Below are 45,532 nucleotides of genomic sequence, written 5' to 3'. Positions count from 1 at the left end.
ATTAATAATATCACCAATATTATTTCGGCTATTACCGGGCGTCAGACGTCTGCGAGTAGGACGAATTCATCAGCAAATACTCGATCGGATGCGTCGGATGCATCGTCTGGTCGGTCGAGTCAGGCGACTCGCTCATCAAATGCTCGTTCTGATCAGTCGAATGGCAAGTCTAGTTCGGCAACAAGCCGAAAGCGCCCGAATCCTGGCCTGAATTACCCGGACAGTGAGTTTTATGATTTCTTGCAGGCTCAAATCGTGTCCCGATCGACGAAGATTCTTGCTAGTCCTACGCTAATCCTTCAGGAAGGTGATGAGCCCTATGGCGGCAGTGATGCTGAGCGGATTTCGTCTGATGGAAAAATTGGCCGCTCCAAGACGAATGAGGCATTTGTTCGCGTGGGCACGCAGTATGTGACGGCCTATGCGGTGAAGCAAGATATTAATGGCAACAACTTCTGTGAGCCTAAGTTTGGCAATGCGGGTCTCACCTTCGGGGCTCGTGTTGACAAGATTGACGACAATGGGTTTGTGACGTTCTCGTTGTCTCCTGAGATTTCAGCTGCCGTTGGCACTCAGCAGATTGATCGCTGCGGAATTATCTACCAAATTAATGATCGCCTGCTGGATACCGGCAAGGTTCGAGTTCGTGATGGCCAAACGCTCATCCTCACTGGTGTGATTTCCGATGAGGATCGATCGGTTGTCACCAAGTGGCCGATTCTTGGGGATTTGCCGTTAGTTGGTCAGTTCTTCCGCCGGAGTTCGGGTGATCGCCGCAAGAGTGAGCTGGTGATCATGGTGACGCCCAGGATCGTGAAAGATGACCAAGGCGGTGATTACGGATATGGCTATCAGCCGTCAACACAGGATGCCCGAGGTTTTGTCTATTCGGGTGTGTGATGGTTCAAAATGGAGTGGGGGCAAACATCTTCATGGCTAGTGGTGCTAGCTGCTGAAACAGCGCGCCCGCTGTGCGTAGGAATCCTGACCCGTAGCCGTTGCCTGTTTGCTTCTTCTCTTTGCGCTCGAGCTGTTTGAGTTGTTCGCGCAGTTGTAGGGCGGTTGCCGTGTCGCCCTGTTGTTCAAATAAAGCCGCGGCGTAGGTGATGTCTTGCTGGGCGGGTTGCAGTTTGGCTTGCTGCGAGCGGGTGATGCCTCGCGCCAGCCAGGTGATCGCGGCATCCGGGTTCTTCAGCAGGGCACGGTTGAAGTAGTCCTCGGCTTCCAGGAGCCGCCCTTGCTGCGCAGCTTCCACTCCTGCGTTGTGCATGGAGGCATAGCTGCTCGCTTCCGCGCTAACGCCAGTGGCCCCTTTCCAGTGGCTGCTGGCGAGGGCATTCGGATCGAGCTTGGCACCACTGAGATCCGCCTCCCGCAGATCGGCTCCCTCCAAGTTGGCGCCTCTCAGATCGGCACCTCGCAGCGATGCCCCCAGTAGAGAGGCAAAACTCAGATTTGCCTGACGTAGATCCGCGCCATCCAGGCGGGAGCGGCTCAAGTTGGAGCGCTGCAGCTGAGCATTAACCAGCTCTGCATCGCGAAGGTCGGCGTGAACGAGGTCTGAATCCTGCAGTTTGCAGTTCTTGCAGCTGCCTTGTTCCAGTAGGCGTAGGAGGTCGTTGCCGCTGCGCGATTGCGCGATGACTCCACTCGGTAACGACAGGCTCAGGCCGCAGATCGCAGCGATCGCAGCCCCCTGGATGGTTTGGTTGCGCTGCGCCATCCCAGGTTGCTGCTTGCTGTGGGCCTTGTTGTACCGGACTGGTGGCGCAGCTGCATCCGTCAGGCTTCAGGCTGGGATCAGTTGCGCAGCGCTTTTGAGCGGGGTGGAGCCCCACGGCGGTAATCGCGAGGCACTGGCCCGGCGCTTGGGTTGCCGGCCTGATCAGTTGCTGGATGCCAGCGCTTCGCTGGTGCCCTTTGGGCCTCCTGCATGGCTGCGGCGCCATGTCGTCCGTGCGCTCCACAACGAGGCCCTCACCTCCTATCCCGATCGGGAGCAGTGGGCGCTCAGGGAGGCGATCGCGAAGAGTCACGGAATTCAGCCCCAGCAGGTGCTGCCCGGAAACGGTGCTGCCGAGCTGTTCACCTGGATCGCCCGCGACGCCGCGGCCGTAGGCATCAATTGGCTTCCGGCACCAGGCTTTGCCGACTACCGCCGGGCTCTGGCGACATGGGATGCCTGCTGTTGCGCTCAACCATTGCCCTTGCGCTGGCCGGCAGATGGTCCGCAGCCTTGGCCTGAGCTATCGCTCCCAGCTGAGGGCGTGCTCTGGCTCACCAATCCGCATAACCCCACGGGTCAGCTTTGGAGCCGAGCATCGCTCGAGCCGTTGCTGCGGCGCTTTGCACTGGTGGTGGTGGATGAGGCATTTCTGCCTTTGGTGCCTCGTGGTGAGCAGCAGAGCCTCGTGCCTTGGCTGGATCAACACCGCAACCTCGTGGTGATTCGCAGCCTCACCAAGGTGTTGTCGATTCCGGGGCTTCGCCTGGGTTATGCCCTGGGTGATCCCGAACGGCTGCAGCGTTGGCACCAGTGGCGTGACCCCTGGCCCGTGAATGGCCTGGCCGCAGCCGCAGGTCTGGCTTGGTTTGAAGTTCCCCGACGTGCGGAGCAGTGGCAGCGGCGGGTGCAGCGTTGGGTCACCCGTGAGGGGGCCTGGCTGCAGCGTGAGCTCGGGGCCTTGCCAGGCGTCACGCCGATGCCTTCAGCGGCCAATTACCTGCTGATCCGCGGGGAACGGGATGGACAGCCGCTTTCACTTCAGCTCCTGCGCGAAGCCCTGGAAACCCGCCATCGCATCCTGTTGCGCGATTGCCGCTCGTTCGAGGGGCTCGATGACAGCTGGCTACGCATCGGCTACCAGAGCCGTCGCGGCAACCGCCGCATCATCCATGCGATGCGCCAGGAGCTCCCTCAGGCGCTCAACTCCAGCAACACCCCCGCCAGCAACTGATCCGCATCCCGCACCGCCAGCCGCTCCATCCCGGCCCGTAGTTGCAGCAGCGGATCTACCGCAGGGTCGCAGCCCCTCAACCGAGGCCCCAGCAGCCGCCAGATCGCTTGCTCCAGCGCCGGGTGCTCCGGTGGGTGCTGCCACACGATCACCGCCGCGCCTAGGGCGGCGGCAGCACCGGCATTGGCGTCTTGGTGCTTGTCGGCGGCCTGGGGGAAGGGCACCAGGATCGTGGGGCTGCCGCACACGGCCAGTTCGCTGAGGCTGCCGGCGCCGGCGCGGCTGATCACCAGATCAGCGTGCTGGAGCAGGCCGGGTACCTCATTACTGAAGGGGCGCTCGGCGTAGGCGGGGTGCTGCAGCTGGCCGCTGTCAGGGTCGTTGCTGCCGCTGAGGTGCACCACCCGGCAGCCTGCGGCGAGCAGCTGGGGCAGCAGCGGTCGCACCATGCGGTTGAGCCCCACGGCCCCCTGGCTGCCGCCCATCACCACCAGCAACGGCCCGGATCCTGCGGGTACCCAGGCGGGCAGTGGCGCTGGTTCCAGAAACTCCCGTCGCACAGGGGTGCCCGTCACCCTTGGCTGGCAGCCGGGCAGGCGTTCGGCGGCCTGGGGCAATCCCACGGCCACGCGGCTGCAGAGTTTGCCGAGCAGGCGCGTCACCCGGCCGGGTACGCCGTTGGATTCGTGCAGCACCACGGGCACGCCGCACCAGCGGGCCGCCAGGATCGCCGGGGCTGCGATGTAGCCGCCGGTGCTGAACACCACGCGGATTCCCTCACGGCGGATCAGCTGGCGCACGCTCCAGCTGGCGCCCAGCAAGCGCAAGAGGTTGAGCAGTTTCTCCAGGCCGCGCCCCTGCAAGCCGCCGGCGTTCACGGTGTGGAGCGGGATGTCGGCTGGCACCAGTTCGGTTTCGAGCCGGTTGGGCACCCCCAGCCACTGGATCTGCCAAGCGGCCGGCAGGGCGCGAGCCACGGCCAGGGCCGGGAAGAGGTGTCCGCCGGTGCCGCTGGCCGCGATCAACAGGCGGGACATGGGCGCGGCGGGAAGGCGCGCCTAACTTAAGGGCCGTGTGTTGGTTGAGCCCCAGTGCTGTTGCGCCCTTTCCTGCCGGCTGCCGTTGCCCTGGCCGGATTGGTGATCGGGGTGGCAGCCCCGCTGCGGGCCGCCCCCAGCCTGCAAGCGCTGCAGGACGCCCTCAACAGCACCTCCCCTGAGGCCCTCACCGCCGTGCTTGAGCCCGGCAACGGCCTCGATCCCGATGAGGTGGCCCGCCGCCGTTTGCTTCTGCGTGAGCAGTTCCCCGACGCCAGCTGGAGCGTGCAGCCCGGCGCCCCGCTCAAAGACGGCCGCTCCACCACCCAGATCTCAGTGACTGGAAGCCGCGAGGAGGGGCCCTACCGCTTCCGCTTCGAGGCGCAGCAGCAGCTGGTGCTCGGCGATGGCGGCAGCCGCTTCAACAGCCAGGAGGTGATCCGCGAGAGCTCGATCTTGCGCAGCGGCGACAGCGACCTTCAGGTGAGCCTGCTGATCCCCGATGCGGTGCTCACCGGCCAGCGCTACGACGTGGATGTGGTGTTCGATGAGCCCCTCGATGGGGCGGTGGTGGCGGGGTCGCTGAAGCCGGTCACGGCCGGTGAGCTGTTGCGCATGCGCACCCCCGACCTCCAGCTCGAAGCCCTCGGCGGTGGCGGCATCTTCAAGAGCGCCCAGGCCCCCTTTCTGCCCGGCACCCAAACCTGGGCCGTGCTGCTGGTGCACCCCAAGGGCATCGTGGCCGCCAGCAAGCAGGTGCGCGTGGTCACCGATCGGGCCGCGCTCAGCTTCTGAACCAGCGGGCCAGGGCTGACACATCGAGATCGCCGTGCCCGTTGGCGAGCAGGGCGTCTTCCATGGCCGCCACCTGCTCGGTTACGGGCATTTCCAGCTGTTGGGCTGCAGCGGCCTCCAGGGCAATGCCCAGATCCTTGCGGTGCAGCGCCAACTTGAACCCCAGCGGGTAGTGGTCGTTGATCATCTGAGCGCTGCGGTGCTCCAGGGCCCAGGAGCCGGCGGCGCCGCCCTTGAGGGCTTCCACCACTTGATGGCGATCGAGCCCCAGCCGTTCGGCCAGCTGCAGGGCTTCGGCTACGGCGGCATAGCTGCCCGCCACCAGCACCTGGTTCACCGCCTTGGCTTCTTGGCCGGATCCCACCGGACCGAAATGGGTGATGCGGCTGCCGATCACCTCCAGCAGCGGCCGGGCCCGCTCCAAATCCTGAGCGTCGCCGCCCACCAACACCGAGAGGGTGCCGGCTTTGGCGCCTTCGGTGCCGCCCGTCACCGGGGCATCGATGTAGCCGACCTGCCGCTCGGCCAAGGCGGCCGCCAGGCGACGGCTGGTGGTGGGGCCGATGGTGGAGCAATCGATCACCAGGCTGCCGGGGCGCAGCCCAGCCACAGCGGCTTCTGTGCGGACTGCGGGATCGGCTCCGCCCAGTAGCACCGCTTCGGCGGCGGTGTCATCGCTGACGCAGAGCAGCAGCGCATCGGCCTGGCGGGCGGCGGCGGCGGGGCTGGGGGCCACCGCGGCTCCGGCGGCCTCCAGAGCAGCGCAGCGGCTGGGGGTGCGGTTGTGCACGGTGAGGCCGTAGCCCGCCTTCAGCAGGTTGAGGGCCATGGGGGTGCCGATGGCGCCTAAGCCGATCCAGGCCAGGTTCATGGGGATGGGTTGGGGGATGAGGCGCGCCGCCGTTCGGCCAGGCCCTGAAGTTCCGCTGGATCCACGCGACCATCGCCGTTGCGATCCGCTTGGCCGAAATGGCGCCTCAGCCATGCGAACGCCTCCGCTTCACGCCGATCGATCACGCCATCGGCGTTGCGGTCGGCCTGCTGAAAGAAGCGCACCGCCCGTTCACCGCGTGAGGCGCTGCTGGGCGAGAGGTCTTCAGGGCCCAGATAGCCACGCTGGCGGCGGTCGAGGCGCTCGAAGTGGCGCTCGAGATAGGGCTGGCCCTGCACTTCCTGGCGCTGCAGGCGCTGGTCGTTGTTGCGGTCGAGCCGTTCAAACAGCAGCCGCATGCGCTGCTGGTAGCTCTGCTGTTCGGCGGGGGTCTGCGCCAGGGCGCCAGCGCCCGCGGCCAGGCAGATCGCCAGGCTCAGGGCTCCCCATCCATGCAGCGTTCGGCGCATGGTTCAAGGCTATGGAGTGATGGCTCGATCCAGCGCGCTTGGGCCCCATGAAGCTGTGACCAGATCTGTCTGCGGCGGCCTTGGCACCCCTATCTCCATACAGTCGGCCCAGGCCCTGGAAACCCTCGATGGCAGTGGCGTCGCGTTCGGCTTCAGCGCGGATCTGGGTGGTGGATGACGACCCCGAGCAGCGCCGGCTGCTCGGCACCTACCTCACCGATCAGGGCTACGACGTGCGCTGCCTGAGCAGCGGCGAGCAGCTGATGGCTCGGCTCGATGGCCAGCGACCCGATCTGGTGGTGCTCGATGTGATGCTCCCCGGCGACGACGGCCTCACCCTGCTGCGCCGTTTGCGCGATGGCGGCGACGATCTGCCCGTGGTGATGCTCACCGCCCGCGGTGACGGGGTGGATCGGATCATCGGCCTCGAGCAGGGCGCCGACGACTACCTCGGCAAACCTTTTCTGCCGCGCGAACTCACCGCCCGCATCGAAGCGGTGCTGCGGCGCCGCGTGGCCCTGCCCGCCGGCACGCCCCTGGCGGAGGGGCAGCTGGTGGAGTTCGGCGAGAACCGTCTCGATCTGGCGGCCCGCAGCCTCGAGCGCGGCGGTGTGCCGGTGGTGATCACCAGCGGTGAATTCAGCTTGCTCTCAGCCTTTGTGCAGCACCCCCATCGGCCCCTGTCGCGGGAGCGGTTGATCGAGCTGGCCCGCGGCCCCGGTTCCGACACCGACAGCCGCAGCATGGATGTGCAGGTGTCCCGGGTGCGCAAATTGGTGGAGCCCGATCCCGCCCGCCCCCGCTACCTGCAAACGGTGTGGGGCTATGGCTACGTGTTTGTGCCCGATGGCCAGCCCCGCAGCCGCTAAATACGCGCTGGTGGGGGCCGGTGTCTCGGCCCTCAGCCTGGCGCTCCTGCAGACGCTGTTGGCCCAGCGATTGGAGCGGGCCCAGATCATCCAGCTCGGCCCCGAGGTGGCGTTCAACTTGCGCTTGGGCGAGCTGGCCCTCGATCGCCTGCCCCCGGCAGCGCTCTCGCGCTTGAGCGGTTTGCCGTTACGGGTGGGGGCGAATCCGCCCCTGAGTCGCGATGGCCGCTTGCAGCGCCAGGCTCGCCAGCTGCAGCAGGAGCTGTGCCGGCAGATCACCCCTTGCCCGCCGGTGTTGCCGGCGGCGGGTGAACGCCCTGGGGTGTGGGTGGAGTTGCTCTCTCCGCTCGAGCCGGTGTGGCTGTTCACACCCCTGGATGCTTCGCGTCGCGGTGCCCCCGATCCGCTCCTGTTGGGCCTGGCCTTGCTGGCGGGCAGCATTTCCAGCTCGCTGCTTTACCTCTGGTGGGAGGTGCAGCGGCCGCTGCAACAGCTCGAGCAGGCCCTGGCGCAGGTGGGCAACAGCGAGTCGCCGGCCGCACCCCTGCCGGCAGCGGGCAGCGGTGCGGTGCGGCGGCTCACGGCCCGCTTCAAGGCGATGGTGCAGCGGCTGGCCACCAATGACCGCGAGCGCTCCACCATGCTCGCCGGCATTGCCCACGATCTCAAAAGCCCGCTCACCCGGCTGCGGTTGCGGCTGGCTGGTCACGCCGAGCAGCAGCGGGCCGAGGCCGATCTCGATGCGCTGGAGCGGATCACTGCGCAGTTTTTGTTGTTTGCCGGTGGCGGTGATCCGGAGCCTGCCGTGGAGTTACCGCTTGATCAATGGCTGGCAGAACTCAGTGCACCGATTGAGCCGGATCAGCTCAGCCTCGATCTCGAGCCACTGCAGGCCAACGTGCAGCCCACCGCCCTGGGCCGCGCCGTTGGCAACCTGATCGACAACGCTTTGAGCCATGGCCGGCCGCCACTGCGACTGGTGCTGAGGCGCGATGGCGAGGACGGATTTCGCATCGAGGTGTGGGACCACGGCGCGGGCATCAGCGCCGAGGCTTGGCCCCAGGCTCTGCAGCCCTTCCTGCGGCTCGACCGCGCCCGCGGCGGCAGCGGCCATTGCGGGCTGGGCCTGGCGATTGCGGCGCGGGTGGCGGCCAGCCATGGGGGGCAGCTGCACTGCGAGCGCAGCGAGAACGGCTTTGCGGTGGTGCTGCAGGGCCGCTCAGTTGCATCTGGTCACAGCTGTGTCGCCGGCGGACGCACCTGAAGCGGCCTGCGTTGCGCAGCATGAGCGGGTCTTGTTCTGGTGCCCCCATGGCCCCTTCCATCCTTCGCTCCCGCGCCGTTCTTGCCCTGGCGGGCGTGCTGGTGCTCAGCGCCGGTTCCGGCTTCAGCAAACCCCAGAAAGGTGGTGTTGGTGGCCCTGTGGTGGATGCCCTCAGCCGCCTCACCCCCGCCCAGCGCACGGAGTATCTCCAGGGCCTGCGCAGCATGGAGGAAACCCGCAGCGCTGAGCGTTTGCAGCAGCTCGATCAAGCCCAGAGCTGTCTGAGCAAGGCCGGCAGCCCCACGGCGGTGAGCGCCTGCTGGAAGAGCTTGATGGCGGAATCCCAGAAGTCGCGCGTGGCGCAGGCCCAACAGCATCAGGCCCTGGCTCAGCGCTTTGGGCTCCCCGAGGGCGGCAAGAAAAAACAGTGAGTTCGGGCTGCCGGCCTCAACCAACAAAAAAGGCCCCCTTGCGGGGGCCTTGCCAGCGATGCGCTGAGCGCTCGCGGGGATCAGGCTTCGTCGAGGGCGGCCACACCGGGCAGCACCTTGCCTTCCAGCAGTTCGAGGCTGGCGCCGCCGCCGGTGGAGATGTGCGACATCTTGTCGGCGAGGCCAGCCTTCTCCACAGCTGCCACGGAGTCGCCACCGCCGATGATCGTGCAGCAGCCCTTGCCGCTCAGGTCGGCCAGGGTGGTGGCGATGGCGTTGGTGCCGGCGGCGAAGGCGTCGAACTCGAACACGCCCATGGGGCCGTTCCAGATCACGGTCTTGCAGTCGGCCAGGGCGTCCTGGAACACCTTCACGGAATCAGGACCGATATCCAGGCCCATCCAGCCGTCGGGGATCGCATCCACCTTGGCGATCTGGCTGTTGGCGTCGGGGGCGAAGTTGTCGGCCAGCACCACATCGGTGGGCAGCAGGAACTGAACGCCCTTGGCAGCAGCTTTGGCCTCGAGCTCCTTGGCCAGCTCCAGCTTGTCCTCTTCCACCAGGCTCTTGCCGACGGCCAGGCCGCGGGCCTTGTAGAAGGTGAAGATCATGCCGCCGCCGACAAGGATCTTGTCGCACTTGTCGAGCAGGGCCTCGAGCACGCCGATCTTGGAGCTCACCTTGGAGCCACCCACGATCGCGGCCAGGGGGCGCTTGGGCTCGTCGATGGCGCCCTGCAGGTACTGCAGCTCCTTCTCCATCAGGTAGCCGGCCACGCTGGGGCTCAGGTACTGGGTCACGCCCTCGGTGGAGGCGTGGGCGCGGTGGGCGGCGCCGAAGGCGTCGTTCACGTACACATCAGCCAGGGCTGCCAGCTGCTTGGCGAAGTCGCCTTCATTCTTCTCTTCTTCAGCGAAGAAGCGCACGTTCTCGAGCAGCACCACGTCGCCCTCGGCCATGGCCGCCACCTTGGCTTCGGCATCGGGGCCGATGCAGCTGTCGGTCTTCACCACGCTCTTGCCCAGCAGCTCGCTCAGGCGGGCGGCCACGGGGGTGAGGCGCATGCCCTCGTTCACCTGACCCTTGGGACGGCCGAAGTGGGCCGAGAGGATCACCTTGGCGCCCTTGCCGGTGAGGTCGTTGATGGTGGGCAGGGCGGCGCGGATGCGGGTGTCATCGGTGATGGCGCCGGCATCGTTGAGGGGCACGTTGAAGTCGACCCGAACCAGCACGCGCTTACCGCGCAGTTCATCAGCGGAGAGGCTGGCCAGGGAACGCTTCGCCATGGGTGGGGGCTAAGGGAAAGGTCGGGCGAATTTAGCGGGCCGGTCAAGGGGGGAACCTCACTGGTGGGTTCTCCAGTGATCAGCGTTTCTGGCGCTAAACAGAGAAAGCACCGGCCAGTCGGCCATGTTCGAGACCGTTCTCTTCCCGATCGATCGCAGCCGTCAGGCGGCTGAAACCGCCGCCACGGCCCTCAAGCTCGCCCAGCAGCACCAGAGCAAGTTGGTGGTGCTCTCGGTGGTGGAGCCCGAGCAGGACGACCCCGCGGCCGTTGCTGAGCTGCTGGAGCAGGCGCGCAGCCGCTTTCAGGAGCAGGGGGTGAGCTGTGGCGTGATCGAGCGGGAGGGCAAGCCTGCTTTCGTGATCTGCGATGTGGCTGATGAGATCAATGCCGATGTGATCGTGATGGGCACGCGAGGGCTCACGCTGGAGGCTGATGAAGCGCCCAGCACCGCCTCGCGCGTGATCCAGCTGGCGCCCTGCCCTGTGTTGGTGGTTCCGTGAGTGAGTTGCTGAGTTCCGCCGCCCCGGCCATTCAGTGGTACCCGGGGCATATCGCCAAGGCGGAGCGCTCGCTCACCGGCAACCTCGCCAAGGTGGATTTGGTGATTGAGGTGCGCGATGCGCGCATCCCCACCGCCACGGGCCACCCGCGCCTGCAGCGCTGGATCTCCGGCAAGCAGCACCTGCTGGTGCTGAATCGGCGCGACATGATCCCCAAAGCGGCCCAAGACGCCTGGGATGCCTGGTTTCGCAGCCAGGGCCAAACCCCCTGGTGGAGCGATGCCAAAGCCGGCACCGGCGTGAAGCAGCTGCAGCAGGCGGCGATCCGCGCCGGGGATGCGCTCAATGAACGCCGCCGCTCCCGGGGCATGCGGCCCCGGCCGGTGCGGGCCCTGATGCTCGGCTTCCCGAACGTGGGCAAGTCGGCCCTGATCAACCGCCTCGTGCGCCAGAAGGTGGTGGACAGCGCCCGCCGCGCCGGCGTGACCCGCAGCCTGCGCTGGGTGCGCCTCGGGCAAGACCTGGATCTGCTGGATGCCCCGGGCGTGCTGCCGCCGCGACTCGACGACCAGCTGGCTGCCCTGCGGCTTGCCCTGTGCGACGACATCGGCCAGGCCGCCTACGACGGTGAAGCCGTGGCCATGGCCTTCGTGCAGATGTTGGCGGGCTTGGAAGGTACGGCAGCCTCCGGTGTGAAGCCCGGACTGCTCGAGAGCCGCTACGGGGTTCCGGTGCCGCCGCTGGAGAGCGCTATCCCGATTACTGGTCATTCTGTACAGGCTGTACAGAATCAGGATGGTGCCCCTGTTGGGCCTGCGCGCCCCCTGCGCCCCGACGCCCATGGCTGGCTGGAGGCCGCGGCAGCCCGGCACACCAGCGGCGACACCGCTCGCATGGCGCAGCGCTTTCTCGACGATTTCCGCCGGGGCATGCTGGGCCCTCTGGCCCTGGAACTGCCGTGAGCGGATTTGGCGAAGGCGAAGGGGAGCTGCTCACCCTCACCTATCCCAAACCCCTGCCGATGCGGCTGGATCGCTGGCTGGTGGCCCAGCGCCCCGAGCAGAGCCGCGCCCGCATTCAGAAATTCATCGAATCGGGCTATGTGCGCGTGAACGGTGTCACCGGCCGCGCCAAAACCCCCCTGCGCCAGAGCGACACGGTGGAGCTGTGGATGCCGCCGCCTGAGCCGCTCCCCTACCTGATGCCCCAGGAGATCCCCCTGGATGTGCTCTTTGAAGACGAGCACCTGATCGTGCTCAACAAACCGGCCGGCCTCACCGTGCACCCGGCGCCAGGGAATAAAGACGGCACCCTGGTGAATGGCCTGCTGCACCACTGCCCCGATCTCCCGGGCATCAGTGGCAAGCTGCGCCCCGGCATCGTGCACCGCCTCGATAAAGACACCACCGGCTGCATCGTGGTGGCCAAGAGCCAGGAAGCGCTGGTGAAGCTGCAGGTGCAGATCCAGAAGCGCATCGCTTCACGCGAATACCTGGCGGTGGTGCATGGCGTGCCCGCCGCTGAGCACGGCACGATCGTCGGCGCCATCGGCCGCCATCCCGCCGACCGCAAGAAATACGCCGTGGTGCACGACGACAGCGGCCGCCACGCCTGCACCCACTGGACCCTGGTGGAGCGCCTCGGCGACTACTCGCTGATGCGCTTCAAGCTCGATACCGGCCGCACCCATCAGATCCGGGTGCACTGCGCCCACATCGGCCACCCGATCGTGGGCGACCCGGTGTACTCGCGTTGCCGCAAGTTGCCGATGGCGCTGCCTGGTCAGGCCCTCCACGCCTTCCAGCTGGGGCTGGATCACCCAATCAGCCGCGAGCGGATGCTGTTCGAAGCACCGCTGCCGGAGGTGTTTGAGAAATTGCTCGCCGTCCTGCGGCGCCGCACCCAGACTGGGTCTTTCTTCCCGCCTGAGGCCTTATCCATGGCCGAGCACAGCCTGCAAGCCTTCATCGTTGCCGTGCGTCAGGACCCTGCCTTGCAGCAGCAGCTGTCTGCCACGTCAGCAGCGGATGCGGATGAGGTGGCAGCAATCGCACGCCAGGCCGGCTTTGAGGTGCGCCCCTCCGATCTGGTGAACCATGCCGGCGGCACCCTCGTGGATTACGAAGACGAGGACTATTTCATGAAGCCTCAGTGGTGGGAGCTGGCTGGCTGAGGCAGTCGCGGGCACGCCTCCACCAAGGTGCGAGTGATCGGGGCTTCGGGATGCTCCAGCAGTTGATCCCCAGGCCCCTGCTCCACGATCCGGCCCCCGTCGAGCACGATCACCCGCTGGCAGAAGCCGCTGGCTACCGAGAGATCGTGCGTCACAAAGATCATCCCGAGCCCCAGCCGTTCCTGTAGCTCCCGCAGCAGCTGCAACACCTCGGCTTGGATCTCGGCGTCGAGCATGCTCACGCTTTCATCGCAGAGCAGCACCTGTGGTTGCAGCACCAGGGCGCGCGCAATCGCCACCCGCTGCTGTTGGCCGCCCGAGAGCTGGCGGGGCAGGCGGCCAGCGAAGGCTTCCGGTGGGTTGAGCCCAACCGAAGCCAGCAGCTCCCGGGCCCGTTCGCGGGCTTCGGCGCGGCTCGCCAGCCCGTGAATCAGCAGTGGATCAGCGATGGCATCGGCCACTGTCATCACCGGGTTGAGGCAGGCCAGCGGGTCTTGAAACACCATCTGGATGCGTCGCCGCGCCCGCCGCAGCGGCTCGCCCCGCAGCCGGCGCAGATCCTGGCCCTCAAGGCGCACCGCGCCGCCGCGCACCGGTGCCAGCCCCATCAAGGCCCGGCAGAGGGTGCTCTTGCCGCAGCCCGAGGCCCCCACCACGCCCACGGTTTCGCCCTGGCGCAGCTGCAGTCTCACGCCATCCACGGCGCGATACCAACGCCGCTGCCAGGGCAGACCCGGCAGCGGGTGCCAGCAGCGCAGATCCTCGAGTTCGATCAGCAGCGGTGCTTCGGCTGGAGCCGCCGGCGTTCGGCTGCCTTCACGGGCACGGGCAGCGTGCACCAACCGTTGGCCGAGATCAGATTGCGGCGTGGTGAGCAGTTGGGTGGAAGGCGCTTGCTCCACCAGGCGGCCTTGATCGAGCACGGCGATCCGCTGGCACCAGCGGCCTGCCATCGCCAGGTCGTGGCTGATCAGGAGCAGGGCCGTGCCTGATTCCTCGCATAGCCGGCAGAGCTCTTCCATCACCTGCCCGGCCACCGCCACATCGAGGCTGGTGGTGGGTTCATCGGCGATCACCAGCGCCGGCTCCAGCGCCATCGCCAGGGCGATCGCCAGGCGTTGGCGCATGCCACCGCTGAATTCGTGGGGGTAGCTGCCATAGCGATCGCAGCTGATGCCCACCCGCTCCAGCAACATCTCGGCCCGCAGCCGCACCTGATGGCGCTTCCAGCTGGGGCGGTGTTGGGCCAGGGTGTCGCTGAGGTGTTCGCCGATGCTCAGCAGTGGATTGAGCCGCGTCATCGGGTCCTGAAACACCAGGCCCACGGCTTCACCCCGCAGCCGCCGCAGGGCGCTGCGTTTCAGCCGGCGCGGATCTTCGCCGCAGAGCTGCAGCCCGCCGCTGCACACGCTCCCTTGGGGCAACAGCTGCAGCACCGCCCGCGCCACCGTGCTCTTGCCACAGCCGGAGGGGCCCACCAGGGCCAGGCGTTCGCCCGGGTTCAGGCGCACGTTCAGGCCCGCCAGGGTGTCGGCACTGCTGCCGGGGTAGCGCACCACCAGCTGATCGAGCTGCAGCACCGGGCCGGAGGTCTGGCGGGCGGCCATGGCGGGCGCGGCTGGGCTGTTCGTGTTCAGGTTGGCAGCCGCTTCGCCTGCAGACCCGCACATGGGGCCGGTTTGTTTCAGCTGCTGCATACGATGGACTGAACGGCAGGGCGTCATGCTCCAGGCGGTGACCGGCACAGCGGAAGCGGCGGCTCCAAGCCACGCCAGCCCTGCGATCGGTGTGCGCCAGATCCATGGCCCCAGCGATTACGGCATCGAGCTGCCCGAATGGCTCTGCCGCTGCATCGAGCATGTGCCCCCCGGGGCAGGCGATAGCTGCCCCACCGACGCCGAAGGTCTGCTGGCGTCCGCCTTCCACTTCGCCTTTCAGCTCCACGACGGCCAGGTGCGGGCCAGTGGTGAGCCCTACATCTGTCATCCCGTGGCGGTGGCCGATCTCCTGCGCGACATCGGCGCCAGTGCCGGCGTGATCGCCGCCGGCTTCCTGCATGACGTGGTGGAGGACACCGACGTCACCCCTGAAGAGATCGAGCAGCACTTCGGGCTGGAGGTGCGCGGCCTGGTGGAGGGGGTGACCAAGCTCGGCGGCATTCACTTCACCAACAAAACTGAGGCCCAGGCCGAAAACCTGCGCCGCATGTTCCTGGCCATGGCCAGCGACATCCGCGTGGTGCTGGTGAAGCTGGCCGACCGGCTCCACAACATGCGCACCCTTGGTGCGCTCAAGCCGGAGAAGCAGCAGCGGATTGCTCGCGAAACCCGCGAGATCTATGGCCCGCTCGCCAACCGCCTTGGCATCGGCCGCTTCAAATGGGAACTGGAGGATCTGGCGTTCAAGATCCTCGAGCCCGAGGCCTACCGCGATGTGCAGCAGCAGGTGGCGAGCAAGCGCAGCGACCGCGAGGAGCGCCTTGGTGTCACGGTGCAGCTGCTGCGCGATCGCCTGGCGGGAGTGGGTTTGGCCGACTGCGAGGTGAGCGGCAGGCCCAAACATCTCTATGGCATCTGGAGCAAAATGGAGCGCCAGCAGAAGGCGTTCCACGAGATCTACGACGTGGCCGCGCTGCGGATCATCTGCCCGAATCTCGAGAGTTGCTACCGGGCGTTGGCGGTGGTGCACGACACCTTTCGCCCGATTCCTGGTCGCTTCAAGGACTACATCGGTCTGCCGAAACCCAACGGTTACCAATCCCTGCATACGGCGGTGATCGGTCGGCATCGGCCGATTGAGGTGCAGATCCGCACGGCCGAAATGCATCGCGTAGCTGAATTCGGCATTGCCGCCCACTGGAAATACAAAGAAGGCGGTTCGCCCGCGGCCACTGGCTCCGATGCCGAGCGCTTCAACTGGCTGCGGCAGCTGGTGGATTGGCAGAAGGATGGTGTCGGCGACGACAGCAACGACTTCCTGCGTTCGATCAAGGAAGACCTCTTCGATGAAGAGGTGTTTGTGTTCACGCCCAAGGGCGATGTGGTGGGCCTGCGCAAAGGATCCACGGCTGTGGATTTCGCCTACCGCATTCACTCGGAGGTGGGCAATCACTGCCAGGGTGTGCGCATCAACGATCGCCTCTGCCCCCTCGCCACGCCTCTGCAGAACGGCGATTTCGTGCAGGTGGTCACGTCCAAATCGGCGCACCCGAGCCTCGATTGGCTCAACTTCGTGGCCACGCCTACGGCGCGTAATCGCATCCGCCATTGGTACAAAAAGAGCCACCGCGATGAGAACATCCAGCGCGGCACCGACATGCTCGAGCGGGAGCTGGGGCGTGATGGCTTTGATGCCCTGCTCAACGGGGAGGCCATGGCCCGGGTGGCCAAGCGCTGCAACTTGGTGGCCACTGAAGACCTGCTGGCGGCCATCGGCTTTGGGGGCGTCACCCTGCATCAGGTGCTCAACCGCCTGCGGGAGGAGCTGCGCCTGGCTTCGTCTGAAGCCCAGCCGGTGCTCAGCAACGAGGAACTGGCCCGCAAGGTCGAAGCCCAGGCTTCGGCAGCGCCGGCGGCTCCAGTCAGCACCCATGGCGAAGCCAGCCCGATCCTGGGGCTCGAGGGCCTGGAATACCGCATGGGCGGCTGCTGCAGCCCCCTACCCGGCGAAGCGATTGTGGGCACCGTGGCCCTCGGCAACCACGGCATCACCATTCACCGTCAGGACTGTTCCAACCTCAGCTCGGTGCCGGTGGAGCGCCGTTTGCCGGTGCGGTGGAACCCGCAAGCCTCCGATGAACTGCGCCGCCGCTACCCGGTGCAGCTGCGCATCGAGGTGCTCGATCGCGTTGGCGTTCTCAAAGACATCCTCACGCGGCTCTCCGATCACCGCATCAACGTGAGCGATGCGCGCGTGCGCACCAATCCCGGTAAGCCGGCCCGCATCGACTTGCGGGTGGAGCTGCAGAGCGCCCACCAGCTGCGCGACACCCTCGACCAGATCCGCTCCATGGCGGATGTGCTCGACATCGCCCGCACCGGCATCGGCTCGTGAGTGTCGACCGCAACGCCCTCGCGGCGCTGCTCACCTGGCTTGGCCTGGGCCTCCTGCTCGGGCTGCTGGAGCGGCCGTATCAGTGGCTGTCGCAACTGGGCTTTGAATTGCAACGCCGCCTCTGGCTTGATGCCGTAGGTGTGCCCTGGCAAGGGGCGGCGTTGGTGTTCGTGGGGGCCTTGCTCTTGCTTTGGCTGGCCTGGGGGCCGTTGGCTGCTGGTCGGGGCGGCGGGCTCACCCCTGCCCTGGCGATGCAGCAGGGTGCCCCGGAAGCGGCGATGCAGGAGCGTCTCAGCTTGCGCACGCAGCTCATCCGCCTCCCCTTGATGGTGCTCACCCACCTGGCGGGCATGAGTGTGGGGGTCGAGTCGCCGTCCGCCAGCCTTGGCGCCGCGTGCTTCCTGGCGATGCGTCGCCGCTGGCCCAACCATGGCGCCTGGGCGGGCATGCCTCTGCCGCTGTTCACGGCCATCGGTGCCGGCGCCGGCCTTGGGGCCGCGTTCCGCTCACCCCTCCTGGGGGTGACCTACGCCATCGAAGAGCTCAGCCGCGAGAAAGGGCTGCCGCTGGTGCTGCCCACTCTGTTGGTGGCCGGCAGTGGCGCGTTGGTGGCCTCCCGCCTCGGCCAGCCGGCTCGCCTCGCAGGCCTGGAGCTCGGGATGCTGCCTGGGCATCTCTGGGGGTGGGCGCTGCTGGTCACCGTGCTCGGTGCGCTGCTCGGTGCTCTGTTTGTACGCCTCCTGATTCCCCTGGCCGGTTGGCTGGGCCGGCGTTTGCGGGCGCAGCACCTGCCGGTTGCGGTGGCGGTGGCAGGCGTGCTCACGCTGTTGGCGTTGCTCAGTGGCGGCCTCAGCCTCAACGATGGGTCCCTGTCGCTGGCGGCTGAGCTGCAGGGTGAGCCGGGCGGCACGGCCGCCACGCTGCTTTGGCGCTATCTGGCCTCGCTGCTGAGCATTGCGGCGGGTTCGCCCGGGGGCCTGATGCACGACAGCATGAGTCTGGGGTCGTTGCTTGCAGCACCGCTGCGATTCCTGCCGCCTGAGGCCCAGGCCCAGCTGGCGGCCATCGGTGCCACCGCCCTGTTTGCCGCTGCCAATCGCACGCCCTTGTTCTGTGCCTTGTTCGTGTTCACCCTGCAGGGAGATCCCCAGCTGTTGCTTCCGTTGTTGCTGGCGAGTGCGATCAGTGCGGCCCTGGCCGAGCCCCTGCGGGGCATCACCTGGAATGAAGCGCAGGTCGACATGTCGTTGCTGCAACGCAGGCCATGAACCTCCAGGTGCTGCTGGTTGAGTCCCCCGAGCAACGGGAGGCGATCTATGCACTCCGTTACGCCATCTATGTGGAGGAGATGGGCAAATCGCCTCCGGCGGCCGATCACCAGCGCCGCTGGATCCGCGATGGTCTTGATGCCAGCGCTCGCCTCTATGCCATTCAGAACGAGGCCGGTGCCTTGGTGGGCACGTTGCGCCTCAATCGCCTCAGCGATCTGAACGATCCGCTCCGGGAGTTGGAGCCCCTGCCGATGGCGCCGCTGCTCGAGCGTTTTCCGCCGGAGGCGATCTCCCACACCTCGCGCCTGATGCTGCTGCCCGCCTGGCGCGGTGGCGCAGCCCTGGGACTGCTGTTCAACCGCTGCTACGGCGATGCCGCCGAGGCCGGTGTGCGTGTGGATCTGTGCCACGCCAAGCCTGGCCTGGTGGAGCTCTATGAGCAGCTGGGCTACCGCCGCTTCTGCCCCGGTCTCGAGCTGGCGGGGGTGGGCTATCAGGTGCCGATGCTGCTCGCCTTGCACGATCGCGAGCATCTGCGCGACAGCCGTTCGCCGCTGCTCCGCCACCCGGCTAGCCGCCAGGGCGAGGACCGCTGGGGTGATGCCGGCTGGATGGCCGCGATCGGGGAGAGCTATCGCGGCCTCAATCACCGGCTGGTGGAGCCCGACCACTTCTGGGCGGCGGTGGGTGATGCCCTGCGGGAGGGCGAGCAGGAGATCCCGCTGTTCCGGGGGCTGAGCGAGGAGCAGGCGCGCACCCTGCTCAAGACCGGCACCGTGCTCAGCTGCGAGCCCGGTGATCGCCTGGTGGGCGAGGGGGAGCCGCAGCAGGAGCTGTTCGTGGTGCTGGAGGGGGTGGCGGAAGTGTGGCGACAACACGACGACCACCGGCTCTCCCTGGCGCTTCTGCAGCGGGGTGCGGTGTTTGGGGAGATGGGCTTCCTCGGCCGGGCTCGTCGCAGCGCCGATGTGATTGCCGTGACGCCGATGCAGGTGCTGGTGCTTACCCAGGCCTTCCTGAATCGTTCCATTCGGCATCAACCGGATGCAGCGGCGTTGCTGCTCCGTAACCTCTCGATGGTGCTGGCGGAGCGGTTAGCGCAGACCACCGATCGCCTCTGGCAGCTGAGCCAATCCACCTGAACCCCGTGCTCCCGATGGCTGCTGCCTCCTCTGCCGGTTCCTATGACTTCAACGCCCTCGGCACGGCGAGTGGAGAGTTGGACCGTCTGCAGCTGCAAGCCCGCCGCTCCGCTGAGCTGGAGCGCAGCCTGCTGTTGCAGATGGGCTTGCAGGACGGACAGGACGTGTTGGATCTGGCCTGCGGCCCCGGTGTGATCAGCCGACTGATCGCCGAGACCCATCCCGCCAGCCGGGTGACGGCGATTGACCTCAATGGCGACCTCTTGGATGCCGCGCGCCAGGAAGCTGCCGCCGCCGGCCTGGAGCGGATCACCTTTCTGCAGGGCGATGTCTATGCCCCGCCGCTGGAGCCCGGTCGTTTCGATTTCATCTACGCCCGGCTGCTGTTCCAGCACCTCGAAGATCCGCTGCGGGCGCTGCAGGCGGTGCGCGGCCTGCTCAAGCCCGGCGGCAAGCTTTGCATCATGGACATCGACGATGCCTGGCTCAGCTTGGTGCCTGAGCCCGAGGGCTTCCGGTCCTTCACCGAAGCGGCCGCTCGCGCCCAGGCGCGTCAGGGCGGTAACCGCCACATCGGCCGCGAGCTCGGCGGGTTGCTCGAGGCGGCCGGCTTTGGCGACGTGGCCGTGCATGTGGAAACGGTGAGCTCACGCCAGCTCGGCATGCGCGCCTTCCTCGACATCACCCTCGGCTTCAAGCGCCTGTTGCTCAGCGGCGCCGAGCTTGAGGCCGCTGCCGGCACGCTCGCGGCGGCGGATGCTTTGGTGGACGACCCTCAGGCCTGGGCCTTTGTGGGTGTCTTCCTGGCCAGTGGTTGCCGCGTTTGAGCGGGCTGCGTTCTGATCCCCCCACACAAGCCAGGCCCGGTGGCGTGCACTACAGCTCCGCCCTGTTGCTGCGCCTACGACGGTGCCACGCTGCAGCCGATGCCATGACCTCCGAACAGGCCGCTCAACTGATCGACGACACCCTCGATCTGGTGCATCAGCGATTGATCTCCCTGGAGCACGAGGAGCAGACCCAGGCCCACCGAGCCCTTGCGGAAGAGTTCCGCGAGTGGCGCCATCCCAGCGGTGGGCACATCGATCTGATGGTTTGCCCGGGATTCCCGCAAGCCTGAGCCGCTGAGCGCCGGGAGACACTGGAGGCATCGCCTGCCTCTTGCCTTGCCGGACGACACCATCGCTGCTGTGGCCACGGCCATCGCTCCCGGCGAGGGCAGCGTGGCGATTGTGCGGGTGTCGGGCCCAGAGGCAGAAGCGATTGGCCAACGGCTGTTTTCAGCACCGGGAGATCAGCCCTGGGAGAGCCATCGGGTGCTCTACGGCTACGTGTGTGATCCCGCTAATGGCGAGCGGGTGGATGAGGCGCTGCTGCTGTTGATGCGCGCGCCGCGCAGCTTCACCCGCGAAACAGTGGTGGAATTTCATTGCCATGGCGGCTTGATCAGCGTGCAGCGGGTGCTGGAGCTGGTGCTGGTCAGCGGTGCAAGGCGCGCCCTGCCTGGGGAATTCAGCCAGCGGGCCTTTTTGAATGGCCGCCTCGATCTCACCCGCGCTGAAGCCATCAGCGAGTTGGTGACGGCCCGCAGCCGCCGAGCCGCACAGCTGGCGATGGCCGGCCTCGATGGCGGCTTGCAGGTGCGCATCAGCGCCCTGCGTGAGCGCTTGCTCGATCAGCTGGCGGAGCTGGAAGCGCGGGTGGATTTCGAAGACGATCTGCCGCCCCTCGATGGCGACGCTGTGGCGCTGGAGCTCCAGGCGGTGCGCACGGATCTGGAGCAACTGGTTGCTGATGGCGAGCGCGGTCAGCTGCTGCGTGAGGGCCTGCGCGTCGCCATCGTGGGGCGCCCCAATGTGGGTAAATCCAGCCTGCTGAATCGGCTGAGCTGCAGTGAGCGGGCGATCGTCACCGATCTGCCCGGTACCACCCGCGATCTTGTGGAGAGCGAACTGGTGCTGCAGGGCGTGCCGCTCACCCTGCTCGACACCGCCGGCATCCGCGCCACCACCGATCGGGTGGAGCAGATCGGCATCGAGCGCAGCCGCTCGGCTCTTCAGGTCGCCGATGCGGTGCTGTTGCTCTTTGATCTGAGCGCCGGCTGGTGCGATGACGATGCCGCTCTTGGCGAGCTGGTGCCCGAAGGCGTGCCTGTGTTGGTGGTGGGTAACAAGGCCGATCAGCTCACTGGGGCTCCCGCTGTGCAAGCTGATGTCTGCATCAGCGCCCTCACCGGTGCGGGCGAAACCGAACTGGTGCACCAGCTCCTCGCGCGCTGCGGCCATAGCGATCCCCAGGGCGTGCAGCTGGCCCTCAATCGCCGTCAGCAGGATCTCGCCGCCGCCGCCGCCGCCAGCCTCAGCGCCAGCCTGGAGGCGGCCAGTCAGCAGCTGCCCTGGGATTTCTGGACTATTGATCTGCGTGCTGCGGTGCGGGCCCTGGGTGAAATCACGGGTGAGGAGGTGAGCGAAGCGGTGCTGGATCGCGTCTTCTCCCGCTTCTGCATCGGCAAGTGAGCCCCCAGCTGGGCCCACAGAATGGGCGGGCTCAGCTGCAACGCGTGCCTGGATGGCAGCTCCCCTGACCATCACCCCCCAGCTCCGAGCCCAGCTGCAGGCCTGGCTGATGGAGGACCTCGGCCGCGGCGATCTCAGCGCTGCTGCGTTGCAGGGATGCCAGGGCCGCGCCTACTGGATCGCCAAGGCAGAAGGGCGCTTCTGCGGAGGCGTGCTGCTCCAGCCCTTGCTGCAGGAGCTGGATCCCGATGGGCAGGTGCGGTTGCTGGTGGAGGAGGGTGCGCGGGTGATCGCTGGCCAGCGCTTGCTCGAGCTGGAGGGTTCGGCGGCGGCGCTGGTGGGTGTGGAGCGCACGGCTCTCAATCTGGCCATGCGGTTGTCGGGCATTGCCACAGCCACCGCAGCCCTGGCGGCGGAGTTGGCGCACACGGGCGTGCACCTGGCGGACACCCGCAAAACCACGCCAGGGCTGCGGGTGTTGGAGAAATACGCGGTGCGTTGCGGCGGCGGGGTGAACCACCGCATGGGCCTCGATGATGCCGCCATGCTGAAGGAAAACCACCTGGCCTGGGCCGGTGGTGTGCACCAGGCCGTGGGGGCAGTGCAGGCCTCGGCCCCTTGGCCGGCGCGGGTGATCGTGGAGGCGGAAACGGAGCAGCAGGCCCTTGAGGCGGTGGAAGCGGGGGCAGATGGGGTGCTGCTGGATGAGTTCACTCCGGCGGCTCTGACGGCCCTGGTGCCAGTGCTGCGCCGCCTGGCGGCAGGTCGTTCCGTGGTCCTGGAGGCTTCCGGCGTTCAGCCCGAGCAGCTACGGGCCTATGCAGCCACGGGCATTGATCTGATTTCCACCAGCGCGCCCGTCACCCGCAGTTGCTGGTTGGATCTGAGCATGCGCTTCGAGAACTGAGTTCAGCCGGCTTGTGTGCGGTCGCATCAGGGGCTGTTGCTTTTGCAGCGTGCCCCTTACCTTGTGGGGGCGAACTGTGGCTGCAACATGAAGTTTCCGGTGCTCCAGGGCTGGATGGTCGGCTCCGGGCAACGGCCGCTCCGCAAGCAGTTGGCCATCACCTTGTCGGCCATCTTTGCGGTCTCGATCCTGGTGGCTGTGCTGCTGCTGAATCAGCTCTTTGGCCTCCAGGCACGCAACCTGATTGATCAGCGCTCCAGCTTCTTCATGGATGCGATGTTGGCCGTTCGGGAATACACCAGTAAAGACGTTAATCCCATTGTTGCGCCGCTGAATGAGGGGCCGGGTGCGTTCCGTCCTGAGTCTGTACCCAGCTATTCCGCTCAGACGGTCTTTTCGTATCTCAAGGCCAAGCCCGAGTACAGGGACTATTCCTATCGCGAAGCGGCGCTCAATCCCACAAACCTCCGTGATAAGGCTGATAGCTTTGAAACAGGGGTGATTGAGCGCTTTCGCAATGAACCATCGCTGACCACGTTGGCGGGGGAGAAGAGCACGCCGCTTGGTCCGATGCACTTTGTGGCGCGGCCGATCAAGATCACCAAAGAGAGTTGCCTTGTTTGTCACTCCACCCCGAATCGGGCACCGGCCAGTCAACTGCTCACCTATGGCGATAGCAGCGGTTTTGGTTGGAAGCTCAATGAGATCGTGGGCGCTCAGATTGTCACGGTGCCTCAAAAAGCTGTGTTTGAGGCGAAAGACCGGTCGCTGTTCACCACAGCGTTGCTGTTTGTGATCGCATTTGTGGCGGTCGGGCTGATCACCAACAGCGTGCTGAATCAATTGATCCTGCGCCCCATGCGTGAGATCAGCCGTAAGGCGGAGGAGGCCAGCGTCACTCCAGCCACCGTGTCGTTCGATGAGCGCAGCCGCAGCGATGAGATCGGTCTGCTGGCCCGCAGCTTTGAGCGGATGAAGCAGAGCTTGGCCATCTCGATGCAGATGCTCAAGGATCGGCAAGGGCGCCCATGAGCGTTGCTGGCTTGGGAGTGCGGCGGCCGCTGCTGGCCGTTGCTTCATTGCTTGGGATCTTGAGTGGCTGCGGGCAGCAACCCGCTGCGCAGATGAGCCTCTGCGGCCCGACCGGTCAGCTGCGGGTGGGATTCGTGGGAGCTGAAGAAGGTCGTGGTTCAGCGGGACAAGCCGTGTTGCTTGACCCTGAGATTTCCAGTCTTCGCGATCTGCTCACCGTCGCCAGTCGCTGTGAGGTATCGCTGGAGCCGGTGGCGAGCCCGGAGCAGGCACGGCAACGGCTCGGGGCCGGTGAATGGGATTTGGCATTCCTGCCGCCTGGCCTGGCCGCGTTGGCGATGGAGGGGGCTGGCAACCGCGACTACAGCCTGCTGCGCCCGCTTGGGCAGCGCAGTCAGTCACGTTCGCAGTTGTTGGTGTCGTCCGGTAGTGAGCGGCGCACGCTCGCACAATTGAACGGCGCCCGGTTGGGCTTATTGCCGCGCGGTTCGCTCACCGGTTTTTATCTGCCCCTCTACAACCTGCACGGGTTGCGTCTGCAGTCGGTGGACTATGCGCTGAGTTACCGCGAGTTGCTCGATCAATTGCGGGCCGGCAGGCTGGATGTGATCGCTTGGGATGCTTCGCTTCCTGATCCCGGCCCGGATGTTCGGGTGATCGTTGATGATCCGAATCTGATCCCCGTGGGTGCGTTGGTGTTGAGTCAGCCCCTGGTGGCGGCTGATCACCAACCGTTTCTGAAGCTGCTGGACCAGAGTGCTGCCCAGCTTCCTCCCAGCCTCGGTTATGTGGCTGGGGTGTTGCCGGAGGCGCAACGGTTGCAACGGCTACGCACAGTCGTGACCAACGTGGAGAGCTGGACATTGCCCCTGAAAGGGCAGCCTTATGCCGTCTACGGTCGCAAACAGCAACTCAATGCTGAGGGAGCGAATTGATGGCCGGGCGTGAACGCCAGCTCAAGGCCATCGTGTTCAGCGATGTGGTCGATTCCTCCGTGAAGATCTTTGCCGATGAGCTGATTGCGATTCAGCGCATCAAAGAAGATCTGGCGCTGATTCGTGATGAGTTGCAGCGCCATGGCGGTTCCTTGGTGAAATCTCTGGGTGATGGCTTGCTGGCCACGTTTGATGGCCCCACCCAGGCGCTGGAATTCATTCAGTCCTGCGTGCAGAACCTGACGGCGAGGGGGCGTCAATCCCTGGCCCATCGCTTTGGTCTGCATACCGGGGAGATTTACGCCGACGGCGACGACATCCTCGGGCAGGGGGTACATCTGGCCTCGCGTCTGCAGACCGTGAGCCCTGCCAATGGTGTGGCGTTTGTGCGCTCCACTTACGACCTGATCGACCCCCGTTTTCGCCGCCTGGCACAGCCCATGGGCGAGGTGGAGCTCAAAGGGTTGCCAGAGCCGATGCAGGCCTATTGCCTGGGCCAGGAGCAGTTGCTCGATTTCGCCCAGGCCCATGCGCCCGAGGCGGTGCAACTGGAGATGCTGCTGGCGGATACGCCGTTTGAGCTGGTGCGCCCGTTGGGACGCTCTCCCGCTCAGCAGACCTTGCTGCTCCAGGAGCGGCAACGGGAGCGCCAGGCGGTGATGAAGCTCATCCCTGCAGGGCCGTCGCTGGTGGAGGCTCTGCAGGTGGAGGCTGCTTGTCTGGATCGGATGCGCCACCCTCGTATCCCGCGGGTGCTGGATGCCTATGCCCGCGCAGGGATGTTCTGCTTCATTCAGGAATACATTCCTGGCCCATCCCTCCAGGGATCACTGGATTTGCTGCGGCGCAAGCAGCGGTTGGCGGAGTTGCTGCGTCAGGTGCTGCAGGTGCTCGAGCAGGTGCATGCGGCTGGTCTGGTCCATGGCGATTTGCACCCCGCCAACCTGATCCCTCCACAGGAGGAGGGCCCGCTCTTCCTGGTGGATTTCTCGTTGCTGAAAGCCCGCCTGGATGCGGGGTCCGATCAGCGCACCGCAGGGTTCACGGGTGTGTCTGAGGCTGGGCGTCCGTTTTTCTCAGCGCCGGAGCGAGCTCGCTTCGGCCGGCTCACCCCAGCCGCCGACCTTTACGCCTTGGGGGTGTCGGCCTTGAGCCTTTACACCGGTCAAGATCCCGCCAGCCTCTACGACGAAGCCCAGGGCTGTTGGTCACTGCAGGGGGTGGAGGCGGAGGTGGCTGGTTGGCTGGCCCCCCTGCTGGAGGACCTGCCGGCCCGGCGGGTTCAGCAGGCAGCTGATGCCTTGCGGCTGCTCGATCAGCCGCCCACGGCTCCGTTGGCCAGCTCCGCCCCGGCGCTGGGGAGCTCGGCGACCAGCCACGGTGCGCTCAGTAAGCCCGTGCTGCATCAGCAGCTGGTGAGCACCTATGGCCCGATGGTGGAGTTGCTGCTCGACAGCCAGCCCAGCGTGATTGCGGCCGCACAGGTGCCTGCGCTGCAGGAGCGGTTGGTGGCGGCCGGCCTGGCGCGCGCTGACGTGGAGGAGGCCTGCCGCACCGCGCAGGTGCAGCCGGAGCCGGCGGTTGCGGTGGAACCCGAGCGCCCGCAGGCCTCTGTGTCCTCCCCGGCTCAACAGGCGGGGCCTGGGCTCGGAACCCTGGCAGCGCTGCGCCTGGCGATTGGTCCGATCGCTGATCTGATCTGGACGGCGGAGATGGAGCGGGCTGCGGCGGCTGATCCGCAGCGATTGCGCGAGTTATTGCTCCAGGCCAGCGTTCCGGAGACAGCTGTGGAGTCGCTGTTGCAGCAGGTCTCGGAGGCGGTGGCTGAGTCAGCTCCCGTCGTGGCGGAGGCCCTTCAGCCCACCACCCCCGAGCGGGACGAGCCTGCGGCTGTGGATGGAGAGCAGTTGCTGTTGCGCCTGATCGGCCCCATTGGCAGCACGGTGTGGCAAGAGGTGGCCCACTTGCCGGCGGAGCAGCGGCTGGCGGCTCTGGAATCCACCCTGCGGGGCTACGGCCTGGATGCGCTCACCCTGGCGGATCTGCGCCGGCAGCTTCAAGGGGGATGATCACATCACCTTGAAGGCCGCCCCTGGGGGTGGTGGGTGATTCCATGCTCCGCATCGCTGAAACCCTGGACAACCAGCTGCGAGCAGCGATGGAGCGTGCCTTTCCTGAGGCGGCGCCGCCGGCTGGTGGGTTCGATCCCCAGTTGGCCCCCGCCAGCAAGCCCGAGTTCGGCGATTTTCAGGCCAATGGAGCGTTGCCACTGGCCAAACCGCTGGGGCAGCCGCCGCGGGCGATCGCCACGGCGGTGGTGGAGCAGCTGAAGGCGTATCCGAGCTTTGCGGAGCTGTGCCTCGAGCCCCAGATCGCAGGGCCCGGGTTCATCAACCTCACCTTGCGCCCCGAGCGGCTCGCGGCTGAAGTGCAGGCCTGCCTCCAGGACCAACGCCTTGGGGTGCCGGCGGTGCAGGGCGGATCGCCGGTGGTGGTGGATTTCTCCAGCCCCAACATCGCCAAGGAGATGCACGTGGGGCACCTGCGCTCCACGATCATTGGCGACTCGCTGGCCCGGGTGCTGGAGTTCCGCGGCCATCCGGTGCTGCGGCTCAACCATGTGGGCGATTGGGGCACCCAGTTCGGGATGCTGATCACCCACCTCAAACAGGTGGCACCCGAGGCGCTCGACACGGCCGATGCGGTGGACCTCGGCGATCTGGTGGCCTTCTATCGCGAGGCCAAGAAGCGCTTCGACGACGACGAGGCCTTCCAGACCACCTCCCGTGAGGAGGTGGTGAAGCTGCAGGGCGGTGATCCGGTGTCGCTGAAGGCCTGGGGCCTGCTCTGCGATCAAAGCCGCCGTGAATTCCAGAAGATCTACGACCGGCTCGACATTCGTCTCAGCGAGCGTGGTGAATCCTTCTACAACCCCTACCTCGAGGGTGTGGTGGCCGATCTGGAGGCCACCGGTCTGCTGGTGGTGGATGACGGCGCCCGTTGCGTGTTCCTTGAGGGTGTGAGCGGCAAGGACGGCAAGCCGCTGCCGGTGATCGTGCAGAAGAGCGACGGTGGTTTCAACTACGCCACCACCGATCTGGCGGCGATCCGCTATCGCTTTGGCGCTGCACCGGATGGCGATGGCGCCCGCCGGGTGATCTACGTGACCGATGCCGGCCAGGCCAACCATTTCGCCGGCGTCTTCCAGGTGGCGCGCCGAGCCGGCTGGGTACCTGAAGACGGCCGGCTGGAGCACGTGCCTTTCGGGCTGGTGCAAGGGGAAGACGGCAAGAAGCTGAAAACCCGCGCCGGCGACACCGTGCGTCTGCGCGATCTGCTCGATGAGGCGGTGGAGCGGGCTGAGGCCGACCTGCGCCGCCGCCTGGAGGAGGAGGGCCGCCAGGAGGAGGAGGCCTTCATTCAGCAGGTGGCCACCACGGTGGGGCTGGCGGCGGTGAAATACGCCGATCTCAGCCAGAACCGGATCACCAACTACCAGTTCAGCTTCGACCGGATGTTGGCCTTGCAGGGCAACACCGCGCCCTATCTGCTCTACGCGGTGGTGCGCATCGCCGGCATCGCTCGTAAAGGTGGTGACCTGGAGGGCAGTTCAGTGCCGATCGATCAGCCCCTCAGCTTCCACGAACCGCAGGAATGGGCCCTGGTGCGCGAGCTGCTCAAGTTTGACGCCGTGATCGCCGAGGTGGAGGAGGAGTTGCTGCCCAATCGTCTCTGCACCTACCTGTTTGAGCTCAGCCAGGTCTTCAACCGCTTCTACGACCAGGTGCCTGTGCTGAAGGCCGATGAGCCAGCCCGCGCTTCCCGCCTGGCCCTCTGTCGCCTCACGGCTAACACCCTCAAACTGGGGCTGGGTCTGTTGGGCATTCCCACGCTCGAGCGCATGTGAACGGATGACAGCAGACCGCACCGCCCAGGACCATCCGTCCTCGCAGAGTTCGTTCCCTCAGCCTCGCCCCGAGGTGGAGAGCCTGCATGCCTACAGCGCACCGCTGGAGGGGCGGCGCCCGATGCTGCGGCTCGATTTCAACGAGAACACCATCGGCCCGAGCCCGCAGGTGGTGGAGGCGTTGCGGGCGATCCCTGCCGATCAGATCGCGATCTATCCCGAATACGACGGCCTGCGGGAGGCCGTGATCACCAATCTGAATCTGCCGTTGCAGCCTGAGCAGGTGGGGCTGTTCAACGGGGTCGACGCGGCGATCCACGCCATCTTTCATGCCTATGGCGACCGCGGCGAGACGTTGCTCACCACATCGCCCACCTTCGGCTACTACACCCCCTGCGCCCAGATGCAGGGCATGGCGATCCAGGCCATTCCCTACGAAGGTGCCGCGTTTGCCTTCCCGCTGGAGCCGATCCGTCATGCGCTCAACGCCAACCCTCGCTTGCTGTTGATCTGCAACCCCAATAACCCCACTGGCACGCGCCTGGCGCCGCAGCAGATCCTGGCGCTGGCTGCTGCTGCCCCGCAAACGTTGGTGGTGGTGGATGAGCTCTACGAAGCCTTCACTGGCGACAGCGTGTTGCCCCTGGCCGATTTCAGCTCACTACCCAATCTGCTGGTGCTTCGCTCCTTGGCCAAAACGGCTGGCCTGGCGGGCCTGCGTATCGGTTTTGCTATCGGCCATGCCGCTGTGGTGGATCGCATCAGCCGCGTCACCGGCCCCTACGACATCAACAGCTTTGCCGTCACCGCTGCTTTTGCGGCGTTGAAGGATCAGGCCTATGTGGATGGCTATGTGGCTGAGGTGATCGAAGCCCGCACCTGGATGGCGGAGCAGTTGCGGGTTGCCGGGGTGCGCCACCACGTGGAGGGAGGCAACTACCTGTTGGTCTGGCCCCAGCGTGATCCCGCTGAGGTGGATCAGGAGCTCCGCGCTGCTGGGATCTTGGTGCGGGCGATGACCGGCAAGCCGTTGATTGATGGATCGCTGCGGGTGAGCATCGGCACCCGTGAACAGATGCGGCGCTTCTGGGACGCCTACCAGACCATCGAGGCGCTCCGCACCTGAGGCCTTCGGAGCCCTGGATGCAGCTCAGGGCTCCAGATCAGCGCATCACCTCAATCTGGGTGCCTTCGCTCAGCTTGGCGGGGAGGCTCAGCACCCGGCCGACGCGTTTCACCGGCGTGCCGCTCATCGCCTGAAGGAAGGGGTCCACGCCGCCCTGATCGCAGTCTTTCGGAGCGGTGCCGCTCACGTATTGCACCGGAATCACCCGCCGTGGGTTGAGCTCGCGCACCACGGCGGCGGCTTCCGGACCGGTGTACACCTTGGCCCCGCCGCCCACGCCGATGATCAGCACATCGGGTTTGCCCAGCAGCACCTTGTCTTCGGGGTTGAGCTCGGCGGCCGTGCCGCCCAGATGGGCGAACTCCAGGCCGCCCTGCTTCCAGCGCCACAGGGTGGACTGACCGAAGCGGCGTCCGCCGAAGCGATCGTGGGGAGCGGAGATGCCCTCGATCTTCAGGCCAGCGACGCGGTAGGAGCCGGGGCTGCTGAGCAGGCGGCCACTGGCCACAGGCGCCCCCTCATCCAGCAGGCGGCTGCTCGCCAGGATCACGTTGGCACTCACCCGCGGTTCGGCGAGGCCCGCGGCGCAGCCCACGGCCTTGAACGGGTTGAGCAGCACCGTGGCGCCACCGCCGCGGATCAGCAAGGCGCTGTGCCCGTAGCTGGTGATCGTGACGCCGGTGTTGGCGCTGGCGGCCAGCGGCAGGGTGACGGCCGCGGCGGTCAGCGCGCGAATCGGCAACGAAACGGTCTGATGCAGAGAAACCTTTTTGCGCAGAGCAACCAACGTCGGCAGGGCCATGGTGGAGCGGGTTGCCTGGAATGCGTGGGCCGAACCCTAGCCCGCTGCTGCCTGGGTGAGGAAATTGCTCAGCAGCTGGTGGCCGTTCTGGGTGAGCACGCTCTCGGGGTGGAACTGCACTCCCTGGAGGTGCGGATAGTCGCGATGGCGCAGGCCCATGATCGTGCCGTCCTCGAGCCAGGCGGTGATCTCCAGGCAGTCAGGTAGCGACTCACGCTCGGCGATCAGGCTGTGATAGCGGGTGGCGGTGAGGGGGTTGGGCAGGCCGGCGAACACGCCTTGCCCTTCATGCAGCACGGGCGACGTTTTGCCGTGCATCAGTTCCTTGGCGCGCACCACCTTGCCCCCGTACACCTGGGCAATCGATTGATGGCCGAGGCACACCCCCAGGGTGGGGATGGTGGGGCTGAGCTCCCGCAGCACCTCCAGGCAGACCCCGGATTGGTCGGGGTCACCGGGGCCGGGGGAGATCAGGATCGCGTCGGGAGCGAGTTCGCGGATCTGATCCAGGGTGAGCGCGTCATTGCGCTCCACCCGCAGGTCGTCGGTGATCGGGTGATCGGCGGCCAGCTCACCCAGGTACTGCACCAGGTTGAAGGTGAAGCTGTCGTAGTTGTCGAGAACGAGAAGCATCGCCGCGCCTGGCCAGGCCCCATTCAAACGCCCAGGCGCGCCAGCAGGGGTGGCAGCAGCAGCAGCACCGCGATCACCAGTGAACTGATGGCCGACACGAGCACGGCGGCGGCGGCGCAGTCCTTGGCGATGCGGGCCAGGGGGTGAAAGCGACGGCCGATCGCCAGATCCACCACCGCTTCGGTGGCGGTGTTGATCAGCTCCAGCACGAGCACCGCCGCCACGGTGAGTACGAGCACCGCCAGCTGCTCGAGCGGCAACTGCAGCCATAGACCGAGGAAGAACACCACAGCTCCCGTCACCACATGGATGCGGAAGTTGCGTTGGCTGCGGAAGCCGTAGATCAGTCCCTGGGCGGCGTAGCGAAAGCTGGAGGGCAGATCACCGGCAACGGCCCAGGCGCCGAGGCGGCGCACCTTGGGTGCTGGGTCGGTGCTGTTCGGCAGGGTGTTAGCGGGTTGATCGAGGCTGGTGCGCATCCCGTCTCGGTTCAGATCGCGCAGCATCGGTCTCCGCTCGGGGCTGGGTTCCTGGGGAACGAGCATGCGCCAAGGCTCCCGCTGCGTGCATCCGGCCGCACCCTACCGCTGGTCGGGGTTGGCGAGTAGTCGTTCCTGCCGGGCCAGCATCAGCGCCAGGCTGGCGTCGTCGGGGTGATCCCAACCCAGCAGGTGCAGCAGACCGTGGGTGGCCAGGAACTGCAGTTCCTCCACCAGGGAATGTCCATGCTCCGGCGCTTGCCGGGCGGCGGTTTCCAGGGAAATCACAATGTCGCCGAGTTCGAGGGCTTCCTCGCCCTCGTCGTCGGGCATCGGGATCGGCGGCGCGTCGTCGAGGCCATCGTCTTGGGCGGCAAAGGCGAGCACGTCGGTGGGACCGCTCTTGCCGCGCCAATCGCCGTTGAGCTCAGCGATTTCGGCATCACCCACCAAGCTCAGCCCCAGGCTGTAGGCCGGTGCCTGCAGCTCCGCCGGTAGCTCTGCCGCCATCTGCTCCAGCCAGTCGCTGATGCGGGTGTGCCAAAGCTCGGCACCCGCCATCGGATCGGCCAGGTCTCCCGCTGCGGCCAGCAGCTCGGCCGCGAGGCTGTCATCGGCCTCGAAGGCAAGATCCAGATCGGGCTTGAGGTCAGCGGCTTCGGTGGATGCCATCGTTCAGCTCCCGGGGAGCTGCGGCCGGCCCAGCCAGGCCACCAGCACGATGAAGCCGACAAACCCCAGGGCGGTCAGGCCGAAGTGGAACAGGCTGAGCTTGCCCTTGCGCACCATGTTGCGCATCGCCAGCTTGGTGAAGCTGGGGTTTTCGCCGCTGGCAGCGGCGGTCGCTTGCGCTGGGGCGGCCTCGTTGATGGGATCACTCATCGCCGCCGCCTCCTGCCACTTCAACGCCTGCGTGCAACAGGCTTTGGATGAAGGGATCGAGATCGCCGTCCATCACGCCTTGCACGTCGGTGGTTTCGTGTTGGGTGCGCAGGTCTTTCACCATTTGGTACGGGTGGAAGACGTAGTTGCGGATCTGGTTGCCCCAGGCCGCTTCCACGATGTCGCCGCGGATGTCGGCGATCTCGGCAGCGCGCTGCTCCTGGGCGATCACCAGCAGCTTGGCCATCAGCAGGGCCATGGCCTTTTCTTTGTTCTGGAGCTGCGAGCGCTCCTGGGTACAACGCACGAACAAGCCGGTGGGGATGTGCAGGATGCGCACGGCCGTTTCCACCTTGTTCACGTTCTGGCCGCCGGCGCCACCGGAGCGTGAGGTGGTGATCTCGAGGTCTTTGTCGGGGATGTCGAGCTTCACCTCCTCCTCGATCTTGGGCATCACCTCCACACCGGCGAAGCTGGTCTGGCGCTTGTCGTTGGCGTTGAACGGTGAGATGCGCACCAGGCGGTGGGTGCCCTTCTCATTGCGCAGGTAGCCGTAGGCGTAGCGACCCTCGATCTCGATCGTGCAGCTCTTGATGCCTGCTTCTTCCCCCTCGCTGAGTTCGTCCACGGTCACCTTCATGCCGTGGTCTTCAGCCCAGCGGGTGTACATGCGCATCAGCATCAGCGCCCAGTCCTGGGCGTCGGTGCCACCGGCACCCGCGTTGATGCTGATCACGGCGCCCTCCTTGTCGTAGGGGCCGCTGAGCAGGCGCTCCAGCTCCCAGCGGTCCAGATCGGACCGCAGCTTCTGCAGGGCTTCGTTGGATTCGCTGAGCAGCTCCTCATCGGGTTCGAGGCCGTAGATCTCCACGGTGGCCTCGGCATCGGCCACGGCGCCTTGCCACTGGGAGAGCTGCTCGAGCTGGGCTTTCACCTCATCGAGCTGGCGCATCTTGGCCTGGGCCTGCTTCTGGTCATCCCAGAAATCGGGCTGGGAGGCCAGTTGTTCGAGGTCCTGCTGGCGTGCTTTCAGTGCAGGAACGTCAAAGACAGTCCTGGGCATTGCCCAGGCGGTCAGTGAGCTCGGAGAGGTCGCGCTTGAAGTCGGTGAGATCGAGCACCGGTGCACTAGGGCAGGATTTTGAGACCCTAGATCAGGGGATCCTGCTGCTTTCTCGCCGGTGATTCGGCCAGTCGCTCAAGGGCATCAGCGAGCAAAAGCAGCCGACTGGCCAGAAACAGCTTGGTCTGTTTCTCCGCATCCTCAGAGGGGGGCTCAGGTCCGCAAGGCTGGAGGAGATCTGTCTCGATCGCCTGGTTCAGTTGGCGGCGAACACGGGGCCATTCGTTTTGCTGCAAGGATGCTTCACGCCCGGTGGCGCGCAGGCGATCGCTGCCCAGGTGCTGCAGGGCTTGTGTTGTTTGCGTTAGAGCGGGTGTCAGGTTGAGCTGGCTCCTGAGCAATCCACTGATGTCCCTGCAGCTGCTCATCACGGTGCTGCAGTGCTGCAGGACTTCTTGGGCCCAGCGAACGTCATCATGCTTGCTGCGTGTCACCGATTGCTCAGCTACGAGCTGGGGGAGGCCTCGGCGCAGGGCATTGCGTTGCTCCCGAAGAGTCAGATAAACCCGATCATTGCCATGAATGTTGTTCATGTTGAGAAGAGCATCAGCCAATGCTTCGGTCCAGCTGCGGCACCGTTCTCTCCAGTTGCTGGCTGAGCGCTGGCTGTACACGCGCTGGGATACAAGCACACCGATCAGAACTCCGAGAATGGTCATCAACGTGCGCCAGAAGGCGTAATCCCACCAGCTGTCCAGATGGTGAAGGAGGCTGCCCGCCACTACATGGCCGCCCACAATGAAGCCATTGTTCAGTCCGGCGGTGAAGCCGAATAGGCGTACAAGAAGTAGGCCGCTAAACACCCGTGCCGGCAGCGGAAGCACCGGAGCGATTCCTGCTGTGATCACAACCGCCAGCAATCCCAGCAGCGTGCCTACGATTCTCTCGCGACCGGCGATGACGCCACCACCAAGATCCGGCTCGAGAACCGTCAGTATTGCGAGGGCGAGAAACAAGCCCTCCGGCAGGCCAATGAAATTCGCGGCTGCAATTGCGAGCATCAAGATGACCCCATTGCGCAGAACCAAGGCCCATTGAGGGGGCATCGTCATGCCACGCCGCCACTGCATTTGAGCTGTCGCAGGGCTTCACTGCATCCATCTGCATCAATGGCTGCCAGCGGCCCCTGGACTCGTTGCCGTGCGACGCCATGGCGCACGGCTCGTTCCAGCCACTCTTGCCGTTGCTGGGATTCAGGAGTGCTGAGCACAGCGGCCTGATCACTTCTCAGCACGACGCTGCGCAGGCTGCAGTGGGAGTCGTATGCGCTGATCAATTCCAGGTCGCGTTGGGCGGGTGCCCGGTTCAGAAGATCTTCCAGTTGGGCGATCAGTGCCAATTCGCTGGATTGCAGTCGCTTCAGCAGAGGACTGAACCAAAACAATCGTTCAACGGCCATGCCGAGCATCAGACCGATCAGATGCCAGCCAGTGCGGTACAGCACATACAGGCCTCCCATGTCCTGGTACCCGGGCACCGCCACCAGCAGCAACGCCATGATCACGCCGTTCATCAAGGTGGCGTCATCCAGTCCCAGACGCCGGCCCAGCAGTTTCACCAGCACATAGCCAATGCCCACGGCGAGCCAGTTGCTGACCGCTTTGATCAGCATCACCACGACGAGGCCACCAAAGACCGTGCCCACGATCCTTGCCTTTGCTGCTTTCAGCGAGGCTTCAGGGGTAGGCAGCAGGCTGCGAGCTACTCCGTAAACCACATAGAAGCCATCGATGCGCAGGGCTGCGTCGCCAGCGCTCAGGTAAAGGCCAGTGGCCAGGAAGCCTGCGAACCCCACCTGCCAAGCGTTGCGGATTTGCTGAGCTGAAAGTGAGCGGAGGGCCATCGCTCCGAAGCATCAGACCCGCATAAGATCCAGGTGATTATGCGGGATTTATGCCGAGCGTCGAGATTTATACCTGGCGACTATGTCCCTTTTGCGTACGGGCCAAGGCACTGCTGGATCGCAAGGGTGTGACCTACACCGAGTACGCCATCGATGGTGATGAGGCGGCCCGAGCTGATATGGCGGCCAAGAGTGGCGGCCGGCGCAGCGTGCCGCAGACCTTCATCAATGGGCAGCACGTGGGTGGCTGCGACGACCTGCATGCCCTCGAGCGCAGCGGCCAGCTCGATGTGCTGCTCGGAGCCACCGCTTGAGCCGGATTGATCTGGGGCGCGAGGCCCAACTGTTTGTGATCGATCCGATCACGCAGCTTCGTCCCACCAAAGATTCCAGCGTGGCGCTGATGCAGGCCGCGCAACGTGCTGGTCAGCAGGTCTGGGTGTGCACGCCAGCTCAGTTGGCGGTGCGTGGCAGCGATCCCGCCCATGAGCCGATGGTGCTGGCCCAACCGATCTGGCTGGCCGAGATTCGTCCCACCGCCAGTGGCTGGGATCTGCCGGACCCCTGGTTTGAGGCCGAGGAGCCCCGCTGGCTGCCGCTGAGCGCGTTCCCGCGGGTGTGGATGCGCAAAGACCCGCCCGTGGATGAGGCTTACCTCTATGCCACCCATCTGCTGGAACTGGCGGAGCGCCAAGGGGTGCGGGTGCTCAACCGCCCTGCCTCGCTGCGGGCCTGGAACGAGAAGCTGGGGGCCCTGCGCTGGAGCTATCTGATGGCTCCGAGCCTGGTGAGCAGCAACGCCGAACAGTTGGCCGGCTTCGCCGCGGATCACGGCGATGTGGTGCTCAAGCCCCTTGGGGGGCGTGCTGGTCAGGGGGTGGTGCGCAGCCATGCCGATGCACCTGGTTTGAAGGCGCTGCTGGAGCTAGTCACCAACCAGCAGACCTTGCCCGTGATGGTGCAGGCCTTCCTGCCAGCGGTGACCGCGGGCGATAAGCGCATCCTGCTGGTGAACGGTGAGCCGCTCGGCGCTGTGAACCGCAAGCCCGCCCCCGGGGAGTTCCGCAGCAACCTGGCGGTGGGTGGTTCACCGGAAGCCACCGAGCTCACGGATCAGGAGCGGCGCATCTGCGCCGAGCTGGCCCCGGCTCTTCAGGCGGAGGGTTTGTTCTTTGTGGGCATCGATGTGATCGATGGCCGCCTCAGCGAGATCAACGTGACCAGCCCCACCGGTGTGCGCGAGGTGGAGCGACTGGGTGGGATCGCCTTGGCCGATCAGACCATCGCGCAACTGCTGAGCAGCTGATCGTGGCTCAGTCGAGGTGAAGCGGCCCGCCGCAGTGCGGGCATTGCTCCTGTGCCTTTGATCCTTCCGTTTGGTGGCGCTGCTGGCGGTGTGCCTCCTGGAGGCTGGCCGTCACGATTCCGGTGGGCACCGCAATGATGCTGTAGCCCAGCAGCATCACCAGCGAGGCCACGAAGCGGCCCAGGGTGGTGACGGGAGCGACATCGCCGTAGCCCACGGTGGTGATCGTGACCACCGCCCAATAGATGCCCACCGGAATGCTGGTGAAGCCGCTGCGTTCCCCTTCGATCACGTACATCAACGTGCCGATCAGCACCACCAGCGCCACGATCGTGAGCAGAAACACGCTGATCTTGCGCCGACTGGCCACCAGGGCCTGACGCAGCACCTCGGCCTCATCGAGATACGAGCCCAGCTTGAGGATCCGGAACACCCGAAGGAGCCGCAGCACCCGCACGATCAGCAGCGATTGCCCGGCCGGGATGCCCAGGGTGAGCAGCGGCGGCAGGCTCGAAACCAAGTCCACCAGGCCGAAGAAGCTGCGGGCATAGGACCAGGGCTGCCGGCTGCAGAGCAGTCGCAGCAGGTATTCGAGGCTGAACAGGCTGGAGAACAGCAGTTCCAGGGCCTCGAACACACTGCGGTGTTGGCCGCGCAGCCGTGGATCGCTCTCCAACGCCACCAGCAGCACGCTGAGCACGATGGCGATCAGCAGCGCCAGATCAAAGCGCTTCCCAGCTGGGGTGTCGGATTCAAAGATCACCCGCTCCAGCTGCGCACGCCCCACCGCATTGCGGATCGCCAGGGCGACGACCATCAGCCCGGCCAGGAGCCCGAGTCCGGCGCTGAACGCGTTCACGGGGTGGCGTTGCTGGGGTGCAGCCGGGGCAGATCCAGTTGCTGCTGCAGCACGCCCAGCTTCAGGGCCACTTCCGCCAGCTCTCGTTCCACGGCTGAGCCACGCACTAGGCCGGCACCGGCCGTGAGCTCAAGCCGTTGGCCCTGCAGGCTGCCGCTCCGAATCGCCACCCGTAGCTCGGTGTCGCCTTCGCTGTCGATCCAGCCGATGGGGGCTGCGTAGTAACCCCGCTCAAACGGCTCCAGGCTGCGCAGGGCAGCCATCGCCTCACGCCTGGGTAGCCCCGCCACGGCGGGCGTGGGATGCAGCGCTGCCGCCACGGCCAGTGGCTGTTGCTCTCCCAGGGCTGCCGTGATCGGTGTGTGCAGATGCACCAGTTGCCCGTGGCGGGCGAGGCGCGGATGGCGGGGGCGCCGGGGCGTGAGCCCGCTGTGCTGGAGCACTTCGGTGATCGCTTCCACCACCAGCTCGTGCTCGCGGCGGTCTTTGTCGGAGTGGAGGAGCTGGTCGGCGTTGGCGCCCACCGGTGCCGTGCCGGCCAGGGCATCACTGCGCAGCTGGCCCTGGCGCACGGTGAGCAGCCGCTCGGGGGAGGCGCCCAGCAGGGCGGGGCCATCGGCCTGCTGCCAGAGGAAGCGGCAGCTGCCGGGTTGGCGTTGACGCAGCTGAGCGAGCAGCAGCAGCGGATCGAGCGGTTGGGCCAGCTGCAGCTGTTGGCGCACCGCCAGCACCAGCTTGCGGAGGTTGCCGGCCTCCACCAGCTCTAGCCCCCGTTCCACCACAGAGCGGTAGCCCTCCTGCCAGGGGGAGCTGCTCACGATGGCGGGGCCTGGCTGATCGCCGGCATCGGCGCTGGGATCGGCGGGGAGTTGCGCCAGCCGCTCGGCTTGCTCCCACAGTTCCTCGGCCAGGGAGCGGGCGCTCACCTCGCCGCCCAGGGTGCGCTGCAGGCGCAGCCAGCAATGGCGGCCCTGGCGGCTCAGCTGCCAGCGGGGCAGCACCGCTTGCACCCCAGGCACGCCATCCCCCTCCTGCAAGGGGCTATCGAAGAAGGAGAAGGCCAGCAGCACCCGTGGCCGTGCCAGCGGCGGGCAGGCTTGCGGTGCCGCCAGGCGCCCCAGGCTCACGGCGCTGAAGCGCTGGGCGAGTTCAAAGCGGCGCGGGCCACTCAGCTCGAGGCTGTTGCAGCGGCCGCTGGCGGCCAGGCACAGGCCCGGGGCACTGTCCCAGAGGAAGCGAAAGCGCTCGCCTTGATCCAGTTGGCTCAGCAGCGCCATTGGGTCGCGGCCCGTCAGGGGCAGCGCCAGGCTGAGCACGCCTTCTCCCTCCAGCTGGCGGGCGCCTTCGGCGGCTGCCGCCAGCAGATCGCTGAAGCTGGTTGTGACGCTGGATGGAGCCTGCACCCGGAACGGGCAGAAGCGGCTGCTCAAATGTATGGGCCTTCTTGCGTCGCCAGTTGCCCCTGCCCGCGTCCGAGCCTCAGGTCGTCGCAAGCCTTCACGCCGATCCGGCTCAGCGGCGGCGCCTGTGGAAAGCGGCGATCAAGTGGCCGATGTATTCGGTGGCGGTGATGCCCGTGCTGCTGGCCGCCGGGTGGCGGGCCGGGCAGGGGTTGGTGGTGCGCCTCGATCAGCTGCTGCTGTTTCTGCTGGCAGCGGTGTTGCTGCTGGCCTGGGAAAACCTCGCCAACGATGTCTTCGATGCCGACACCGGCGTCGACACCCACGGCAAACCCCATTCGGTGGTCAACCTCACGGGCCGGCGCGATCGCGTGTCGCTGCTGGCCAACGGTGCGCTGCTGTTGGGGCTGGTGCTCATGGCCCTGGTGGCGCTCCGCAGCAGTTCTGCCGTGCTGGCCCTGGTGCTCGCCTGCTGTGGCATTGGTTATGCCTATCAAGGCCCGCCGCTGCGCCTGGGTTACCGGGGCCTTGGTGAGCCTCTCTGCTGGATTGCCTTTGGGCCGCTGGCCACCGCTGCCGCACTGCTGGCCCTGGCCCCCGCCGGAGATGTCGGGGTGCCCTGGCGGGTGGCATTGGAGCTTGGCGGTGGCCCGGCCCTGGCGACCACCCTCGTGCTGTTCTGCTCCCACTTCCATCAAGTGGAGGAAGACGCAGCCCATGGCAAGCGCTCCCCCGTGGTGCGCCTGGGCACTGGAGCGGCCGCAGGCTTGATCCCCTGGTTTGTGGCGGCTGCCCTGGCCCTGGAGTGGGCGCCGGTGCTGGTGCGGCAATGGCCGCTCACGGCCCTGCTGGGGGCCATCGGGCTGCCGCCTGCCCAGGCGCTGATCCGTTTGCTGCGTCAGCACCACCGCGAACCGGAACGGATCGTGGGCAGCAAGTTTTTAGCCCTGCGCTTCCAGGCCCTCAATGGCCTGGGCTTGGCGGTGGGCCTGGCCCTGGGGCGCTGGTTGGGATGAGCGCTGAGGGCCTGCTGCAGCTGAGCTGGCGGCCCTATCGCTTCGTGTTGCCGCGCAGCCTGATCACCAGCCGCGGCGCGTTGGTGGAACGCTCCGGTTGGCTGCTGCGCTTGGAAGCCTCGGATGGTGCCCTGGGCTGGGGTGAGGCGGCGGCGCCGTTGTTGGGGGAGTCGCCGGCACACCTGGCCGCGGCGTTGGAGAGGCTGCCGCCTGTTCTCAGGCGTGACGACCTAGAGCAACGGATCTCTGCATTGCCGGCGGCGTTCGCCTGTGCCGTTGGCATGGCGCTGGCGGAACTGGATGGCGGCTGGGCTGCGGCTCCGGAGAACGGGCTTCGGGTGCCTGCATCGGCCTGGCTGCTGCCGGCCGGAGAGTTGGCCCTCGATGCGCTCGATCGGGTGCTGGCGGATCAGCGGGGCGAGCTCACCTTCAAGTGGAAAGTGGCCGCCGCCGCTGATGCGCTGGAGTGCGGCGTGCTCGAGCAGCTGCTGCAGCGGCTGCCCACTTCGGCCCGCTTGCGTCTGGATGCCAATGGCGGCTGGGATCCGGCCACCGCCCAGCGCTGGGCCGATCGCCTTCGCGATGAACCGCGGCTGCAGTGGCTGGAGCAACCACTGGCACCAGCGGCTTGGGCAGAGCTGCTGCGCTTGGCGGCCCGCGTGCCTGTGGCGCTGGATGAATCGTTGCCCCATCTTCAACCTGAGCAGCAGGTCGCCTGGCCGGGCTGGTTGGTGCGCCGGCCCCTGCAGGAGGCCGATCCCCGGCCGTTGCTGGCGCAGTTGCAGGCGGGCCTGCCCCGGCAGATGATCAGCACAGCCTTTGAAACCGGGATCGGCCGGCGCTTTGTGGAACAGCTGGCGGCCCTGCAAGCTCAAGGCCCCACACCCGTGGCTCCAGGCTTCGCCCCGGGATGGCGGCCTCATGGAGAGTTGTTCGCCGTCGATGCCCAGCGGGTGTGGGAGGCCGCGGCATGAGCCAACCCCTGCTGTTGGTGGCCGGTGCTGATCGGGTTGGGCTTGCCGACACCCTGCAGCAGGCCTGGCAGCAGGGCCAAACCGTGGCGATCGCAGCGCCTGAGGAAGCGGAGCTGCTGCGAGCTGCCTTGCCAGAGGTGATCGATCCCGCGTGGGGGCCGGCGGTGGTGCTGGGCACCGGTGGCAGCAGCGGTGGCCGGCGCTGGTGTTTGCAGCCGCTTGCCCACTTGCAAGTGGCGGTGGCGGGCACGGCCCAGTGGCTGGAGGGTCTTGGGTTCCCCCTTGGGCAGCTGGAACTGTTCAATCCCCTGCCGCTGCATCACGTGAGTGGTCTGATGCCGCTGCTGCGGGCCAGGGCTTGGGGGGCTGAGCTGCGCTGGCTCTCTCCTGAGCTGATGCGTGATCCTGAGCAGTTGTTGGCAACCGCCAGCCCTCGATCCGCGGAGCGGGCCGTGCTCTCGCTGGTGCCCACGCAGTTGCAGCGCTTGCTGGAGGCGCCAGCGGGGATTCGCTGGTTGGAGCGTTTTGCCCTGATCTGGGTGGGTGGTGCGGCCTTGCATTCGGCTCTGGCCCAGCGTTGCCGCGATCGGAAGATTCGGCTGGCACCTTGCTACGGGAGCACCGAAACCGGCGCGATGGTGATGGCGCTGGCGCCGCAACGGTTTCTGGCGGGCGTAGATGGCTGCGGAGCTGGGCTACCGCACGTGCAGTTGCGCTCTGACCCCAGCAGTGGTGCCTTGCAGATTCAGGCCGGCAGCCTGGCTGGGGGTGTGTTTCAGAACGGGGTGCTGGAACCACTCCCCCGCACGCAGGGCTGGTGGAGCAGTGGCGATCGCGCCGAGTGGGTGGCGGAGAGTTGGCAGGTTCTCGGGCGTCTGGATGGAGCGATCCAGAGCGGCGGCGAAACCGTGTTCCCGGAGCAGGTGGAGCAGCGTTTGCTGGAGCTGGCCAGAGCTCAGGAGCTGCCGCTGCTGGATCTGCTCCTGTTGCCGGAGCCGGATGCGCTCTGGGGGGCACGGCTGGTGGCGCTGGTGAAGCCGGCTGCTGGTGCAGGCACAGCGGCAGCGGGGTTGCTGCAGAGCCTTCAGGGCTTGGCGCTCAGCCTGCCGCCAAGCCAACGGCCGCGGCGTTGGTTGCTTTGCGGGGCGTTGGAGCGCAATCCGCTGGGGAAGTGGGAGCGCGGGCGTTGGAGCCGTTGGCTGCTCACGCCGCCGCCCCCCAATCCCTGACAAGCCCCGTTCGGATCGCTACAAGCGGGGGGTAGCGGCCTGTGGGTGGATGAGCAACGGCGACTGGAGTGCCCTGGATCTCACCGAGGTGAGCAACAAAAAGCTGGCGGCTGGCCTGCTGGGGATCTTTCTCGGATCCTTCGGACTCCACAAATTCGTGTTGGGTTACACGAAGGCCGGCCTGATCATGCTGTTGCTCACCGTGCTCACCTGCGGTGTGGCGGGGTTTGTGATGGGATTGATCGGGGTGATTGAAGGGGTGATCTACCTCACCCAAACGCCCCAGGAGTTCAAGGCCACCTATCTCGATGGGCGCAAAGAATGGTTCTGAACCGTTCGCTGAATCGGCTGCCCGCTCTGCTGCTGCTGGTGGCTGGAGCGGTGAGTGTGGGGGCCTGGGGATCTATGCCTCACGAGGGTTTTCATCCCTTCGCCCTGCTCACAGCTCTGTTGCCGTTGCAGTTGGCGGCCGTGTTTTGGTGCATTCAGGCGTCGTCTACAGCGGCTGCACGCCCCCCTTCAGTGCTGAGGCCTCCAACCAGCGGTTGATGGCAGCCGGGAGCTCCCGCCGCTCCCGCTGCCCGGTGCTGATGGCCAGGTGGCGGGTGAGTCCCTGCGCCACAGCCGTGCCATTGCTGCTGAATCGGTAGTGGATCTCAAAGCTGCCGGGATCGAGGCGGCGTGGCTCCAGGGCAATCGCCAGGGGGGCGCCGCACACCAGCGGTTTGAAGAAATCAGCGCTGCAATGCACGATCGGCAGGGCGATTTCTGGGCACGATCCCGGCTGGGGGAACACCTCAGCTGCCGCGATGCCAAAGCGCTCCAGGCTCTCTTCGTAGGCCTCGTGGCACCAGTGCAGCAGCTGCGGGAAGTGCATTACGCCGGCGGCATCCGTGTCGCCGAAGCGCACGGTGCGGCAGAGCAGGAGCCAGCTGTCGGGATTCATGGTGGGAAGGCTTGCAGGCCAGTGAAGCTGAGGCCGAGGCGCACCGCCCAGTAGGCGAGGAGAGCCCCGGCGCCCCACCCCAAGGTGCCTGCGCGCAACGGGAAGGGCAGCAGTTCACGCCGTTGGATGGCGAGGACCGACCAGCCCACCAGCCCCGCCGCTGCGATCGGGCCGAAGGCATGCCAGTGGAGTGACTCAGACAGGTTGCCTGTGAGCGCTGCGCTGGTGGCGCGGGTGAGAAAGCAGGTGGGGCAAGGGATGCCTGTGAGCCCCCTCAGAGGGCAGTCCCAGCCTGGGAGGCTTGGATGCAATCCCTTGAGCCAGAGGTGGCCCGTGAAGCCGGCTGGGAGCAGCCAGCCGGCGTGTTGAAGGCGGCGCAGGAATCGGTTCAGAGCAATCGATCAGGCAGCAGAGCTGATCAACGATCCACCGAACCCATGATCACGTCGATCGAGCCGAGGATCGCCATGATGTCGGCCACCTTCGCCCCCTTGAGAATGTGGGGAAGGATCTGCAGGTTGTTGAAATCGGCGGCGCGGATCTTGAAGCGCCAGGGAGTCACGTCGTCGTTGCCCTGGATGAACACGCCGATCTCACCCTTGCCGGATTCGAGGCGGGTGTAGAGCTCACCGCCGGGAATCTTGAAGGTGGGCGCCACTTTCTTGGCCACGATTTGATAATCGAAGCCGGCGAATTCACTGGTTTTGCCCTCAGCCATGCGGCGGGCTTCCAGGTGCTCGGTGGGGCCGCCGGGGATCATCGCGCAGGCCTGGCGCAGGATCTTGAGCGACTGACGCATTTCCTCGATCCGCACCCGGTACCGGGCGAAGCAGTCGCCTTCCTTCTCCCAGGCCACATCCCAGTCGAAGTCGTCGTAGCACTCGTAGTGATCCACCTTGCGCAGATCCCAGGGCACCCCTGAGGCGCGCAGCATCGGCCCCGAGAGGCTCCAGTTGATCGCCTGTTCGCGGGTGATCGTGCCCAGACCCTCAATCCGCTTGCGGAAGATCGGGTTGTTGGTGATCAGCTTTTCGTATTCATCGATCTTGGGGCCGAACCAATCGCAGAAGTCGAGGCACTTCTCCAGCCAGCCGTAGGGCAGATCCGCCGCTACACCGCCGATGCGGAAGTAGTTGTTGTTGATCAGGCGTTGGCCGGTAGCCGCTTCCCAGAGGTCGTAGATCATCTCCCGCTCACGGAAGATGTAGAAGAACGGTGTCTGGGCGCCTACGTCCGCCAGGAAGGGGCCAAGCCAGAGCAGGTGGTTGGCGATGCGGTTGAGCTCCAGCATCAACACGCGGATGTAACTGGCGCGCTTGGGCACCGGCACATCGGCCAGGCGTTCGGGTGCATTCACCACGATTGCCTCGTAGAACATGCCGGCCGCATAGTCCATGCGGCTCACGTAGGGCACGAACATCACGTTCGTGCGGTTCTCGGCAATCTTCTCCATGCCGCGGTGGAGGTAGCCGATCACCGGCTCGCAATCCACCACGTCCTCACCGTCGAGGGTCACCACGAGCCGCAGCACCCCGTGCATTGAGGGGTGGTGCGGCCCGAAGTTGACCACCATCGGCTCCGTGCGCGTTTCCAGCTGCGTCATGGGGCCGAGGGGGATGGGCTCGCTGGCGGGATCTTAGGAAGGAAGGGCCGCTGCTTCTGTTGCTGCGCTTGGGCGATCCGCCGGATTCCGCCACGTTTGATCACGTTCCGGTGCTGGCGGAGCCGGTGCTGGCTGGTTTTGCCGAGCTTGAGGGGCTGCTGGATCAGCGCGGCGAGGGAGTGCTGATCGACTGCACCTTGGGTGGCGGGGGGCACAGTGCCTTGCTGCTGGAGGCCCATCCACGCCTGCGCCTGATCGGCCTAGATCAAGATCCAACCGCCCGTGCTGCAGCTGCCCAGCGGCTCGCGCCCTTCGGCGATCGGGTGGAGATCGTGGCCACCAACTTCGCCACTTACACCCCTGCAGAGCCTGTGGTGGCGGTGCTGGCGGATTTGGGCGTGAGCAGCCCTCAGCTCGATGTCGCGGAGCGGGGATTCAGCTTCCGTTTGGATGGCCCGCTCGACATGCGGATGAATCCCGATGCCGGTGAAACCGCGGCAGCGCTGATCGATCGGCTCGATGAAACCGAGCTGGCTGATCTGATTTATGCCTATGGCGAGGAGCGCCTGTCGCGCCGCATCGCCCGCCGGATCAAGCACGACTTGGCGGAGCAGGGGGCTTACGGCGGCACCGCCGCCCTGGCCTATGCCGTGGCCGGTTGCTACCCCCCCAAGGCGCGGCGCGGCCGCATCCATCCCGCCACGCGCACCTTTCAGGCCCTGCGGATCGCCGTGAACGATGAGCTGGGGGTGCTCGACCGATTGCTGTCCAGCGCACCTGATTGGTTGGTGCCAGGTGGACTCTTTGGCGTGATCAGCTTCCACTCCCTGGAAGACCGCCGTGTGAAAACCGCCTTTGTGAGCGATGAGCGGTTGCAGCGGATCACCCGTAAA

The 45,532-nt window shown here is 66.2% G+C and carries 47 protein-coding genes and 1 pseudogene (1 of these 48 running past the window's edge); 29 read left to right on the top strand and 19 right to left on the bottom strand.

Translation table 11 applies throughout. From position 1 onward, the window contains the following. Window positions 1-255 precede the first annotated feature (255 nt). Entirely contained in the window at window positions 256-900 is a 645-nt protein-coding gene (locus CB0101_RS15135; RefSeq protein ID WP_371413608.1) for a type II secretion system protein GspD, read from the top strand. A 4-nt stretch (window positions 901-904) separates the two neighbouring features. On the opposite strand, the gene CB0101_RS15130 is transcribed toward CB0101_RS15135, so the two are convergent. After that, window positions 905-1,723 carry a pentapeptide repeat-containing protein gene (locus CB0101_RS15130; protein WP_010305368.1) on the bottom strand — a complete coding sequence of 273 codons (819 nt, stop codon included), beginning with the start codon at window positions 1,721-1,723 and terminating at the stop codon, window positions 905-907. Between the two features lie 94 nt (window positions 1,724-1,817). Between CB0101_RS15130 and CB0101_RS15125 the strand changes: the two genes are divergently transcribed. Continuing rightward, complete coding sequence (locus CB0101_RS15125; protein WP_010305364.1) at window positions 1,818-2,957, top strand: aminotransferase class I/II-fold pyridoxal phosphate-dependent enzyme; 1,140 nt, start codon at window positions 1,818-1,820, stop codon at window positions 2,955-2,957. Here the strand turns inward: CB0101_RS15125 and CB0101_RS15120 are convergent. After that, on the bottom strand, window positions 2,918-3,994 hold the full coding sequence (locus CB0101_RS15120; protein WP_010305360.1) for a glycosyltransferase: 1,077 nt from the start codon (window positions 3,992-3,994) through the stop codon (window positions 2,918-2,920). The genes CB0101_RS15125 and CB0101_RS15120 overlap by 40 nt on opposite strands. A gap of 54 nt (window positions 3,995-4,048) precedes the next feature. On the opposite strand from CB0101_RS15120, the gene CB0101_RS15115 reads away from it, so the two are divergent. After that, entirely contained in the window at window positions 4,049-4,789 is a 741-nt protein-coding gene (locus CB0101_RS15115; RefSeq protein ID WP_010305356.1) for a hypothetical protein, read from the top strand. On the opposite strand, the gene CB0101_RS15110 is transcribed toward CB0101_RS15115, so the two are convergent. Then, window positions 4,779-5,660, bottom strand: a complete 882-nt coding sequence (locus tag CB0101_RS15110; RefSeq protein ID WP_010305351.1) for an NAD(P)-dependent oxidoreductase — start codon at window positions 5,658-5,660, stop codon at window positions 4,779-4,781. The two genes, CB0101_RS15115 and CB0101_RS15110, sit on opposite strands and share 11 nt — an antisense overlap. Then, on the bottom strand, window positions 5,657-6,130 hold the full coding sequence (locus CB0101_RS15105) for an EF-hand domain-containing protein (RefSeq protein ID WP_010305346.1): 474 nt from the start codon (window positions 6,128-6,130) through the stop codon (window positions 5,657-5,659). The genes CB0101_RS15110 and CB0101_RS15105 overlap by 4 nt, the downstream gene beginning before the upstream one ends. A 128-nt stretch (window positions 6,131-6,258) precedes the next feature. On the opposite strand from CB0101_RS15105, the gene CB0101_RS15100 reads away from it, so the two are divergent. From CB0101_RS15100 to CB0101_RS15090, 3 genes are read left to right on the top strand one after another with little or no spacing between them, the layout of a single operon-like run. After that, on the top strand, window positions 6,259-6,999 hold the full coding sequence (locus CB0101_RS15100; protein WP_010305343.1) for a response regulator: 741 nt from the start codon (window positions 6,259-6,261) through the stop codon (window positions 6,997-6,999). Further along, window positions 6,977-8,263: a HAMP domain-containing sensor histidine kinase gene (locus CB0101_RS15095; RefSeq protein ID WP_010305340.1), complete on the top strand. Its 1,287-nt coding sequence runs from the start codon at window positions 6,977-6,979 to the stop codon at window positions 8,261-8,263. Before CB0101_RS15100 ends, CB0101_RS15095 begins: the two co-directional genes overlap by 23 nt. A 47-nt stretch (window positions 8,264-8,310) precedes the next feature. Then, window positions 8,311-8,694: a hypothetical protein gene (locus tag CB0101_RS15090; protein ID WP_010305337.1), complete on the top strand. Its 384-nt coding sequence runs from the start codon at window positions 8,311-8,313 to the stop codon at window positions 8,692-8,694. 80 nt (window positions 8,695-8,774) lie between these two features. Here CB0101_RS15090 and pgk read toward each other — a convergent pair whose 3' ends face one another. Continuing rightward, window positions 8,775-9,980: a phosphoglycerate kinase gene (pgk, locus tag CB0101_RS15085; protein WP_010305334.1), complete on the bottom strand. Its 1,206-nt coding sequence runs from the start codon at window positions 9,978-9,980 to the stop codon at window positions 8,775-8,777. Between the two features lie 124 nt (window positions 9,981-10,104). Between pgk and CB0101_RS15080 the strand changes: the two genes are divergently transcribed. From CB0101_RS15080 to CB0101_RS15710, 4 genes and pseudogenes are all read left to right on the top strand, one after another. Continuing rightward, a complete protein-coding gene (locus tag CB0101_RS15080) occupies window positions 10,105-10,482 on the top strand; it encodes a universal stress protein (protein WP_010305331.1) in 378 nt (125 codons plus the stop codon). Then, window positions 10,479-11,444 (top strand): ribosome biogenesis GTPase YlqF, encoded by a 966-nt coding sequence (gene ylqF / locus CB0101_RS15075; RefSeq protein WP_010305328.1) that lies wholly within the window; start codon window positions 10,479-10,481, stop codon window positions 11,442-11,444. The genes CB0101_RS15080 and ylqF overlap by 4 nt, the downstream gene beginning before the upstream one ends. Continuing rightward, window positions 11,441-12,391, top strand: a pseudogene (locus CB0101_RS15070) (RluA family pseudouridine synthase); the annotation flags it as partial. The gene ylqF and the pseudogene CB0101_RS15070, both read left to right, overlap by 4 nt. 30 nt (window positions 12,392-12,421) lie before the next feature. Beyond that, on the top strand, window positions 12,422-12,655 hold the full coding sequence (locus CB0101_RS15710) for a Nif11-like leader peptide family natural product precursor (RefSeq protein ID WP_246833887.1): 234 nt from the start codon (window positions 12,422-12,424) through the stop codon (window positions 12,653-12,655). Here CB0101_RS15710 and CB0101_RS15065 read toward each other — a convergent pair. Then, the gene (locus CB0101_RS15065; RefSeq protein ID WP_136644322.1) at window positions 12,631-14,262 is read right to left on the bottom strand and encodes an ABC transporter ATP-binding protein; all 1,632 of its coding nucleotides are present in this window, start codon (window positions 14,260-14,262) and stop codon (window positions 12,631-12,633) included. The two genes, CB0101_RS15710 and CB0101_RS15065, sit on opposite strands and share 25 nt — an antisense overlap. A gap of 115 nt (window positions 14,263-14,377) precedes the next feature. Between CB0101_RS15065 and CB0101_RS15060 the strand changes: the two genes are divergently transcribed. The 12 genes from CB0101_RS15060 (at window position 14,378) to CB0101_RS15005 (ending at window position 29,544) form a co-directional block, all read left to right on the top strand. Then, entirely contained in the window at window positions 14,378-16,708 is a 2,331-nt protein-coding gene (locus CB0101_RS15060; protein ID WP_010305291.1) for a bifunctional (p)ppGpp synthetase/guanosine-3',5'-bis(diphosphate) 3'-pyrophosphohydrolase, read from the top strand. After that, the gene (locus CB0101_RS15055) at window positions 16,705-17,976 is read left to right on the top strand and encodes a chloride channel protein (protein WP_010305287.1); all 1,272 of its coding nucleotides are present in this window, start codon (window positions 16,705-16,707) and stop codon (window positions 17,974-17,976) included. The genes CB0101_RS15060 and CB0101_RS15055 overlap by 4 nt, the downstream gene beginning before the upstream one ends. Next, entirely contained in the window at window positions 17,973-19,121 is a 1,149-nt protein-coding gene (locus tag CB0101_RS15050; RefSeq protein ID WP_010305283.1) for a cyclic nucleotide-binding domain-containing protein, read from the top strand. Before CB0101_RS15055 ends, CB0101_RS15050 begins: the two co-directional genes overlap by 4 nt. Window positions 19,122-19,135: 14 nt before the next feature. Then, complete coding sequence (locus CB0101_RS15045) at window positions 19,136-19,948, top strand: class I SAM-dependent methyltransferase (RefSeq protein ID WP_010305280.1); 813 nt, start codon at window positions 19,136-19,138, stop codon at window positions 19,946-19,948. Continuing rightward, window positions 19,945-20,241: a hypothetical protein gene (locus CB0101_RS15705; RefSeq protein ID WP_246833788.1), complete on the top strand. Its 297-nt coding sequence runs from the start codon at window positions 19,945-19,947 to the stop codon at window positions 20,239-20,241. The genes CB0101_RS15045 and CB0101_RS15705 overlap by 4 nt, the downstream gene beginning before the upstream one ends. 46 nt (window positions 20,242-20,287) lie before the next feature. Continuing rightward, window positions 20,288-21,637, top strand: coding sequence for a tRNA uridine-5-carboxymethylaminomethyl(34) synthesis GTPase MnmE (gene mnmE, locus CB0101_RS15035; RefSeq protein WP_010305273.1), 1,350 nt, complete (start codon window positions 20,288-20,290; stop codon window positions 21,635-21,637). A gap of 52 nt (window positions 21,638-21,689) precedes the next feature. Further along, entirely contained in the window at window positions 21,690-22,544 is an 855-nt protein-coding gene (gene nadC, locus CB0101_RS15030; protein WP_010305269.1) for a carboxylating nicotinate-nucleotide diphosphorylase, read from the top strand. An 87-nt stretch (window positions 22,545-22,631) separates the two neighbouring features. Beyond that, window positions 22,632-23,576 carry a DUF3365 domain-containing protein gene (locus CB0101_RS15025; RefSeq protein WP_050778746.1) on the top strand — a complete coding sequence of 315 codons (945 nt, stop codon included), beginning with the start codon at window positions 22,632-22,634 and terminating at the stop codon, window positions 23,574-23,576. Beyond that, complete coding sequence (locus tag CB0101_RS15020; protein ID WP_010305263.1) at window positions 23,573-24,511, top strand: PhnD/SsuA/transferrin family substrate-binding protein; 939 nt, start codon at window positions 23,573-23,575, stop codon at window positions 24,509-24,511. The genes CB0101_RS15025 and CB0101_RS15020 overlap by 4 nt, the downstream gene beginning before the upstream one ends. Further along, complete coding sequence (locus tag CB0101_RS15015) at window positions 24,511-26,580, top strand: protein kinase (protein ID WP_010305259.1); 2,070 nt, start codon at window positions 24,511-24,513, stop codon at window positions 26,578-26,580. Before CB0101_RS15020 ends, CB0101_RS15015 begins: the two co-directional genes overlap by 1 nt. Window positions 26,581-26,624: 44 nt before the next feature. Further along, complete coding sequence (gene argS / locus CB0101_RS15010; protein ID WP_010305256.1) at window positions 26,625-28,418, top strand: arginine--tRNA ligase; 1,794 nt, start codon at window positions 26,625-26,627, stop codon at window positions 28,416-28,418. Between the two features lie 4 nt (window positions 28,419-28,422). After that, window positions 28,423-29,544: a histidinol-phosphate transaminase gene (locus CB0101_RS15005; RefSeq protein WP_010305253.1), complete on the top strand. Its 1,122-nt coding sequence runs from the start codon at window positions 28,423-28,425 to the stop codon at window positions 29,542-29,544. Window positions 29,545-29,581: 37 nt separating this feature from the next. Here the strand turns inward: CB0101_RS15005 and CB0101_RS15000 are convergent, their stop codons facing one another. From CB0101_RS15000 to CB0101_RS14965, 8 genes are all read right to left on the bottom strand, one after another. Further along, window positions 29,582-30,346: an MBL fold metallo-hydrolase gene (locus CB0101_RS15000; protein WP_010305251.1), complete on the bottom strand. Its 765-nt coding sequence runs from the start codon at window positions 30,344-30,346 to the stop codon at window positions 29,582-29,584. A 36-nt stretch (window positions 30,347-30,382) separates the two neighbouring features. After that, window positions 30,383-30,979, bottom strand: coding sequence for an aminodeoxychorismate/anthranilate synthase component II (locus tag CB0101_RS14995; RefSeq protein WP_010305248.1), 597 nt, complete (start codon window positions 30,977-30,979; stop codon window positions 30,383-30,385). A gap of 23 nt (window positions 30,980-31,002) precedes the next feature. Beyond that, window positions 31,003-31,524 (bottom strand): diacylglycerol kinase family protein, encoded by a 522-nt coding sequence (locus tag CB0101_RS14990; protein WP_246833787.1) that lies wholly within the window; start codon window positions 31,522-31,524, stop codon window positions 31,003-31,005. A gap of 36 nt (window positions 31,525-31,560) precedes the next feature. Continuing rightward, on the bottom strand, window positions 31,561-32,130 hold the full coding sequence (ybeY, locus tag CB0101_RS14985) for an rRNA maturation RNase YbeY (RefSeq protein ID WP_010305241.1): 570 nt from the start codon (window positions 32,128-32,130) through the stop codon (window positions 31,561-31,563). 3 nt (window positions 32,131-32,133) lie between these two features. Continuing rightward, window positions 32,134-32,340 (bottom strand): DUF3285 domain-containing protein, encoded by a 207-nt coding sequence (locus tag CB0101_RS14980; RefSeq protein WP_010305237.1) that lies wholly within the window; start codon window positions 32,338-32,340, stop codon window positions 32,134-32,136. After that, window positions 32,333-33,461, bottom strand: a protein-coding gene (prfB, locus tag CB0101_RS14975; RefSeq protein WP_136644194.1) for a peptide chain release factor 2 whose coding sequence is annotated in 2 segments (ribosomal slippage) — window positions 32,333-33,385 and window positions 33,387-33,461 — 1,128 coding nt in all. Because the reading frame shifts where the segments join, the coding sequence is not laid out codon by codon here. The genes CB0101_RS14980 and prfB overlap by 8 nt, the downstream gene beginning before the upstream one ends. A gap of 28 nt (window positions 33,462-33,489) precedes the next feature. Next, window positions 33,490-34,464 (bottom strand): FUSC family protein, encoded by a 975-nt coding sequence (locus CB0101_RS14970; protein WP_246833786.1) that lies wholly within the window; start codon window positions 34,462-34,464, stop codon window positions 33,490-33,492. Between the two features lie 47 nt (window positions 34,465-34,511). Next, window positions 34,512-35,306, bottom strand: coding sequence for an FUSC family protein (locus CB0101_RS14965; RefSeq protein WP_010305227.1), 795 nt, complete (start codon window positions 35,304-35,306; stop codon window positions 34,512-34,514). Window positions 35,307-35,356: 50 nt separating this feature from the next. Between CB0101_RS14965 and grxC the strand changes: the two genes are divergently transcribed. Then, window positions 35,357-35,620, top strand: coding sequence for a glutaredoxin 3 (grxC, locus tag CB0101_RS14960; protein WP_010305225.1), 264 nt, complete (start codon window positions 35,357-35,359; stop codon window positions 35,618-35,620). Then, a complete protein-coding gene (gene gshB, locus CB0101_RS14955; RefSeq protein WP_010305222.1) occupies window positions 35,617-36,612 on the top strand; it encodes a glutathione synthase in 996 nt (331 codons plus the stop codon). The genes grxC and gshB overlap by 4 nt, the downstream gene beginning before the upstream one ends. A 7-nt stretch (window positions 36,613-36,619) precedes the next feature. On the opposite strand, the gene CB0101_RS14950 is transcribed toward gshB, so the two are convergent. Together CB0101_RS14950 and CB0101_RS14945 are read right to left on the bottom strand one after the other, a co-directional pair. After that, window positions 36,620-37,471 carry an ion transporter gene (locus CB0101_RS14950; RefSeq protein ID WP_010305219.1) on the bottom strand — a complete coding sequence of 284 codons (852 nt, stop codon included), beginning with the start codon at window positions 37,469-37,471 and terminating at the stop codon, window positions 36,620-36,622. Further along, entirely contained in the window at window positions 37,468-38,901 is a 1,434-nt protein-coding gene (locus tag CB0101_RS14945) for an isochorismate synthase MenF (protein WP_010305215.1), read from the bottom strand. Before CB0101_RS14945 ends, CB0101_RS14950 begins: the two co-directional genes overlap by 4 nt. 122 nt (window positions 38,902-39,023) lie before the next feature. Between CB0101_RS14945 and menA the strand changes: the two genes are divergently transcribed. Genes menA through CB0101_RS14925 form a run of 4 tightly spaced genes read left to right on the top strand, consistent with a single transcriptional unit; the run spans window position 39,024 to window position 42,421 of the window. Next, complete coding sequence (gene menA, locus CB0101_RS14940; RefSeq protein WP_010305213.1) at window positions 39,024-39,887, top strand: 2-carboxy-1,4-naphthoquinone phytyltransferase; 864 nt, start codon at window positions 39,024-39,026, stop codon at window positions 39,885-39,887. After that, on the top strand, window positions 39,884-40,861 hold the full coding sequence (gene menC / locus CB0101_RS14935) for an o-succinylbenzoate synthase (RefSeq protein ID WP_010305210.1): 978 nt from the start codon (window positions 39,884-39,886) through the stop codon (window positions 40,859-40,861). The genes menA and menC overlap by 4 nt, the downstream gene beginning before the upstream one ends. After that, complete coding sequence (locus CB0101_RS14930) at window positions 40,858-42,090, top strand: AMP-binding protein (RefSeq protein ID WP_043717134.1); 1,233 nt, start codon at window positions 40,858-40,860, stop codon at window positions 42,088-42,090. The genes menC and CB0101_RS14930 overlap by 4 nt, the downstream gene beginning before the upstream one ends. A gap of 49 nt (window positions 42,091-42,139) precedes the next feature. Next, window positions 42,140-42,421 (top strand): TM2 domain-containing protein, encoded by a 282-nt coding sequence (locus CB0101_RS14925; RefSeq protein WP_010305205.1) that lies wholly within the window; start codon window positions 42,140-42,142, stop codon window positions 42,419-42,421. A gap of 165 nt (window positions 42,422-42,586) precedes the next feature. Here the strand turns inward: CB0101_RS14925 and CB0101_RS14920 are convergent, their stop codons facing one another. The 3 genes from CB0101_RS14920 to CB0101_RS14910 form a co-directional block, all read right to left on the bottom strand. Further along, on the bottom strand, window positions 42,587-43,036 hold the full coding sequence (locus CB0101_RS14920) for a thioesterase family protein (RefSeq protein WP_010305202.1): 450 nt from the start codon (window positions 43,034-43,036) through the stop codon (window positions 42,587-42,589). Beyond that, window positions 43,033-43,347 carry a DUF2752 domain-containing protein gene (locus CB0101_RS14915; protein ID WP_010305199.1) on the bottom strand — a complete coding sequence of 105 codons (315 nt, stop codon included), beginning with the start codon at window positions 43,345-43,347 and terminating at the stop codon, window positions 43,033-43,035. Before CB0101_RS14915 ends, CB0101_RS14920 begins: the two co-directional genes overlap by 4 nt. 107 nt (window positions 43,348-43,454) lie before the next feature. Continuing rightward, on the bottom strand, window positions 43,455-44,639 hold the full coding sequence (locus CB0101_RS14910; protein ID WP_010305195.1) for an NAD(P)H-quinone oxidoreductase subunit H: 1,185 nt from the start codon (window positions 44,637-44,639) through the stop codon (window positions 43,455-43,457). 59 nt (window positions 44,640-44,698) lie between these two features. On the opposite strand from CB0101_RS14910, the gene rsmH reads away from it, so the two are divergent. Next, a protein-coding gene (gene rsmH / locus CB0101_RS14905; RefSeq protein ID WP_010305192.1) for a 16S rRNA (cytosine(1402)-N(4))-methyltransferase RsmH crosses the window boundary here: on the top strand, window positions 44,699-45,532 show its 5' portion. Its footprint extends 96 nt past the window's final position; the window shows 834 of its 930 coding nt (coding positions 1-834); it begins with the start codon at window positions 44,699-44,701; its stop codon lies off the right edge, out of view.

The sequence above is a fragment of the Synechococcus sp. CB0101 genome, from assembly GCF_000179235.2.
Lineage (GTDB): Bacteria > Cyanobacteriota > Cyanobacteriia > PCC-6307 > Cyanobiaceae > Vulcanococcus.
This window is presented reverse-complemented; position numbering and strand designations above follow the sequence as displayed.

Coding starts and splice junctions, on each gene's coding strand:
- CB0101_RS15130 (WP_010305368.1), bottom strand. CDS start 1,723: ATGGCGCAGCGCAACCAAACCATCCAGGGGGCTGCGATCGCTGCGATC.
- CB0101_RS15120 (WP_010305360.1), bottom strand. CDS start 3,994: ATGTCCCGCCTGTTGATCGCGGCCAGCGGCACCGGCGGACACCTCTTC.
- CB0101_RS15110 (WP_010305351.1), bottom strand. CDS start 5,660: ATGAACCTGGCCTGGATCGGCTTAGGCGCCATCGGCACCCCCATGGCC.
- CB0101_RS15105 (WP_010305346.1), bottom strand. CDS start 6,130: ATGCGCCGAACGCTGCATGGATGGGGAGCCCTGAGCCTGGCGATCTGC.
- CB0101_RS15100 (WP_010305343.1), top strand. CDS start 6,259: ATGGCAGTGGCGTCGCGTTCGGCTTCAGCGCGGATCTGGGTGGTGGAT.
- CB0101_RS15095 (WP_010305340.1), top strand. CDS start 6,977: ATGGCCAGCCCCGCAGCCGCTAAATACGCGCTGGTGGGGGCCGGTGTC.
- CB0101_RS15090 (WP_010305337.1), top strand. CDS start 8,311: ATGGCCCCTTCCATCCTTCGCTCCCGCGCCGTTCTTGCCCTGGCGGGC.
- pgk (WP_010305334.1), bottom strand. CDS start 9,980: ATGGCGAAGCGTTCCCTGGCCAGCCTCTCCGCTGATGAACTGCGCGGT.
- CB0101_RS15080 (WP_010305331.1), top strand. CDS start 10,105: ATGTTCGAGACCGTTCTCTTCCCGATCGATCGCAGCCGTCAGGCGGCT.
- CB0101_RS15710 (WP_246833887.1), top strand. CDS start 12,422: ATGGCCGAGCACAGCCTGCAAGCCTTCATCGTTGCCGTGCGTCAGGAC.
- CB0101_RS15065 (WP_136644322.1), bottom strand. CDS start 14,262: ATGGCCGCCCGCCAGACCTCCGGCCCGGTGCTGCAGCTCGATCAGCTG.
- CB0101_RS15060 (WP_010305291.1), top strand. CDS start 14,378: ATGCTCCAGGCGGTGACCGGCACAGCGGAAGCGGCGGCTCCAAGCCAC.
- CB0101_RS15050 (WP_010305283.1), top strand. CDS start 17,973: ATGAACCTCCAGGTGCTGCTGGTTGAGTCCCCCGAGCAACGGGAGGCG.
- CB0101_RS15045 (WP_010305280.1), top strand. CDS start 19,136: ATGGCTGCTGCCTCCTCTGCCGGTTCCTATGACTTCAACGCCCTCGGC.
- nadC (WP_010305269.1), top strand. CDS start 21,690: ATGGCAGCTCCCCTGACCATCACCCCCCAGCTCCGAGCCCAGCTGCAG.
- CB0101_RS15025 (WP_050778746.1), top strand. CDS start 22,632: ATGAAGTTTCCGGTGCTCCAGGGCTGGATGGTCGGCTCCGGGCAACGG.
- CB0101_RS15020 (WP_010305263.1), top strand. CDS start 23,573: ATGAGCGTTGCTGGCTTGGGAGTGCGGCGGCCGCTGCTGGCCGTTGCT.
- CB0101_RS15015 (WP_010305259.1), top strand. CDS start 24,511: ATGGCCGGGCGTGAACGCCAGCTCAAGGCCATCGTGTTCAGCGATGTG.
- argS (WP_010305256.1), top strand. CDS start 26,625: ATGCTCCGCATCGCTGAAACCCTGGACAACCAGCTGCGAGCAGCGATG.
- CB0101_RS15005 (WP_010305253.1), top strand. CDS start 28,423: ATGACAGCAGACCGCACCGCCCAGGACCATCCGTCCTCGCAGAGTTCG.
- CB0101_RS15000 (WP_010305251.1), bottom strand. CDS start 30,346: ATGGCCCTGCCGACGTTGGTTGCTCTGCGCAAAAAGGTTTCTCTGCAT.
- CB0101_RS14995 (WP_010305248.1), bottom strand. CDS start 30,979: ATGCTTCTCGTTCTCGACAACTACGACAGCTTCACCTTCAACCTGGTG.
- CB0101_RS14990 (WP_246833787.1), bottom strand. CDS start 31,524: ATGCTCGTTCCCCAGGAACCCAGCCCCGAGCGGAGACCGATGCTGCGC.
- ybeY (WP_010305241.1), bottom strand. CDS start 32,130: ATGGCATCCACCGAAGCCGCTGACCTCAAGCCCGATCTGGATCTTGCC.
- CB0101_RS14980 (WP_010305237.1), bottom strand. CDS start 32,340: ATGAGTGATCCCATCAACGAGGCCGCCCCAGCGCAAGCGACCGCCGCT.
- CB0101_RS14970 (WP_246833786.1), bottom strand. CDS start 34,464: ATGCTCGCAATTGCAGCCGCGAATTTCATTGGCCTGCCGGAGGGCTTG.
- CB0101_RS14965 (WP_010305227.1), bottom strand. CDS start 35,306: ATGGCCCTCCGCTCACTTTCAGCTCAGCAAATCCGCAACGCTTGGCAG.
- grxC (WP_010305225.1), top strand. CDS start 35,357: ATGCCGAGCGTCGAGATTTATACCTGGCGACTATGTCCCTTTTGCGTA.
- menA (WP_010305213.1), top strand. CDS start 39,024: ATGTATTCGGTGGCGGTGATGCCCGTGCTGCTGGCCGCCGGGTGGCGG.
- menC (WP_010305210.1), top strand. CDS start 39,884: ATGAGCGCTGAGGGCCTGCTGCAGCTGAGCTGGCGGCCCTATCGCTTC.
- CB0101_RS14930 (WP_043717134.1), top strand. CDS start 40,858: ATGAGCCAACCCCTGCTGTTGGTGGCCGGTGCTGATCGGGTTGGGCTT.
- CB0101_RS14925 (WP_010305205.1), top strand. CDS start 42,140: ATGAGCAACGGCGACTGGAGTGCCCTGGATCTCACCGAGGTGAGCAAC.
- CB0101_RS14920 (WP_010305202.1), bottom strand. CDS start 43,036: ATGAATCCCGACAGCTGGCTCCTGCTCTGCCGCACCGTGCGCTTCGGC.
- CB0101_RS14910 (WP_010305195.1), bottom strand. CDS start 44,639: ATGACGCAGCTGGAAACGCGCACGGAGCCGATGGTGGTCAACTTCGGG.